The organism is Aeromicrobium sp. Leaf245, from assembly GCF_942548115.1.
Taxonomy (GTDB): Bacteria; Actinomycetota; Actinomycetes; order Propionibacteriales; family Nocardioidaceae; genus Aeromicrobium.
In genome coordinates this window covers 2,594,615-2,652,285 of sequence record NZ_OW824151.1, presented here as the reverse complement: position 1 = coordinate 2,652,285, position 57,671 = coordinate 2,594,615, and the positions used below count along the sequence as shown (strand labels likewise).

49 protein-coding genes (2 of these 49 running past the window's edge) are annotated in these 57,671 nt (G+C 72.1%); 38 read left to right on the top strand and 11 right to left on the bottom strand.

Annotated elements, in window-relative coordinates; genetic code table 11:
• The 12 genes from NBW76_RS12925 to NBW76_RS12870 all read left to right on the top strand — a co-directional run.
• Positions 1-1,182, top strand: partial view of a hypothetical protein gene (locus NBW76_RS12925; RefSeq protein WP_156364753.1) — the 3' end only. The gene continues 1,698 nt to the left of window position 1, outside the view; only the last 1,182 of its 2,880 coding nucleotides appear in the window; its start codon lies beyond the left edge, outside the window; it ends in the stop codon at positions 1,180-1,182.
• A gap of 61 nt (positions 1,183-1,243) precedes the next feature.
• The gene (locus tag NBW76_RS12920; protein WP_055967080.1) at positions 1,244-2,617 is read left to right on the top strand and encodes a hypothetical protein; all 1,374 of its coding nucleotides are present in this window, start codon (positions 1,244-1,246) and stop codon (positions 2,615-2,617) included.
• Between the two features lie 201 nt (positions 2,618-2,818).
• Positions 2,819-3,601: an electron transfer flavoprotein subunit beta/FixA family protein gene (locus NBW76_RS12915; protein ID WP_055967082.1), complete on the top strand. Its 783-nt coding sequence runs from the start codon at positions 2,819-2,821 to the stop codon at positions 3,599-3,601.
• Positions 3,602-3,618: 17 nt separating this feature from the next.
• The gene (locus NBW76_RS12910) at positions 3,619-4,566 is read left to right on the top strand and encodes an electron transfer flavoprotein subunit alpha/FixB family protein (protein WP_056553994.1); all 948 of its coding nucleotides are present in this window, start codon (positions 3,619-3,621) and stop codon (positions 4,564-4,566) included.
• 204 nt (positions 4,567-4,770) lie between these two features.
• The gene (locus tag NBW76_RS12905; RefSeq protein ID WP_055967088.1) at positions 4,771-6,396 is read left to right on the top strand and encodes an ABC transporter substrate-binding protein; all 1,626 of its coding nucleotides are present in this window, start codon (positions 4,771-4,773) and stop codon (positions 6,394-6,396) included.
• 147 nt (positions 6,397-6,543) lie between these two features.
• The gene (locus NBW76_RS12900) at positions 6,544-7,470 is read left to right on the top strand and encodes an ABC transporter permease (RefSeq protein WP_055967092.1); all 927 of its coding nucleotides are present in this window, start codon (positions 6,544-6,546) and stop codon (positions 7,468-7,470) included.
• Positions 7,463-8,449, top strand: a complete 987-nt coding sequence (locus tag NBW76_RS12895) for an ABC transporter permease (RefSeq protein ID WP_055967095.1) — start codon at positions 7,463-7,465, stop codon at positions 8,447-8,449. The genes NBW76_RS12900 and NBW76_RS12895 overlap by 8 nt, the downstream gene beginning before the upstream one ends.
• Positions 8,446-10,206: an ABC transporter ATP-binding protein gene (locus NBW76_RS12890; RefSeq protein WP_056553998.1), complete on the top strand. Its 1,761-nt coding sequence runs from the start codon at positions 8,446-8,448 to the stop codon at positions 10,204-10,206. Before NBW76_RS12895 ends, NBW76_RS12890 begins: the two co-directional genes overlap by 4 nt.
• A 64-nt stretch (positions 10,207-10,270) precedes the next feature.
• Positions 10,271-10,972 (top strand): hypothetical protein, encoded by a 702-nt coding sequence (locus tag NBW76_RS12885; RefSeq protein WP_156364754.1) that lies wholly within the window; start codon positions 10,271-10,273, stop codon positions 10,970-10,972.
• Complete coding sequence (locus NBW76_RS12880; RefSeq protein WP_056554001.1) at positions 10,969-12,501, top strand: DNA polymerase Y family protein; 1,533 nt, start codon at positions 10,969-10,971, stop codon at positions 12,499-12,501. Before NBW76_RS12885 ends, NBW76_RS12880 begins: the two co-directional genes overlap by 4 nt.
• Before the next feature lie 24 nt (positions 12,502-12,525).
• Entirely contained in the window at positions 12,526-16,014 is a 3,489-nt protein-coding gene (locus NBW76_RS12875; RefSeq protein WP_056554004.1) for an error-prone DNA polymerase, read from the top strand.
• 84 nt (positions 16,015-16,098) lie between these two features.
• On the top strand, positions 16,099-17,343 hold the full coding sequence (locus tag NBW76_RS12870; protein ID WP_056554006.1) for a YeeE/YedE family protein: 1,245 nt from the start codon (positions 16,099-16,101) through the stop codon (positions 17,341-17,343).
• Between the two features lie 50 nt (positions 17,344-17,393).
• On the opposite strand, the gene eis is transcribed toward NBW76_RS12870, so the two are convergent.
• The gene (gene eis, locus NBW76_RS12865; protein ID WP_056554009.1) at positions 17,394-18,524 is read right to left on the bottom strand and encodes an enhanced intracellular survival protein Eis; all 1,131 of its coding nucleotides are present in this window, start codon (positions 18,522-18,524) and stop codon (positions 17,394-17,396) included.
• A 104-nt stretch (positions 18,525-18,628) separates the two neighbouring features.
• Between eis and NBW76_RS12860 the strand changes: the two genes are divergently transcribed.
• Genes NBW76_RS12860 through NBW76_RS12840 form a run of 5 tightly spaced genes read left to right on the top strand, consistent with a single transcriptional unit; the run spans position 18,629 to position 24,149 of the window.
• Positions 18,629-19,312 (top strand): NUDIX domain-containing protein, encoded by a 684-nt coding sequence (locus NBW76_RS12860; RefSeq protein ID WP_056554013.1) that lies wholly within the window; start codon positions 18,629-18,631, stop codon positions 19,310-19,312.
• The gene (gene nadA / locus NBW76_RS12855) at positions 19,309-20,613 is read left to right on the top strand and encodes a quinolinate synthase NadA (RefSeq protein ID WP_082481882.1); all 1,305 of its coding nucleotides are present in this window, start codon (positions 19,309-19,311) and stop codon (positions 20,611-20,613) included. Before NBW76_RS12860 ends, nadA begins: the two co-directional genes overlap by 4 nt.
• Position 20,614: 1 nt before the next feature.
• Entirely contained in the window at positions 20,615-22,162 is a 1,548-nt protein-coding gene (nadB, locus tag NBW76_RS12850) for an L-aspartate oxidase (RefSeq protein ID WP_056554016.1), read from the top strand.
• Entirely contained in the window at positions 22,156-23,037 is an 882-nt protein-coding gene (nadC, locus tag NBW76_RS12845) for a carboxylating nicotinate-nucleotide diphosphorylase (RefSeq protein WP_056554019.1), read from the top strand. Before nadB ends, nadC begins: the two co-directional genes overlap by 7 nt.
• Positions 23,034-24,149, top strand: coding sequence for a cysteine desulfurase family protein (locus NBW76_RS12840; RefSeq protein ID WP_056554865.1), 1,116 nt, complete (start codon positions 23,034-23,036; stop codon positions 24,147-24,149). Before nadC ends, NBW76_RS12840 begins: the two co-directional genes overlap by 4 nt.
• 27 nt (positions 24,150-24,176) lie before the next feature.
• Here the strand turns inward: NBW76_RS12840 and NBW76_RS12835 are convergent, their stop codons facing one another.
• Positions 24,177-24,647 (bottom strand): DUF3995 domain-containing protein, encoded by a 471-nt coding sequence (locus NBW76_RS12835; RefSeq protein WP_056554022.1) that lies wholly within the window; start codon positions 24,645-24,647, stop codon positions 24,177-24,179.
• Positions 24,648-24,709: 62 nt separating this feature from the next.
• On the opposite strand from NBW76_RS12835, the gene NBW76_RS12830 reads away from it, so the two are divergent.
• The 3 genes from NBW76_RS12830 to NBW76_RS12820 are packed head-to-tail and all read left to right on the top strand — an operon-like array spanning position 24,710 to position 28,024.
• The gene (locus tag NBW76_RS12830) at positions 24,710-25,927 is read left to right on the top strand and encodes a cysteine desulfurase family protein (RefSeq protein ID WP_055967123.1); all 1,218 of its coding nucleotides are present in this window, start codon (positions 24,710-24,712) and stop codon (positions 25,925-25,927) included.
• A 28-nt stretch (positions 25,928-25,955) separates the two neighbouring features.
• Complete coding sequence (gene mnmA / locus NBW76_RS12825) at positions 25,956-27,065, top strand: tRNA 2-thiouridine(34) synthase MnmA (protein WP_056554025.1); 1,110 nt, start codon at positions 25,956-25,958, stop codon at positions 27,063-27,065.
• Positions 27,062-28,024, top strand: a complete 963-nt coding sequence (locus NBW76_RS12820; RefSeq protein WP_235492938.1) for a methionine synthase — start codon at positions 27,062-27,064, stop codon at positions 28,022-28,024. The genes mnmA and NBW76_RS12820 overlap by 4 nt, the downstream gene beginning before the upstream one ends.
• Positions 28,025-28,754: 730 nt before the next feature.
• Here the strand turns inward: NBW76_RS12820 and NBW76_RS12815 are convergent.
• Positions 28,755-28,931, bottom strand: coding sequence for a hypothetical protein (locus NBW76_RS12815; RefSeq protein WP_156364755.1), 177 nt, complete (start codon positions 28,929-28,931; stop codon positions 28,755-28,757).
• Positions 28,932-29,015: 84 nt separating this feature from the next.
• Here NBW76_RS12815 and ligA point away from each other — a divergent pair, with 84 nt between their 5' ends.
• Together ligA and NBW76_RS12805 are read left to right on the top strand one after the other, a co-directional pair.
• Complete coding sequence (gene ligA / locus NBW76_RS12810) at positions 29,016-31,205, top strand: NAD-dependent DNA ligase LigA (RefSeq protein WP_055967129.1); 2,190 nt, start codon at positions 29,016-29,018, stop codon at positions 31,203-31,205.
• A gap of 2 nt (positions 31,206-31,207) precedes the next feature.
• Positions 31,208-31,453 carry a DUF1272 domain-containing protein gene (locus NBW76_RS12805; protein WP_056554029.1) on the top strand — a complete coding sequence of 82 codons (246 nt, stop codon included), beginning with the start codon at positions 31,208-31,210 and terminating at the stop codon, positions 31,451-31,453.
• A 27-nt stretch (positions 31,454-31,480) separates the two neighbouring features.
• Here NBW76_RS12805 and NBW76_RS12800 read toward each other — a convergent pair whose 3' ends face one another.
• Positions 31,481-32,209: a cutinase family protein gene (locus NBW76_RS12800; RefSeq protein ID WP_056554032.1), complete on the bottom strand. Its 729-nt coding sequence runs from the start codon at positions 32,207-32,209 to the stop codon at positions 31,481-31,483.
• A 100-nt stretch (positions 32,210-32,309) separates the two neighbouring features.
• A complete protein-coding gene (gene ppk2, locus NBW76_RS12795) occupies positions 32,310-33,206 on the bottom strand; it encodes a polyphosphate kinase 2 (protein WP_200914534.1) in 897 nt (298 codons plus the stop codon).
• Between the two features lie 89 nt (positions 33,207-33,295).
• Between ppk2 and gatC the strand changes: the two genes are divergently transcribed.
• From gatC to NBW76_RS12775, 4 genes are read left to right on the top strand one after another with little or no spacing between them, the layout of a single operon-like run.
• Positions 33,296-33,595, top strand: a complete 300-nt coding sequence (gatC, locus tag NBW76_RS12790; protein WP_055967141.1) for an Asp-tRNA(Asn)/Glu-tRNA(Gln) amidotransferase subunit GatC — start codon at positions 33,296-33,298, stop codon at positions 33,593-33,595.
• On the top strand, positions 33,595-35,091 hold the full coding sequence (gene gatA, locus NBW76_RS12785; RefSeq protein ID WP_056554036.1) for an Asp-tRNA(Asn)/Glu-tRNA(Gln) amidotransferase subunit GatA: 1,497 nt from the start codon (positions 33,595-33,597) through the stop codon (positions 35,089-35,091). The genes gatC and gatA overlap by 1 nt, the downstream gene beginning before the upstream one ends.
• On the top strand, positions 35,088-36,623 hold the full coding sequence (gene gatB / locus NBW76_RS12780; protein WP_056554039.1) for an Asp-tRNA(Asn)/Glu-tRNA(Gln) amidotransferase subunit GatB: 1,536 nt from the start codon (positions 35,088-35,090) through the stop codon (positions 36,621-36,623). The genes gatA and gatB overlap by 4 nt, the downstream gene beginning before the upstream one ends.
• A gap of 39 nt (positions 36,624-36,662) precedes the next feature.
• Positions 36,663-37,322 carry a vancomycin high temperature exclusion protein gene (locus tag NBW76_RS12775; protein WP_056554041.1) on the top strand — a complete coding sequence of 220 codons (660 nt, stop codon included), beginning with the start codon at positions 36,663-36,665 and terminating at the stop codon, positions 37,320-37,322.
• 12 nt (positions 37,323-37,334) lie between these two features.
• Here NBW76_RS12775 and NBW76_RS12770 read toward each other — a convergent pair whose 3' ends face one another.
• Positions 37,335-38,231: an alpha/beta fold hydrolase gene (locus NBW76_RS12770; protein ID WP_056554044.1), complete on the bottom strand. Its 897-nt coding sequence runs from the start codon at positions 38,229-38,231 to the stop codon at positions 37,335-37,337.
• 75 nt (positions 38,232-38,306) lie between these two features.
• Positions 38,307-39,158 (bottom strand): RimK family alpha-L-glutamate ligase, encoded by an 852-nt coding sequence (locus NBW76_RS12765; protein ID WP_056554047.1) that lies wholly within the window; start codon positions 39,156-39,158, stop codon positions 38,307-38,309.
• Between the two features lie 56 nt (positions 39,159-39,214).
• On the opposite strand from NBW76_RS12765, the gene NBW76_RS12760 reads away from it, so the two are divergent.
• The gene (locus NBW76_RS12760) at positions 39,215-39,895 is read left to right on the top strand and encodes a transcriptional regulator (protein WP_056554051.1); all 681 of its coding nucleotides are present in this window, start codon (positions 39,215-39,217) and stop codon (positions 39,893-39,895) included.
• Here NBW76_RS12760 and NBW76_RS12755 read toward each other — a convergent pair.
• Positions 39,889-40,488, bottom strand: a complete 600-nt coding sequence (locus NBW76_RS12755) for a Pycsar system effector family protein (RefSeq protein WP_056554054.1) — start codon at positions 40,486-40,488, stop codon at positions 39,889-39,891. The genes NBW76_RS12760 and NBW76_RS12755 overlap by 7 nt on opposite strands.
• A 109-nt stretch (positions 40,489-40,597) precedes the next feature.
• Between NBW76_RS12755 and NBW76_RS12750 the strand changes: the two genes are divergently transcribed.
• From NBW76_RS12750 to ilvC, 7 genes are all read left to right on the top strand, one after another.
• A complete protein-coding gene (locus tag NBW76_RS12750) occupies positions 40,598-41,197 on the top strand; it encodes a hypothetical protein (protein WP_056554056.1) in 600 nt (199 codons plus the stop codon).
• A 57-nt stretch (positions 41,198-41,254) separates the two neighbouring features.
• Positions 41,255-42,973 (top strand): dihydroxy-acid dehydratase, encoded by a 1,719-nt coding sequence (gene ilvD, locus NBW76_RS12745; protein ID WP_056554059.1) that lies wholly within the window; start codon positions 41,255-41,257, stop codon positions 42,971-42,973.
• Between the two features lie 5 nt (positions 42,974-42,978).
• Positions 42,979-44,439: an SDR family NAD(P)-dependent oxidoreductase gene (locus tag NBW76_RS12740; protein ID WP_056554062.1), complete on the top strand. Its 1,461-nt coding sequence runs from the start codon at positions 42,979-42,981 to the stop codon at positions 44,437-44,439.
• A 190-nt stretch (positions 44,440-44,629) separates the two neighbouring features.
• Positions 44,630-45,592, top strand: a complete 963-nt coding sequence (locus NBW76_RS12735; RefSeq protein WP_156364756.1) for a hypothetical protein — start codon at positions 44,630-44,632, stop codon at positions 45,590-45,592.
• Between the two features lie 395 nt (positions 45,593-45,987).
• The gene (locus NBW76_RS12730) at positions 45,988-47,775 is read left to right on the top strand and encodes an acetolactate synthase large subunit (RefSeq protein WP_055967176.1); all 1,788 of its coding nucleotides are present in this window, start codon (positions 45,988-45,990) and stop codon (positions 47,773-47,775) included.
• On the top strand, positions 47,775-48,308 hold the full coding sequence (ilvN, locus tag NBW76_RS12725; RefSeq protein ID WP_055967178.1) for an acetolactate synthase small subunit: 534 nt from the start codon (positions 47,775-47,777) through the stop codon (positions 48,306-48,308). The genes NBW76_RS12730 and ilvN overlap by 1 nt, the downstream gene beginning before the upstream one ends.
• A 38-nt stretch (positions 48,309-48,346) precedes the next feature.
• On the top strand, positions 48,347-49,372 hold the full coding sequence (ilvC, locus tag NBW76_RS12720) for a ketol-acid reductoisomerase (RefSeq protein WP_055967181.1): 1,026 nt from the start codon (positions 48,347-48,349) through the stop codon (positions 49,370-49,372).
• A 55-nt stretch (positions 49,373-49,427) separates the two neighbouring features.
• On the opposite strand, the gene NBW76_RS12715 is transcribed toward ilvC, so the two are convergent.
• Complete coding sequence (locus tag NBW76_RS12715) at positions 49,428-50,858, bottom strand: PLP-dependent aminotransferase family protein (protein WP_055967184.1); 1,431 nt, start codon at positions 50,856-50,858, stop codon at positions 49,428-49,430.
• A gap of 260 nt (positions 50,859-51,118) precedes the next feature.
• On the opposite strand from NBW76_RS12715, the gene NBW76_RS12710 reads away from it, so the two are divergent.
• Positions 51,119-51,793 carry a YitT family protein gene (locus NBW76_RS12710; RefSeq protein WP_056554068.1) on the top strand — a complete coding sequence of 225 codons (675 nt, stop codon included), beginning with the start codon at positions 51,119-51,121 and terminating at the stop codon, positions 51,791-51,793.
• On the opposite strand, the gene NBW76_RS12705 is transcribed toward NBW76_RS12710, so the two are convergent.
• On the bottom strand, positions 51,774-52,337 hold the full coding sequence (locus tag NBW76_RS12705; protein WP_055967188.1) for an O-methyltransferase: 564 nt from the start codon (positions 52,335-52,337) through the stop codon (positions 51,774-51,776). The two genes, NBW76_RS12710 and NBW76_RS12705, sit on opposite strands and share 20 nt — an antisense overlap.
• A gap of 541 nt (positions 52,338-52,878) precedes the next feature.
• Here NBW76_RS12705 and NBW76_RS12700 point away from each other — a divergent pair.
• From NBW76_RS12700 to NBW76_RS12690, 3 genes are all read left to right on the top strand, one after another.
• Positions 52,879-53,976: a 3-isopropylmalate dehydrogenase gene (locus NBW76_RS12700; protein WP_055967191.1), complete on the top strand. Its 1,098-nt coding sequence runs from the start codon at positions 52,879-52,881 to the stop codon at positions 53,974-53,976.
• Between the two features lie 85 nt (positions 53,977-54,061).
• Complete coding sequence (locus NBW76_RS12695; RefSeq protein ID WP_055967192.1) at positions 54,062-55,159, top strand: branched-chain amino acid aminotransferase; 1,098 nt, start codon at positions 54,062-54,064, stop codon at positions 55,157-55,159.
• 153 nt (positions 55,160-55,312) lie between these two features.
• Positions 55,313-56,761, top strand: coding sequence for an aspartate ammonia-lyase (locus tag NBW76_RS12690; RefSeq protein WP_056554071.1), 1,449 nt, complete (start codon positions 55,313-55,315; stop codon positions 56,759-56,761).
• A 792-nt stretch (positions 56,762-57,553) separates the two neighbouring features.
• Here the strand turns inward: NBW76_RS12690 and NBW76_RS12685 are convergent.
• On the bottom strand, positions 57,554-57,671 hold the end of the coding sequence (locus NBW76_RS12685) for a hypothetical protein (protein ID WP_156364757.1). Its footprint extends 599 nt past the window's final position; the window shows 118 of its 717 coding nt (coding positions 600-717); its start codon lies beyond the right edge, outside the window — the gene reads right to left on this strand; the stop codon is at positions 57,554-57,556.

Below are 57,671 nucleotides of genomic sequence, written 5' to 3'. Positions count from 1 at the left end.
CAGGGTGAGCGTGACGCCGAGGACGCCGCCCAGCGACGGCTCGCCGCGGCCGAGCAGGACGCCGAGCGTCGTATCAGCGAGGCCCGTGCCGAGGCCGAGAAGCTCGCCGAGGGTGCCCGGAGGGATCGCGAAGCGGCCCTCGAGCAGCTCGAGAAGGAGCGTGCCGAGGCCGAGGCCAAGCTGGAGCAGGTGAGGCTCGAGGCCGAGAAGGTCGTGGCCGATGCCGAACGGACGTCGGCCGAGCACGTGGCCGCCGCGAAGGCCGAGGCGGAGAAGTACGCGCAGGAGGTGGCGGCCGAGCGCGTCGCCATCGCCGTGCGGCTCTCCGACGCCGAGCGCACGGCCGGCGACCAGCTGGCCGCCGCGAAGGCGGAGGCGGAGCGCCTCGCGTCCGAGGCCGCCGAGCGGCACGAGCTCGCGGCGACCGAGCTCGCCCGCGAGCGCGACGAGGCCCGGGCCCACGTGGAGCGCGTCACCGCCGAGGTGGCCGAGCTCGCACGCCAGGCCGAGGAGGAGCGCAACCAGGCCACCGCACAGCTGGCCGAGGCCGAGCGGGTCGCGGAGGAGCGCGTCCGCAACGCCCAGGCCGAGGCCGAGCGCGTGGCGGCCGAGGCGGCCGACGCCGCGCGGGCGTCCGCAGCCGCTCGCGAGGAGGCCACGCGTCGTCAGGCCGAGGAGGCCGAGCAGGCACGCGTCACCGCGGAGCGCAAGCTGGCCGAGGCCGAGCAGCAGGCGGCCGACCGCCTCTCGCAGGCCGAGGCCGAGGCCCGCACCGTGGCGCAGCGCGCCGACGACGACGCGCGGCGACGGATCGAGGAGGCGCGCGCCGAGGCGGACCGCGTCGTCCAGCAGGCCAAGCGCGACGCGCAGGAGCGACTCAGCCAGGCCGTGGCGGCCGCACGCTCGGCCGCCGAGGAGAAGCTGGCCGAGGCCGAGGCGACGGCCATGGAATGGGTCGCGGCGGCCGAGGCCGAGGCCGAGCGGGTGGCGCAGTCCCACATCGTGGCGGCCAACCAGTCGGCCAAGGCCACCCCGACGTTCTCCGAGAGCCTCTCGGAACCGTCGGTGGGGGAGTTCGTGGACGAGAAGCCGTCCGTGGGCACCGAGACCCCCCCGGAGGTGAGCGACGGGACCGGGGGATCCGTCCCCCCGACCAAAAAAAGGGTCATCCGCCGATCCTGAGTACCTGACCGCCGGCGCGATCGTCGCCGGACTCGAGGCGAGCACGCCCGAGGACGAGCCGGTGGCGACCCCGGAGCCTGCGCAGGCGACGTCTGCGACCGACGACGCGCGCCCGACGCGGTCCTACGAGGACCTCGTGCCGGGTTCGCTCGCGTGGATCGCTGCGACGCACGGCGGCTCGTCCGACGACGGTGCGGCCGAGCTGGAGGACCAGCCCGGTGACCACGCGCGCCGCGACGCGGGGGACCGGCGCCGAGCCGCCAAGCAGGCCAAGGCCGAGAAGCGTCTTGCCGCGCGCCGAGCCCGTGAGGAGCAGCGAGCCGCCGCCAAGGCCGAGAAGGATCGTGCCAGGCGCGAGCGCGCCGAGGCCAAGGATCGTGAGGCGGCCGAGCGGGCGGAGGCCAAGGAGCGCGAGGCCGAGCAGGCCGAGGCCCGCAGGGCGGCGCAGGAGGTCGAGGACGAGCGGACGAGGCAGCTCGCCGAGGAGCAGGCCGCGGCCGCGCGGGTCGAGCAGGACCGACGTCGCCAGGCCGAGAGCGCGGCGGCGGAGCAGAAGGCTCAGCGCCGCGAGAAGAGCAAGGCCGCGGCCCTCGCCGCCCTGGCCGGACGCCCGACCACCGCTCGAGCCGACGCCCCCACGTCCCAGGACGTCGCGGACCAGGACGCTGCGCCCGAGGACCCCGACGCGCAGGACCCGATGCCGGGCGACGGCACGTCGGAGCAGGAGTCGACGACGACCCGGTCCGAGGACGGCTCCGCTGCCGACCTGGCCGCGGAGACGGCCCTCCTCGACGCCGTCGGTGCCGCCCACCAGGACCTCGAGGCCACCGAGGACGTCGAGGCCACCGAGGCCACCGAGGTCACCGAGGCCGACGCCCAGGACGCCCGTGCCGACGCGCGCGAGTCCGAGCACACCTCTCAGGAACCGGTGGACCGCGGCGGTCGAGGTGACGACCGCCGAGCAGCGGCGGCAGCCACCGTGGCGCGTCGTCGCGAGAAGGCCGAGGCGAAGGAACGGGCCCGCGCCGAGAAGGGCGAGGCGGCCCGGCGTCGTCGGGCCGAGAAGGCGCCGGCCCGCGAGATCGACGACAGCGTGCCGGAGCCGCCGTCGGTGCCGCAGGAGTCCTCCTCCTTCGGACCGGCGCGTGTGGTGTCCCTGGTGGGCGTGGCGATCGGCGTGCTCGGACTGGTGGCCTCGGTGCTGCTGGCGCTCGCCGCCCTCCTCGTCGCCTTCGGCTTCGACGCCGACGCCGGTGTGCTCCGGGCGGTCGCCGTGGTCGCGGACCCGCTCACGGCACCACTGCGTGGCCTGGTCGCCTTCTCCGGGGAGAACGCTGCGGCCAAGGAGGCGTTCGTCGCCTACGGCGGCGGTTCGGTGGTCTACCTCATCGTCGGGGTGGCTGCGCCGTCGCTGCTCTCCCGCCGCGACGCCTGAGCCGGCGGTCGGCCGGCACCGCGGGCGACGCGGCGTGCAGCGATGTGACCGACGCCATTGCCGGTGTGGGTGGCCGCGCTTGTAACCCGCCGGTAACCTGCGACGCAAGGCTGCCCTCACCACGTGGAGCTCCACGTGGGAAGGTGGACCTCCCGACCACGCGACGCCGAGCGTCGCGTCCCCGACCACAGGAGGGTCCTCGTGACCAACATCGTCGTCGCGGTGAAGTACGTGCCGGATGCCACGGCCGACCGCACCTTCGACTCGTCCGACAACACCGTGGACCGTGAGAACGTCGACGGTCTGCTGTCCGAGCTCGACGAGTACGCCGTCGAGCAGGCCCTCAAGGTCGTCGAGGAGGGCGACGGCGAGGTCACCGTCCTCACCGTCGGCCCCGACGACGCCGCCGACGCCGTGCGCAAGGCGCTGCAGATGGGCGCCGACAAGGGCGTGCACGTCAACGACGAGGCCATCGCCGGCTCCGACGCGTTCGCCACGTCGCTCGTGCTGGCCAAGGCCCTCGAGAAGCTCGAGTACGACTTCGTCTTCTTCGGCATGGCCTCGACCGACGGCGGCATGGGTGTCGTCCCGACGCTCGTCGCCGAGCGTCTCGGCCTGCCCGCGGTCACCCTCGGCGGCGAGATCACCGTCGACGGCGAGACCGTGACCATCAAGCGTGACGGCGACGTCGCCACGCAGGAGGTCCAGGGCACGGGCAAGCTCGTCGTGAGCGTGACCGACCAGACCGGCGAGGCCCGCTACCCGTCCTTCAAGGGCATCATGGCGGCCAAGAAGAAGCCGGTCGAGGAGTGGGACCTGTCCGACCTCGGTGTCGACGCGTCCGACGTGGGCCTCGACGCCGCGTGGACGAAGGTCGCCTCGACCGAGCCCCGCCCGCCGCGCACCGCCGGCGAGATCATCACCGACGAGGGCGACGGCGGCTCCAAGCTCGTCGAGTTCCTCGCCTCCAAGAAGTTCGTCTGAGCAGGGAGAGCAGAGACATGTCCGAAGTCATCGTGCTCGTCGACGTCGTCGACGGCAACGCCACCAAGCCCAGCCTCGAGCTCCTCACGATCGCCCGCAAGATCGGTGAGCCGTCGGCCGTCGTCTTCGGCGGCGACGTCCCCGGCTCGCTGGCCGAGCACGGCGCCGAGAAGATCTACCAGCTCGACGACGCCGTCTACGGCGAGTACCTGGTCGGTCCCAAGGCCGAGGCGCTCACCAAGATCGTCACCGACTCCTCCGCCTCGGCCGTGCTGGTCCCCTCCAGCACGGAGGGCAAGGAGATCGCCGCCCGCGTCGCGCTGCGGACCGAGTCCGGTCTCATCACCGACGCGGTCGACGTGAAGGTCGACGGCGACGTCGTCACCACCACGCAGTCGGTCTTCGCCGGCAACTTCACCGTGGACGCCCAGGTCACCAAGGGCATCCCGGTGATCGCCGTCAAGCCCAACTCCGTGGCCCCCGAGGCCGCCTCGGGCGCCGGCACGGTCGAGGCCGTCACGGTCGAGGTCTCCGACGCCGCCAAGGGCGCCAAGATCGTCTCCACCAAGGAGAAGGCCGCCTCCGGCCGTCCCGAGCTCACCGAGGCCGCCATCGTGGTCTCCGGCGGCCGTGGCACCGGTGGCGACTTCACCGAGGTCGAGGCGTTCGCCGACAGCCTCGGTGCCGCCGTGGGCGCCTCGCGCGCCGCGGTCGACTCCGGCTGGTACCCGCACAGCTTCCAGGTCGGCCAGACGGGCAAGACCGTCTCGCCGCAGCTGTACGTGGCCAACGGCATCTCCGGTGCCATCCAGCACCGCGCCGGCATGCAGACGTCCAAGACCATCGTCGCGGTCAACAAGGACGACGAGGCGCCGATCTTCGAGCTCGTCGACTTCGGCGTCGTCGGCGACCTGAAGACGGTCCTGCCGCAGGCCACCGAGGGCATCGCCCAGCGCAAGGGCTGATCGCACTCCTGCCACGAGGGCCCCGGACCACACGGTCCGGGGCCCTCGTGCGTCCCATGGTCCGACCGAGCCAGGGGGAATGGCCCATCGGGATCAGGTTCCAAGTTGGTTAAGACGTCGTCCGGCTCTGTCGTGCGGCCCTGTCGCGGTGATAGCAATAGGGGCGCACGCGCCTGCGTGCACCCATCTTCACAGGAGGAATCCATGCGTCTCTCCCGACGTACTCGCGTCGCGGGCGTAGCCCTGCTCGCCGCGGGCAGCCTCGTCCTGGCGGCTTGTGGCGGGGGCGGTGACGACTCCGGGTCCACCGACTCGGTCATCACCAACTTCAGCACCGAGCCCCAGAACCCGCTCGTCCCCACCTCGACGAACGAGACCGGTGGCGGTCGCGCCATCGACCTGCTCTTCGCCGGCCTGGTCTCGTACCAGAAGGACGGCTCGAGCGTGAACGAGGTCGCGGAGTCGATCGAGTCCGAGGACAACGTCACCTGGACCGTCAAGCTCAAGGACTGGGAGTTCTCCGACGGCACCCCCGTCACCGCCGACTCCTTCGTGGACGCGTGGAACTACGGCGCCCTCAGCACCAACAAGCAGCTGAACAGCTACTTCTTCTACCCGATCAAGGGCTTCGACGCCGTCCAGGAGGAGAAGCCGACCGCCAAGACGCTCGAGGGCCTCAAGGTCGTCGACGAGAAGACCTTCACGATCGAGCTGAACCAGCCCGAGGCCGACTTCCCGGCGCGTCTGGGCTACTCGGCGTTCTACCCGCTGCCCGAGTCGGCCTTCGACGACATCAAGGCCTACGGCGAGGACCCGATCGGCAACGGCCCGTACAAGATGGACGGCAAGGGCGCGTGGGAGCACGACGTCCAGATCAAGCTCGTCCCGAACGACTCCTACGACGGTGTCCGCAAGCCGAAGAACGGTGGCGTCACGCTGAAGTTCTTCACGAACCCCGACACCGCCTACACGGCCGTCCAGACCGGTGACCTCGACGTCCTCGACGCCGTGCCGCCGAGCGCCCTGTCGACGTTCCAGTCCGACGACAGCGTCCAGGCCATCTCCGAGCCCGGCTCGGTCTTCGGCTCGGTCACGATCCCCGAGAGCCTGGCCGGCTTCGGCACCAACGACGAGGGACGTCTGCGTCGTCAGGCCATCTCCAAGGCGATCAACCGCGAGGAGATCACGAAGAACATCTTCGACGACACCCGCACGCCGGCCGTCGACTTCTCGGCTCCGGTCATGCCCGGCTTCGACAAGGAGATCCCGGGCAGCGAGGTGCTGCAGTTCGACGCCACCGAGGCCAAGGACCTGTGGGCCCAGGCCGACGACATCGCCGAGTTCGAGGGATCGTTCACGATCTCCTACAACAGCGACGGTCCCGGCAACAAGGAGTGGGTCGACGCCGTCGTGAACCAGCTCAAGAACAACCTCGGCATCGACGCCAAGGCCAAGGGCTACGCCACGTTCGACGAGCTGCGCACCGACGTCACCAACCGCACCATCAAGACCGCCTTCCGCACCGGTTGGCAGCCCGACTACCCGTCGATCTTCAACTACCTGGCCCCGCTGTACCAGACCAAGGCCGGGTCGAACGACGGTGACTACTCCAGCAGCGAGTTCGACGACCTCATGAAGCAGGTCGCCGGCGAGCCCGACGAGGACAAGCGCTACGCGCTTCAGTCGCAGGCCCAGGAGGTCCTCTTCAAGGACCTGCCCGCCATCCCGCTCTGGTACTCCAACGTCGCCGCTGCCGCGTCGAAGAACGTGGAGAACGTCGAGTTCAACTGGCAGAACCAGCCCGAGCTGCACCTCATCACCAAGAAGTAGCTCCGGCGCCCGCACGACCACCCGTGGGGCAACACCTCAGGTGTTGCCCCACAGGTGTGTCCGGGTCCCTCGGTGGCGCTTCCGCCCGCGGCGTATCGTCGTGGCGGGTCGCGGTGTCGCCGCCCCCTCAGACAAGGAGTTCTGCCCATGTGGTGGTACGTCGGCAAGCGTCTCCTCCAAGCGATCCCGGTGATCCTCGGAGCCACGCTGCTCATCTACGCGATGGTGTTCCTGCGACCGGGAGACCCGATCGTCGCCCTGTTCGGCGACAAGCCGGTGCCCGAGGGCACCTACCAGGCGCTGCGTGAGCAGTACAACTTCGACAAGCCGTTCCTGGTGCAGTGGCTGCTGTTCCTCAAGGGCGCGCTGACCCTCGACTTCGGCACCGCGTTCAGCGGCCAGCCCGTGATCGACCTGGTGCAGCGTGCCTTCCCCGTGACCATCAAGCTCGCCCTCATGGCCCTGGTCATCGAGGCCGTGCTCGGCGTGGCCGCGGGCTTCTACGCCGGCATGCGGCGCGGCAAGCTGTTCGACTCCACGATGCTGGTCGTCTCGCTGCTCGTCATCGCCGTGCCGATCTTCGTCTTCGGCTTCGTGCTGCAGCTGCTCGTCGGCATCAAGCTGGGGGCGCTACCGGCGCTCGTGAGCTCGCAGGCGACCTTCCAGGAGCTCCTGCTGCCGGCGATCGTGCTGGGACTCGTGTCGTTCGCCTACGTGCTGCGCCTGACCCGCACCTCGGTCATCGAGAACCTCACGGCCGACCACGTGCGCACCGCCCGTGCCAAGGGCCTGCCCGACGGCCAGGTCAACCGGCGCCACGTGCTGCGCAACTCCCTCATCCCCGTGGTGACCTTCCTCGGCGCCGACCTCGGCGGCCTCATGGCCGGTGCGGTCGTGACCGAGGGCATCTTCAACGTCCCCGGGGTCGGCAACCTGGCCTTCGAGGCCGTGCGACGCGGGGAGACCCCCACGATCGTCTCCGTCGTCACCATCATGGTGCTCGTCTACGTCGTCACCAGTCTCGTCGTGGACCTGCTCTACGCCCTGCTCGACCCGAGGATCCGCTATGCCTGACGGCCGCTCGCCCAAGATCCGACCCGGCCAGGAGCGGTACCTCGCCCGGCTGGAGGACACGCCCCTGCACGACGTGGGTGCACTCGACACCACCGCGCCGCCGGAGAGCCAGTGGAAGGAGGCGTGGAAGCAGCTGCGCAAGAACCCGCTGTTCTACGTCTCGGCCGCGCTGCTGGTCTTCCTGGCCGTCGTGATCGCCTTCCCCGGGCTGTTCACGAGCAACGACCCGAGCTTCTGCCAGACGGGCAAGAGCCTGGCGGTCGGCGAGCCCGGGCACCCGCTCGGCTTCGACCGACAGGGCTGCGACGTCTACTCGCGCATGATCTACGGGGCGCGTGCCTCCGTGGCGGTCGGCGTGTTCACCACGCTCATCGTCGCGCTGCTGGGCCTGGTGACGGGCGCGGTCGCGGGCTTCTACGGCGGGTTCTTCGACTCGCTCATCTCGCGCATCGCCGACGTCTTCTACGCGATCCCGCTGCTGCTCGCCGCCATCGTCCTGCTGTCGGCCCTCAACAACGTGTGGCCCGACCGCGGCTTCTGGGGCTCGGTCCTGGCGATCGTGCTCGCGCTCGGCCTGTTCGGCTGGCCGCAGGTCACCCGTATCGCTCGTGGCGCGGTCATCGAGACCAAGCAGCAGGAGTTCGTCGACGCTGCGCGCGCACTGGGCGCCACGCCGCGCCGGAACCTGGTGCGGCACGTGATCCCCAACTCGCTGGCCCCGGTCATCGTGACCGCCACCGTCTCGCTGGGCATCTTCATCGTCGCCGAGGCCACGCTGTCGTTCCTGGGCCTCGGCCTTCCGACGAGCATCGTCTCGTGGGGCAACGACATCGCGGCCTCGCAGAACCAGGTCCGGGCCGGGCAGCGGCTGGGCACCATGTTCTGGCCCGCGGGCGCGCTCGCGCTGACCGTGTTCAGCTTCATCCTCCTCGGCGACGCCGTGCGCGACGCCCTCGACCCGAAGGCCAAGAAGCGATGAGCAACCCGAACCCCGAGGGTCGCCCCTCCAGCGAGCAGCCGCTGCTCGAGGTCAAGGACCTGCACGTCGGCTTCGAGGCCGACAAGAAGACGATCGTCCCCGCCGTCATCGGCGCGAACCTGACGGTCTACCCCGGTCAGACCGTGGCCATCGTCGGCGAGTCCGGCTCGGGCAAGTCGACGACGGCGCACGCCATCATCGACCTGCTCCCGGGGACCGGGCGCATCACCGGTGGCCAGATCCTGTTCGAGGGCACGGACATCGCCCACGCCAAGCGGTCCGACATCATCGCCCTGCGCGGGTCGTCCATCGGTCTCGTGCCGCAGGACCCGATGTCGAACCTGAACCCGCTGTGGCGGGTGGGCACCCAGATCAAGGAGTCGCTCGAGGCCAACGGCGTGGCCAAGGGCAAGGCCGCCGACGCACGCGTGGTCGAGCTGCTCGAGGAGGCCGGTCTGCCCGACGCCGAGCGACGCGCGCGGCAGTACCCGCACGAGTTCTCCGGCGGCATGCGCCAGCGCGCGCTCATCGCCATGGGCCTCGCGGCACGCCCCAAGCTGCTCATCGCCGACGAGCCCACCTCGGCCCTCGACGTGACCGTGCAGAAGCAGATCCTCGACCACCTCGACCGGCTCACCGACGAGCTCGGCTTCGCGGTGCTGCTCATCACCCACGACCTCGGTCTGGCTGCCGAGCGCGCCGACCACCTCGTGGTCATGTACCGCGGCCAGATCGTGGAGTCGGGCCCGGCGCTGGAGATCCTGCAGAACCCCCAGCACCCCTACAGCAAGCGCCTCGTGAGCTCGGCCCCCTCGCTCGCCTCGCAGCGGCTCTCGTCGGTCCAGGCGCGGGCCGAGGTGCGCGAGCAGGCGGTGCAGACCGCGGCCGAGATCGCGGCCGAGGTCGCGACGGACTCCGGCGAGTTCGGTGAGGGGTCCAGCACGATCATCGAGGCCAAGGACCTCACCAAGGTCTTCAAGATCCGCGGCAGCCGCCCCGGTCAGTCCACGGACTTCACGGCGGTCGACCAGGTCTCGTTCCGGCTCGAGCGCGGCACCACGACCGCCATCGTGGGGGAGTCCGGCTCGGGCAAGTCCACCGTGGCTCGCATGGTGCTCGGCCTGCTCGACGCCACGAGCGGGTCGGTGGAGTTCGACGGTGTCGACATCACCAGCCTGCGGTCCAAGAAGCAGCAGCTGGCGATGCGGCGGCAGATGCAGCCGGTCTTCCAGAACCCGTACGCGTCGTTGGACCCGATGTACTCGATCTACCGGTCCATCGAGGAGCCGCTGCGGCTCCACGACATCGGCACCTCCAAGGAGCGCGAGGCCAAGATCCGCGACCTGCTCGAGAAGGTGTCGCTGCCGGCGTCGGTCATGACGCGCTACCCCAACGAGCTGTCCGGCGGGCAGCGGCAGCGCGTCGCCATCGCGCGGGCGCTCGCCCTGGACCCCGAGGTGGTCATCTGCGACGAGGCCGTCTCGGCGCTCGACGTGCTGGTGCAGGCGCAGATCCTGAACCTGCTCAACGAGCTCCAGAGCGAGCTGGGCCTGTCGTACCTGTTCATCACCCACGACCTCGCGGTCGTGCGGCAGATCGCCGACCACGTGCTGGTGATGCAGAACGGCCAGGTCGTCGAGCAGTCGAGCGTGACCGACGTCTTCGAGAACCCGCAGCAGGACTACACGCGAATGCTCCTCGACGCGATCCCGGGCGGGTCGATCCCGCTCGGCGTGGTGGAGGCCGGCGACGCCTGATCCGGTGACGGCTCGGGGGTGGGACCAGGTTGACTCGTTCGAACATCTGTTCGATCATGGGTAGGTGTCCGCAGCCCGTCCAGCCCTCGAGGTCGTCGCCGAGCTGCGGCGCGAGGTCGAGCGGATGCAGGGCGCACCCGCACGGCAGGCGGTGCCCACGCACCCGGCCCTCGAGGGCCTGCTGAGCCTCGAGACCGGTGGGGTCTACGGCGTCGACGCAGCCAGCCTCGCGCTGCTGCTCATGTCCGGCCCGTCCGCGGCCGGCACGTGGTCCGCGGTCGTGGGCGCGCCCGACCTCGGGGTCGAGGCCGCCGTGGCCATGGGGGTCGACCCGCACCGCACCGTGTTCGTGCCGGACCCGCAGGACCGGTGGCTGGAGGTCACCGCCGCCCTCGTCGACGTCGTCGGCCTCGTGGTGGTGCGGCCGCCGTCCGCCGTCGGTGAGGGCGACGCCGCCCGCCTCGGTGCGCGGCTGCGCAAGCAGGGCTGCGTGCTGGTGCCGTGGGGCGTCTGGCCCCGGTGCGACGCCCGGCTCACCCTCGCGACCACGCGCTGGGCGGGGGTGGGGGCGGGTGACGGCCACCTGAGGGCGCGTGAGGCCACCGTGACCGTGCACCGTGGCACTGCTCCGAGTCGGACCCGCGACCTCCTCCTGCCGGCCGACGACCTGACCGTGCGACCTGCGCGCCCGCAGGTCGCGGCGCCCCCGGCCACCGGGGTTCCCGCCATCGTGAGGAGCCCCGTGTTCGTCAGGAGCGCAGGATGAGGACGCTCGTGCTCTGGTGCCCGGACTGGCCCGTGCGGGCCGCCCTGCCGGACCTGCCGCGCGACGTCCCCGGCGCGGTCATGGACGGCGGCCAGGTGCTGGCCTGCAACCACGCCGCCCGGGTGGAGGGCGTGCGCCGCGGCATGCGGCGCCGTGACGCGCAGGCGCGGTGCCCCGAGCTCGCGCTCGCCGACCACCGCCCGGAGGTCGAGGCCCGGGCCTTCGAGGAGGTGCTGCTGGGCGTCGAGGAGCTCAGCCCCGCCGTCACGCCGCTACGGCCGGGACTGTGCGCGCTGCCCGTGCCGGCCCGGTTCTACGGGGGCGAGGAGGAGGCGGCGGCCGTCGTCGCCGAGCGGGTCGTCTCGCTGGCGGTGTGGGACGTGCGGCTCGGGGTGGCCGACGGCCTCTTCGCGGCCGAGCAGGCCGCCCGCCGTGCGGTGCCGCAAGGGGTCCACGTGGTCGAGCCCGGTGCCGACGCCGCGTTCCTGGCTCCGCTGCCGGTCGAGACGCTCGAGGCGCCGGAGGTGGTGAGCCTGCTGCGTCGCATGGGCCTGACCACGCTCGCGCACCTGGCGGCCCTGCCCGCGTCCGACGTGCACACCCGGTTCGGCACCCACGGTGCCCTCCTGCACCGCCTGGCCTCGGGCCAGGACCCTCGGCTCCTCGCCCGGCGTGAGGTGCCTCCCGAGCTGGGCGGGATCCTCACCCTCGAGCCGCCGGTCTCCAGCTCCGAGACGGTGGCGTTCAGCCTGCGGTCGGTCGCCGAACGGTTCGTCGCGCGCCTGGCCGACCACGGCCTGGTGTGCACCGCGCTCGGGATCGAGGTGGAGGTCGACGACCAGGTGGCGTCCACCCGTCGGTGGGTCCACCCGCGCTGGTTCGGTGCGGTCGACGTCGTCGACCGGGTGCGCTGGCAGCTGCAGGGCGGTCCGCTGCCGGGACCGGTCGGCGCGGTCCGGCTCGTGCCCGAGAGCGTCGCGCCCGTCGGCGAGCACGCACCCGCCCTCTTCGGGCCCGGTGGCCGGGGTGCGGCGACGGCGCAGGAGGACGACCGCGTCGAGCGCGGCATCGCCCGGGTGCAGGGTCTCGTCGGTCACGAGGGGGTGCTCGCCGCCCGGGTGCAGGGTGGCCGCTCGCCGTCGGCCCGGCGTCTGCTCGCGCCGTGGGGCGAGCAGACCCAGCCGGCGCGTGCCGTGGGGGCTCCCTGGCCGGGCTCCGTGCCACCGCCGGCACCGGCCACGGTGTACGCGTCACCGCGTCCGGCCCAGGTGGTCGGCCCCGGCGACCGGGTCGTCGGGGTCGACGGGCGGGGAGCGATCAGCTGCGCCCCCGTCCGGTTCCGTGCCGCCGGCGACGAGGACTGGCGTCCCGTGGCGTCCTGGGCGGGCCCGTGGCCGGTCGACGAGCTGTGGTGGGACGAGGCGGCAGCCCGTCGGGTGGCGCGCTTCCAGGTGGTCGGGGTCGACGGCACGGCCTGGCTCATGGTCGTCGAGAACGGCACCTGGTGGACCGAGGCCCGCTATGACTGACGTGCACGAGCCCGTGGAGCGCTGATGGGCTGGAACAACCCCGACGTCCCGTGGCGCGAGCTGGAGGCCCGGCTCTCCGGCCGGCCCGCCCACGCGCTGCCGAGCGAGGGCCGCGACGACCTGCGTCCCGACCCGGTCGACGGCCGCTTCCCCGACGGGGGAGACGGGCCGGCGTTCAGCCGCAAGCGGGCGCGGTACGAGGCGCCACCCGATGCGCCGGGGAGTGGGCGGCAGATCGACACCGTCCCGTACGCCGAGCTGCACTGCCACAGCGACTTCAGCTTCCTCGACGGCGCGAGTGCACCGGAGGTGCTGGTCGAGCAGGCGAGCTCCCTGGGGCTGGAGGCGCTCGCGCTCACCGACCACGACGGCTTCTACGGCGTGGCCCGCTTCGCCGAGGCCGCCGCCGAGCACCCCGGTCTGGACACGGTGTTCGGAGCCGAGCTGTCGCTGGGCCTGACCGCGCCCCAGCTGGGTGCCGCGGACCCGGAGGGCAGCCACCTGCTCGTGCTCGCCCGAGGGGTGGAGGGCTATCACCGGCTGGCCGCGGCCATCACCGAGGCGCAGCTCGCGGGCGACGAGAAGGGCAGGCCGGTCTACGACCTCGAGCGGCTCGCCGAGCAGGGCCGAGGGCACTGGCACGTGCTCACGGGCTGCCGCAAGGGCTTCGTCCGGCAGGCGCTCGCGACCGGTGGGCCGGCCGATGCGTCGCGCGCGCTGGGACGGCTGGTCGACCTGTTCGGTGCCGGCGCCGTCGACGTCGAGCTCACCGACCACGGCGGTCCCACCGACTCGGCCACCAACGACGTGCTCGCGGCCCTGGCCGTCGAGCACGACCTGCCGGTGGTGGCCACCGGCAACGTGCACGCCGCCGTGCCGTCGCGCACCCGGCTGGCCCAGGCCATGGCCGCCGTGCGCGCCCGGCGCAGCCTCGCCGAGATGGACGGCTGGCTGGCCGCCTCCGGGCAGGCCTACCTGCGCTCGGGCGAGGAGATGCAGGCACGCTTCGCGCGCTACCCGGGAGCCGTGGCGCGGTCGGTCGAGGTGGCCCGGGGCGCTGCCTTCGACCTGCGTCGTGCGGCGCCGCGGCTGCCGCAGACCGACGTCCCGGACGGGTACACCCCCATGGAGTGGCTGCGTGAGCTGGTGAGGCGGGGCGCCGACGACCTGTACGCCCACGACCGCGACCGCGCCGAGGAGCGGCTGCGCCAGGAGCTGGCGGTCATCGAGGCCAAGGGGTTCTGCGGCTACTTCCTCATCGTCCACGACATCGTGGCCGAGGCCCGTCGGCGCGGGATCCTGTGCCAGGGCCGGGGCTCTGCGGCCAACTCCGCGGTCTGCTACGCCCTGCGCATCACGGCCGTCGACTCGATGTTCTACGACCTGCCGTTCGAGCGGTTCCTGGCCGCCACGCGCGACGAGGAGCCCGACATCGACGTCGACTTCGACGCAGGTCGCCGCGAGGAGGTGATCCAGTGGGTCTACGACACGTTCGGACGCCGCAACGCCGCCCAGGTGGCCAACGTCATCAGCTACCAACCGCGCTCGGCGGTCCGCGACGTCGCGAAGGCGCTGGGCTACTCCGTGGGCCAGCAGGACGCGTGGAGCAAGAGCATCGAGTCGTGGCGTGCGGTCGAGACGCCCGAGGAGAGCCCGTTGCCACCGCTGGTCGGTGAGCTCGCCGAGCAGCTGCTGAAGACCCCGCGGCACCTGGGCATCCACTCCGGCGGGATGGTGCTCACCGAGCGCCCGGTGGGCGAGGTCGTGCCGATCGAGCGGGCGCGGATGGACAAGCGCACCGTCGTGCAGTGGGACAAGGACGACTGCGCGTGGATGGGTCTGGTCAAGTTCGACCTGCTGGGCCTCGGGATGCTCGGCGCGATCCAGCGCACGTTCGACCTGCTCGCCGAGCACACGGGGGAGCAGTGGGACCTCGCGTCGATCCCCAAGGAGGAGCCGGCGGTCTTCGACATGCTCTGCCTGGCCGACTCCGTCGGGGTCTTCCAGGTCGAGAGCCGTGCCCAGATCGGCACGCTGCCCCGTCTGCGTCCTCGTTCGTACTACGACCTCGTCATCGAGATCGCGCTCATCCGGCCCGGTCCGATCCAGGGCGGCGCCGTGCACCCGTACATCCGTCGCCGCACGGGCAAGGAGCCGGTCGAGTTCATCCACCCGTTGCTGGAGCCGGTGCTGGCGCGCACCCTCGGGGTGCCGCTGTTCCAGGAGCAGCTCATGCAGATCGCCATGGCGGTGGGTGACTGCACGGGCGACGACGCCGACCTGCTGCGTCGGGCCATGGGGTCCAAGCGCGGCACCGAGCGCATCGAGCGGCTGCGGGAGAAGCTCTACGCCGGCATGGAGCGCCACGGCATCACGGGGGAGGTGGCCGACGGCATCTACGCCCGCATCCAGGCGTTCGCGAACTTCGGCTTCGCCGAGAGCCACGCGTTGAGCTTCGGGCTGCTCGTGTACGCCAGCAGCTGGCTCAAGCTGCACGCGCCGGCGGCGTTCCTCGCGGCGCTGCTGCGCTCCCAGCCGATGGGCTTCTACTCCCCGCAGTCCCTCACCGCCGACGCGCGGCGCCACGGCGTCGAGGCGCGGCGGCCCTGCATCGCCCGCTCACAGGTCCATGCCGACCTGGAGGTCATCGACGACGCGCCGGGCCGTGGGCGGCGGACCAGCACCGGCCTCGACGGGTGCACGCACCGGGTGCAGCCGCCGGCAGGCGACTTCGACGACACCGAGGGCCGGACGGAGCTGCAGGCGCGGCTGGCCGGGCACCGCCGCGACGGCCACCACGCCGTGCGCCTCGGCCTCACCGAGGTCCAGGGCATCGGTGAGGCCGACGCCGAGCGGGTGGTGGCGGCGCGAGCCGACGGTCCGTTCGTCGACATGGCCGACGTCGTGCGACGTACCGGGCTGTCGGTCCCGCAGATGGAGGCCCTCGCCACGGCCGGGGCGTTCGACGTGTTCGGGATCAGCCGCCGTCAGGCGCTCTGGAACGCGGGCTACACCGACGCCCCCGACCTGCTGGCGGGCACGGCGGTGCAGGCGCCACCTCCGATGCTGCCCGGCATGAGCGACGTCGAGCTGACCACCGCCGACCTGTGGGCCACCCGCATCTCGCCCACGGAGCATCCGTTCGTGCACCTGCGACCGCTGCTGCGCGCCGAGGAGGTGCTGGCGGTGCAGGACTGCCCCGACCTGGGCACCGGGCGTCGGGTCCGGGTGGCGGGGCTGATCACCCACAAGCAGCGCCCCTACACCGCCTCGGGCGTCACGTTCCTGAACCTGGAGGACGAGACGGGCATGCTCAACGTGGTGGTCTTCGCCAACGTCTGGAAGCGGCACCGGCGGGTCCTGCAGAACGCGGCGGGCGTGGTCGTGCGCGGTGTGGTCGAGAACGTGGAGGGTGCCACCAACCTGCGGGCCGAGCGGATCGAGCGGGTGGAGGTGCTGTACCCCGAGGCGGCCTCGACCATCGGTCCTCACCGGTCCCGCGACTTCCGGTGATCGACGTCACGTCGGCCCTGCCGAGCGATCTCAGGGAGCGAGAACCGACCGGCGGTCGACTCCACCGGACGTAGCGTCGAGGACATGGCCACCCTCCTCAGCCCCGCCCGTACCCGGGTCCCCACCCCACCCGCGCCGCCGGCACCTCCACTGCAGCGCGGACCGGCGGTGGCCGCCGGGGTGCTCGCCGTCGTGCTGCTCGCGGTCGTCCAGACCCAGCACGGCACGCAGAAGGCCGTGCTGCTCGCGCTGGGTCTCGGGCTCGGAGCGGCGCTGTTCCACGCGCGCTTCGGCTTCACGTCGGGCTGGCGCCAGCTGGTCGCCGTCGGCAACGGGGCGGGCGTCCGCGCGCACTCGCTGCTCCTCGGCACGGCGGCCACACTGGGGCTTCTGCTGCTCGCGTCAGGGTCCGGGCTGTTCGGCACCACCCCGGCGGGCGTCGAGGGCCCGATCGGCGTGGGGCTCGTGCTCGGCTCGTTCCTGTTCGGCATCGGGATGCAGCTGGGCGGCGCGTGCGCGTCGGGCACGCTGTTCGCCGTCGGGTCGGGCCAGAGCAGCATCCTCGTGACCCTCTTCGGGTTCGTCGTCGGGTCGGTGCTCTACACGTGGCAGTACGACCTCGTCGACGACCTGCCGGCGTGGGACCCCATCGTCCTGCAGGACCACGTCGGCTACCTGGGCGCGTGGGTGCTCACGATCGGAGCGCTCGCGCTCGTGGTGTGGGGGACCCGGGTCGTGCAGGCCCGTCGCAACCCGCCGCCCACCTCGCCGCCTCCGACGGCCCAGGGTGCGGCACGCGTGGTGCGCGGCTCCTGGTCGCCGTACGTCGGCGCGGTGGTGCTGGCCGTCCTCGCGGCCGGCGTGCTGTGGGTCTCCGGCGGCATCTGGGGCATCACCAGCGCGTTCGCGCTGTGGGGCGCCAAGCTCCTCCAGCTGGTCGGGGCCCACCCCGAGACCTGGAGCTTCTGGCAGCAGCCCGACCAGGCCGCCCAGCTCTCGGGGTCGGTGCTCGCGGACAAGAACTCGCTCACCAACATCGGCATCGTGGTCGGGGCCGCCCTCGCCGCGACGCTGGCCGGTACCTACTCCCTGCGGCACCGGTTCGCGACGAGGCAGGTCCTGGCCTCGCTGATCGGTGGCGTCCTGCTGGGGATCGGCGCGCGGCTCGCGTCGGGCTGCAACATCGGCGCCTACCTCGGTGGCATCTCCACCGGCAGCCTGTCGGGCTGGATCTGGGGCCTCGTCGCGCTCGCCGGCACCTGGGTGGGCCTGCGCTTGCGGCCGTACTTCGGCCTCGACGTGCCGAAGCGGTACGACGGGGTCTGCTGACTGAGGGACTCCCTGCGCAGGGCGCCTCGACGAGCCCGACGGCCGGGTGCTCAGAAGTAGTCGTGCACCGTCACCGGCCCGCGTGAGAACAGCAGGTCCCACGTGACGTCGTCGGCGTCGTCACCGCCCACGTGGCCCAGGGCGCGCAACGCCGCCGACGTCTGCGCCCCCGCGAAGGTCAGGGCCAGCCCACCGCGGGTGAACGAGCGGCCGCTCCCGTCGCCGTCCTCGAGCCGACCCGAACCGTCGGCCAGGACGAGGGTGTGCGGTCGGCCCTCGACCACGAACGGCAGGCGCGCGCCGATGCCGGGATGCACGCGAGGGAGCGCGAGGGCCGCCGGATCGAGCACGGCGAGGGCGTAGGGCGTCGACGTGACGGGGGTGGGGTGCGCGACCCGCATCAGGTGCTGCCACGCCGGGATGCCACTGGAGCGGAGCAGCACGTTCGGCGTGACCGACCCGAACGTCGAGAGCAGCGTCATGAGCGAGCGCAGGGCGTCCTCGTCGTCGGCCACGAGGTCCCACACCCGCAGCTCGCCGTCGGCGGCGTACCCACGACCGCGGTCCCACGACGTGTAGCCGACGACCACGCCGTCGCGCTCGGCCACGGTCACGCCGCTGACCCGGAGCGTGGGGGCCTCGGCGAACAAGGGTCCACGACGCTGGAGCGGGCCGTTGCCGCGAGAGACGACCCGGTCGTGCACGGCACGGATGGCCTCGGCGTCGGACTCGTCGGCACGGCGCACCGACGTGGTGCCGCCGGCAGCGAGCGCCCCGGTGGGCACGCGGACGTCGTCGAGGGTGGTGACGTTCTCGTACCCGAGGCGCCGGTAGATGCCGGGGGAGGTGGCGTAGAGGGTGGAGACCAGGGCGCCACGTTCCCGCGCGGCGTCGAGCAGCGTCGTCAGCAGCGGCGTGAGGATGCCGCTGCCGCGGTGCTCGGCCGTGATCGTCACCCCGCCGATGCCGGCCGTCGGCACCAGCGTGCCCCCGAACCACGAGTCGTAGGCACGGTCGAGCGCGGTGGCCACGAGGCGTCCAGCGACGAACGCACCCCACCAGGTCTTGCCCGGGGCGTGGATCGCGACCGGCGGCTCCGGGGGGTCGAACGCCCCGAACGCCTCCACGAACAAGGGACGCATGGCTGCGGTGTCGTCGTCGGTCAGGCGGCGGATCTCCATGCACTCATCCTGTCCCCACCCCAGGGACGCACACCACACCGACTTCGGGTTGACCTGACCATAAGAGGGGCTTAGGGTCAGAAGTACCTGAAGGGAGGCGGACCATGGCGACGACACCGGACCTGCTCGCGAGCGACCAGGTGAGCCTGGCCGTCTCGACGGTGATCTTCGCGCTGCGTCCGCACCCGACCACCGGCAGCACCACGCTCTGGCTGCCGCTGGTGCGGCGGATCCGCGAGCCGTACGAAGGCCTGTGGGCGCTCCCGGGCGGCCCGCTCGAGCCCGACGAGGACCTCGCCGCGTCGGCGCGGCACACCCTGGAGCGGACCACCGGACTCACGCCCGGGTACCTCGAGCAGCTGTACTCCTTCGGCGCGGTCGACCGGTCCCCGGCCGACCGGGTCGTCTCGATCGTCTACTGGGCGCTCGTGCGCCCCGACGAGGACGCGCGCGCCACCGACGGCGAGAACGTCGAGTGGGTCGTGGCCGACGAGGTCGAGGGACTTGCCTTCGACCACGACGCGATCCTCGGCTACGCGCTCGACCGGCTGCGGGCCAAGATCACCTACTCGCCGATCGCCTTCGCGTTCCTCACGCCCGAGTTCACGCTGGCGGACCTCCGTGCCGTGCACGAGGCCGTGCTCGGCCGGCCGCTCGACCCCGCCAACTTTCGCCGCCAGGTCCTGGCGAGCGGCACCGTCGTCCCCACCGGCTCGCACCTGACGGGTACGAGCCACCGACCTCCGGCGCTCTACCGACGCGCCGGACACCTCGAGGAGAACCGATGACCACCTCATTCGTCCCCGCTCCCGGTGGTTCCGTCCACGACGCGATCTCGGCCCGCCCGGCCGACTCGTGCGACACCGAGCTGGCCGAGGGCCCCTGGGTCTTCGACCTCGTCCCGGGCTACGGCCCCGGGGCCTCCGAGGGCGACGCGATCCCCGAGCCGGTCGTACGTCCGGGTCAGCTGCCCGCGGCCTACCAGCGGATGGCCGAGCCGGAGCTGCACGAGCGCATCCGCGCCGCCAAGGAGGCGCTGGGGGACCGGCTGGTCGTCCTGGGGCACTTCTACCAGCGCGACGAGGTGGTGCAGCACGCCGACTTCGTCGGTGACTCCTTCCAGCTGGCCAACGCCGCCCTCACCCGTCCGGACGCGGAGACGATCGTGTTCTGCGGCGTGCACTTCATGGCCGAGACCGCCGACATCCTGGCCGGTCCCGGCCAGCGCGTGATCCTGCCCAACCTCGCCGCCGGCTGCTCCATGGCCGACATGGCCGACGAGGACTCCGTCGAAGGGGCGTGGGAGGAGCTCGAGGCCCTCTACGCCGACCCGGTCACGGGCATGGGCCCCGACGCCGACGGCAAGCTGCCCGTCCTCCCCGTCACCTACATGAACTCCTCCGCCGCCCTCAAGGCGTTCTGCGGACGCCACGGCGGCATCGTGTGCACGTCGTCCAACGCGTCGACCGTGCTGGAGTGGGCGTTCGAGCGGGCGCACCGGGTGCTGTTCTTCCCCGACCAGCACCTCGGCCGCAACACCGCCAAGGCGATGGGCGTCCCGCTCGAGCAGATGCCGATGTGGAACCCGCGCAAGGCGCTCGGCGGCAACACCGCCGAGGTGCTCCAGGACGCGAAGGTGCTGCTCTGGCACGGATTCTGCTCCGTGCACAAGCGGTTCACCGTCGCGCAGATCGAGAAGGCGCGCGCGGAGCACCCCGGGGTCAAGGTCGTGGTGCACCCCGAGTGCCCGATGCCCGTCGTCGACGCCGCCGACGCGGCCGGCTCCACCGACTTCATCCGGAAGTTCGTCGCCGCGAGCGAGCCGGGCGACGTGATCGCGATCGGCACCGAGGTCAACCTGGTCAACCGGCTCGCCGCCGAGCACCCCGACCGCACGATCTTCTGCCTCGACCCCGTGGTCTGCCCCTGCTCGACGATGTACCGGATCCACCCCGGCTACCTGGCGTGGGTCCTCGACGGCCTGCTCGAGGGCGAGGTGCGCAACGAGATCGTCGTCGACGACGAGGTCGCGACGCACGCCAAGGTCGCCCTCGAGCGCATGCTCGCCGCACTCCCGAAGGACGCCTGACATGACCCGCGTGGTCGTGGTCGGCAGTGGCGTGGCGGGGCTGACCGCTGCGCTGGAGGCCGACGCCCGCGACGGGGTCGAGGTCACCCTCGTCACCAAGGCCGCCCTCGGGACCAGCAACACGGCGTGGGCCCAGGGCGGCGTTGCGGTCGTGACCGATGCGGACGACTCTGTCGCCTCGCACGTGGCCGACACCCTCGCGGCAGGTGCGGGACTCTCCGACGACGACGCCGTGCAGGTGCTGTGCGCCGACGGTCCCGAGGCCGTCGCGGGTCTGATGCGCCGGGGCGTGCTGTTCGACGTCGACGCGGGCGACCTCGCGCGCGGCCTGGAGGCTGCGCACTCGCACGCGCGCATCCTCCACGCAGGGGGCGACGCCACCGGCGCGGCCATCTCCGAGGCGCTCGTGGCGCGGGTCCGCGCCGCCGGCATCGAGGTGCGCGAGCACACGTTGGCCGTCGACCTGCAGCTGACGCAGGGACGGGTCTGCGGTCTGCGTCTCCTCGACGGCACGGTCCTGCCCGCCGACGCCGTGGTGCTCGCCACGGGGGGCGCGGGGCAGCTCTACCCCTTCACCACCAACCCGGCGGTCGCGACGGGTGACGGTCTGGCGATGGCGCTGCGGGCCGGCGCGGTCGCGTCGGACCTGGAGTTCTACCAGTTCCACCCCACGGCGCTCGCCGTGCCGGGCAGCCCGCTCGTGTCCGAGGCGGTGCGGGGCGAGGGCGCGGTGCTGCGCTCCGTGGACGGCCACCGGTTCATGACCGACGTGCATCCCGACGCCGAGCTCGCCCCGCGCGACGTGGTGGCTCGAGGGATCGCCGCGCAGATGGCGCGCCAGGGTGGCCTGCCCGTCCTGCTCGACGCGACGGCGCTCGGGACCGCCTTCCTGGCCCGCAGGTTCCCGACCATCGACGCCATGGTCCGGTCCCACGGGCTGGACTGGGGGACCGAGCCCGTCCCCGTGTCGCCCGCGGCGCACTACTTCATGGGTGGGGTCCGGACCGACCTGTGGGGGCGTACGTCGCTGCCGGGTCTGTACGCCGTCGGCGAGGTGGCCTGCACCGGTGTGCACGGTGCGAACCGGCTCGCCTCGAACTCCCTGCTCGAGGGTGCGGTCTTCGGTCGGCGTGTGGTCGAGGCCGTCCTCGGCGCGGCGCCCCAGGAGACGTTCGACGCCGAGTGGGCCGCACCGGTCGAGGTGCCGTCGGCGATCACGACCGGGCCGCTCGAGCGCGCCGACCTGCAGCAGCTGCTGTGGGAGACCGCCGGCCTCAGTCGGGACGCGGCGGGCCTCGAGCGGGCCTCGACGCTGATCGGCGCCGGCGCCGTCCCACCGGGTGCCGACGTGAAGGCGGTCGAGGACGCGAACCTGCACGTCGTGGGCGCGGCCGTCGTGGCGTCGGCGCTGGCACGACACGAGTCGCGGGGCGGCCACCACCGCACCGACGCCCCCGGCACCGACCCGACGCAGGCCCGGCACAGTGCCGTCGTCCTCCCGGCGGCGCGCCTGCTGATCGCCGGGGCGCGGGAGTCGGTGCCGTGCTGAGCCGGGAGCAGGTGCAGCGCGTCGTCGACATGGCGCTCGCGGAGGACGCGCCCTTCGGCGACGTCACGTCCCAGGTCTTCGTCCCGGCCGAGGCCGTGGCGCGTGGGTCCGTCGTGGCGCGGGAGCCGGGCGTCCTGGCCGGTACCGACGTGCTCCGGCAGACGTTCACGACCGTGGACCCCCGGGTCGTCGTCGAGCTGCTGGTGGCCGACGGTGAACGGTTCGCCGCCGGCGACGTGCTGGCGCGCGTGCAGGGCCCGGCGCGGGCGGTCCTGCAGGGGGAGCGGGTCGCGCTCAACTTGGTGCAGCGGATGAGCGGGATCGCCACGCTCACCTCGCGCTACGTCGAGGCCGTCTCCGGCACCGACGTGCGCGTCGTCGACACGCGCAAGACCACGCCTGGCCTGCGCGCGCTGGAGCGGCACGCGGTGCGCTGCGGGGGCGGCCACAACCACCGCTTCTCGCTCTCGGACGCGGTGATGGCCAAGGACAACCACCTCGCGCTCGTCCCGGACGTCACGGCGGCCGTCCGGGCGGCGCGCGCGACCCTCCCGCACACCATGCACGTGGAGGTCGAGGTGGACCGGCTCGACCAGGTGGAGGCCGTCCTGGCGGGTGGGGTCGACACGATCATGCTCGACAACTTCACCCTCGACGAGCTGCGCGAGGGAGTCGCTCTCGTCGCCGGCCGCGCGATCGTGGAGGCCAGCGGTGGCATCACGCTCGAGACGATCGGCGAGGTCGCACGGACGGGGGTCGACGTGATCAGCGTCGGGGCGCTGACGCACTCCGTCCGCGCGCTCGACCTGGGGCTGGACCTCGACGTCGCGCCCGGCGGGGGTGCCGGGCCGTGGGCGGCTGGAACAGCACCATGATCTATCTCGACGAGGCGGCCACGACACCGTTGCGCCGCGACGTCCTCGCCGCGATGGGCCCGTACCTCGGGCCTGCGTTCGGCAACCCGTCGAGCCACCACGAGCTCGGGGAGGCGGCTCGTGGCGGCCTCGAGCAGGCTCGCGCCGACGTCGCCGTGTCGCTGGGGGCGCGGCCGGGCGAGGTCACGTTCACGTCGGGTGGGACCGAGTCCGCGAACACCGCCGTGAAGGGGATCTGCCTGGCGCAGCCGCGGGGGAGGCACGTCGTGGTCAGCGCGGTCGAGCACCCGGCCGTGCTGGAGTCGGCGCTCTGGCTAGGACGCATCGGGTACGACGTCACGCTCCTCGACGTCGACGAGCACGGCGCGGTCGACCCCGGCGTGCTTGCGGCCGCCCTGCGCGACGACACGACCCTGGTCAGCGTGCAGCACGCGAACAACGAGGTCGGCACGGTCCAGCCGGTCGCGGACCTGGCCGCCGTCGCCGCGGAGCGTGGTGTCCCGTTCCACACCGACGCCGTGCAGTCGGCCGCCTGGCTCGACGTCGACGTCACTCGGCTGAACGTGCAGGCGCTCAGCCTGTCGGCCCACAAGCTGGGCGGTCCGAAGGGCGCGGGCGTGCTGTGGGTCCGGCGGGGCACGCGGTTCGAGCCGCTCGTGCACGGCGGAGGTCAGCAGGACGGGCGACGGTCCGGTACCGAGGACGTGCCCGGCGCGGTGGGTCTGGCTGCTGCCCTGCGCCTGGCTCGTGGCGGCCCGTCGACGGCCGAGGAGGTCGCGGCGCGCCGTGACCGCTTCGTCGCGGCCGTGCTGGCCGGCGTCCCCGGTGCGCGTCTCACCGGCCACCCCACGTCGCGGCTGCCCGGCCACGCGTCCTTCGTGCTGCCCGGCCGGTCGGGGGAGTCGGTCCTGCTGGACCTCGAGCGGCGCGGCATCGTGTGCTCCAGCGGCTCGGCCTGCCACGCGGGCAGCGACGAGCCCAGCCACGTGCTGACGGCCATGGGTCTGGAGCGCGAGGTGGCGCAGACGGCGCTGCGGTTCACCTTCGGGGTGGCGGTGACCGACCACCAGCTCGCCGAGACCGCCGCCGCCCTGGTCGACGTCGTCGGGTGAGCCGGGGCCGGACCCTCGGTTCGGGCGTCAGGTCGTGGTGCGGGAGCGACGTGTCGCCCGGAGCGCGAGAAGTCCGGCTGCGCCCCAGAGGGCGAACCACGGGTCCCAGAGCGCAGCGTGCCAGCGGATCGCCCTGAGGTCGGCGCTGTCGGAGGGGCTGATCAGGTCGAGAGCCACGGCCGCGTTGCCGACGGTCATGAGTGCCCCGTAGACCAGCAGCGCCCCGGTGGCGAGGGTGGCCGGGCGGCGGAACCGGCCGTGCAGCACCGCGACGGCGACCAGCGCCACGACGACGAGCTTGGAGACCACGACCGCAGCCAGCGCCGCGAGCACGCCGGCGCCCCGGTCGGTGCCCCACGACACGAACGGCTCGCCGACCGTGTCGAGCAGCCAGGTCGAGCCGAGCAGCCAGAGCAGGCTGATCCCGGCGTGAGCCGCCCCCAGCACGGTGGCCACCACCAGCCACCCACGTGGCGCCGACGTCTGCACGGTGCTCATGGACCACCCCCGACGGGAGCGTACCTGCCGGCCTCGGGGCCAGTGACTACGCTGGGAGAGCCATGACCTCGTCCGATCCCTCCTCGAGCCTCGACGCCGTGTACCTCGACCACGCGGCCACGACGCCGATGCATCCCGAGGCCGCCGCGGTGCTCGCCGACCAGCTCGCCCGCACGGGCAACGCGTCGAGCCTGCACACGTCGGGTCGGGCGGCCCGGCGCGTGGTCGAGGAGTCGCGCGAGGTGATCGCCGAGTGTCTCGGCGCACGGCCCAGCGAGGTGGTGTTCACGTCCGGTGGGACGGAGGCCAACAACCTCGCGATCAAGGGTCTGTACTGGGCGCGGCACGACGAGTCCTCGGCGCGGGACCGCGTCCTGTTCAGCTCCATCGAGCACCACGCCCTGCTCGACCCCGTGACCTGGTTGGCGGCGCACGAGGGCGCCCGCATCGACACGACCCCCGTGGACCGCCAGGGCCGGGTCGTCGTCGACGCCCTGCGCGGTCAGATCGAGTCCGACCCGGCGTCGGTGGCCGTCGTGACGACCATGTGGGCCAACAACGAGATGGGCACGATCCAGCCCGTGGCCGACGTCGTGGCCCTGGCTCGCGAGCACGGCATCCCGGTCCACAGCGACGCCGTCCAGGCAGCGGGCTACCTCCCGCTCGACTTCGCCGGCTCGCACCTGGACGCCATGACCGTCACGGCCCACAAGCTCGGGGGTCCGGTCGGCGTCGGGGCCCTGGTCGTGCGACGCGAGGTGACGCCGGTGCCGCTGGTCCACGGCGGCGGCCAGGAACGTGACCTCCGCTCGGGCACCGTCGGCGTGGCGCTCATCGCCTCCTTCGCCCGGGCGCTGGAGCTGACGGTGCAGCGCCAGGCCGAGGTCTCGGCACGCATCGAGGGACTGAGGCGGCGGCTCGTCGACGGCATCGGGCGGATCGTTCCCGACGCGATCGTCAACGGGGACCCGGAGCCCGGGCCGGACCACCGTCTGCCCAACATCGCGCACGTGACGTTCCCGGGGTGCGAGGGCGACGCGATGCTCATGCTGCTCGACGCGCAGGGGGTGGAGGTGTCCACCGGATCCGCCTGCCAGGCCGGGGTTCCCCAGCCCAGCCACGTGCTGCTCGCGATGGGCTACGACGACGCCGCGGCTCGCGGTTCGCTGCGGCTGAGCCTCGGCCACACCAGCACCGAGGCCGACGTCGACCGGCTGCTCGCGGTGCTGCCCCAGGTGCACGAGCGTGCCGTCCGCGCCTCCCTCGTGCGGAGCCGTTGATGTCCGGACCGACGACGGAGGCCCGCTGATGGCCCGCCTCGTCGCGGCCATGTCCGGGGGTGTCGACTCGGCCGTGGCGGCCGCGCGTGCCGTCGACGCCGGCCACGACGTGACCGGGGTGCACCTGGCCCTGAGCCGCAACCCCCGGTCGTACCGGTCCGGTGCCCGTGGGTGCTGCTCCATCGAGGACGCCGGCGACGCCCGACGTGCCGCCGACGCGCTGGGCATCCCGTTCTACGTGTGGGACATGAGCGCCGAGTTCGCCGACGAGGTGGTCGACGACTTCGTCTCCGAGTACGCCGCGGGTCGGACCCCCAACCCGTGCCTGCGCTGCAACGAGAAGATCAAGTTCGCGGCCGTGCTCGACCGCGCCCTCGCGCTCGGCTTCGACGGCGTCGTGACGGGGCACTACGCGCAGCTGAGCACCGCGACCGACGGCACGGTCGAGATGCACCGCTCAAAGGACGCCGGCAAGGACCAGAGCTACGTGCTGGGCGTGCTCACGCAGGACCAGCTGCGTCACTCGCACTTCCCCCTCGGCGGCTCGGTCAAGACCGACGTCCGCGACGAGGCGGCACGTCGCGGCCTGCAGGTCGCCACCAAGCCCGACAGCCACGACATCTGCTTCGTCGCCGACGGTGACAACGCCGGTTGGCTGGCCGAGAAGCTGGGACCGCGACCGGGCGTGGTCGTCGACGAGGCAGGTGCGGTGCTGCGCGAGCACGACGGTGCCTACGCCTACACGATCGGACAGCGGCGCGGCCTGCGTCTCGGCGTCCCGGCCGACGACGGCAAGCCGCGCTTCGTGCTCGACATCGAGCCCGTCTCCGGCACGGTCACCGTCGGTCCGCGCGAGCACCTGCTCGTCGACACCCTCGAGGCGGACCGACCGCTGTGGTGCGGAGCCGCGCCCGACGGACCGCTGGAGTGCACGGTGCAGCTGCGCGCCCACGGTGCCGAGCACCGGGCGGTCGTGGAGGTGCTCGACGACGGCCGGGTCCACGTCGACCTCGTCGACCCCGCCGAGGGCATCGCCCCCGGTCAGGCCGCCGTGGTCTACGTCGGGACCCGCGTGGTCGGGTCGGCCACGATCACCGCGACGAGTCGCAGCAGCATCTCCTCCGGGCCCGTGCGGTGAGGGCCACGGGCGTCGGCTCGATGCCGGGGGAGGGCTACGCCGAGTCGGTCAAGGCCGTGCTCGGCACGCTCGACGACCTGGCCTTCGTCCCCGAGCTGCCGGCGCGAGGCGTCGGCGCGCAGATGATCGGCCGCTCGCTCGCGTTCCTGGAGGGGCTGGGGGCGGACCTGCAGCCCGGTGGGTGGCGGCTGCTCGACGCGTCGGGCGTGGACCACCGTCGCGCCAGGTCGCTGCTCGCCCAGGACCTCGACGTCGTGGAGGAGCTGGCGCAGGACCGACAGGGTGCCGTCAAGCAGCAGGTCGCCGGGCCGTGGACGCTCGCTGCGACCGTGGAGCTGCAGCGGGGGGAGAAGGTGCTCTCGGACCACGGAGCACGGCGCGACCTCGCCCACGCGCTCGCGTCGGGCCTCACCGACCACGTCGCGTCGCTGCGCCGCCGGTTCCCCGGCGCCGAGCTGGTGCTGCAGGTCGACGAGCCGATGCTCCCTGCCGTGCTGTCCGCACAGGTCCCCACCTCCTCGGGCTTCGGGCGCTACCGCACCGTGCACCCGCCGGAGGCCGACGCCCTGCTGCGCGTCGTCGTCGACGCGGTGCGGGCGGCGGGAGCGAGCCCCGTCGTGCACTCGTGCGCTCCGGACCTGCCCGTCACGCTGCTCCGCGGCGCGGGCTTCGACGCGATCTCCTTCGACCTGTCGCTCGACACCCCCTCTGGAGGCGACGCCTGGGCCGAGGCGTTCGAGGCGGGGACGGACCTGTGGCCAGGGATCCTTCCGTCGACCGACGCCGCGCTCGACACGGCCGCGTCCCGTCGCACGCTGGAGGCGTGGTTCGACCGTCTGGGCTTCGCCGAGGACGCCTGGCACGACCGGGTGGTCGTGACGCCGTCCTGCGGCCTGGCCGGGGCCACCCCGGCCCACGCCCGCCAGGTGCTGGCCGAGCTCGCCGCCCTCGCGGGCTGACCACCGTCGAGGGCGCTGCGGCCACCCCCTGTGTGCATCGCGTGGGGGTGCGCTTCCTGCGGTCGTGTGCGACCCGCTGCTGCGTGGCTTGGGTCGGTACGTCCCTGTGGCTGCGCGGCTCCGGCTGGGCTTCCGCTTGCTGCTGCGTCACTGTGGCTGCGAGTCGGCTCGGTCTCCGAGAGGGCCTCGACCGCACCGGTGGGTCTCGACCCGGGCGGACCTGCGGGGCGCAGCCACGATTCTCCCTCTGCGCGTGATCCACGCACGATGCTTCCTTCGCGTGGACCGTGCCTCACGAAGGAAGAGTCGTGGCGACGAAGACGGCCTCAGAAGGGCAGGGATTATCCCTTCTCGTGCAACGGTCCGCGCAAAGGGAGAATCCCTGCCCAGCCGCCGCGCACCGAAGCCCCGCTGGACGCAGGATTCTGCCTTCGCGCACAACAACCCGAACGATGCTGCGTTCACGACGGGAACCCGTAGCTAACGCAGCATCCTTCGAGCCCTCACGCGCGAACGCAGAATCGTGCGTCCCTCGAGCCACACTCCGAGAACCCGACCGACCCCGGACCCGTCCGCCGGTCGAGGCCCTTTCGGAGACCGAGCCGACTCGCAGCCGCAGCGACGCAGCCGCAGCTCGAGGCCCAGTCGGAGCGACGCAGCAGCGAGCGAAGACCCAGCCGGGGAAGCGCACCAGCGAAGGTTCAGCCGCAGCGACGCAGCACCATGGCCCTCACACGATCTCGTCGCGGGCCGGGCGACTGCCGAGCCGCACGACCGCGATGCCGACGACCACGGCCACGCCGCACACCACGTCGGCCGTGAGCCCGTCGAGGGCGAAGAACCCCACGAGCCCGGCCACCACGAGGAGAGCGCCGAGGACGATCGGGACGAGACGTCGAGTGCTCATGCGTCCACCGTGCCAGGTCGTCGACACCGATGCACCCCGCGACTCGCGGCGCACGTGTCGGCGGGCGCCGATATCGTCTGACGCATGAGCGACGACGACCTGCGGCAGCGGCACAAGGAGCTGGCCGAGCAGGTCGACGAGCACCGCCAGCGCTACCACCGCGACGACGCGCCGACCATCTCCGACGGCGAGTACGACGCCCTCGTGCGCGAGCTCGAGACGCTGGAGGAGCAGCTGCCCGAGCTCCGCACGCCCGACTCGCCCACCCAGCAGGTGGGCGGCATGGTCTCCTCGTCGTTCGAGGCCTACGAGCACCGCGAGCGGATGCTCAGCCTCGACAACGCGTTCAGCCGCGAGGAGCTCGAGGCCTGGTACGGGCGACTCGAGCGCGACGGCGCGGGCGAGGCCGAGTTCCTGTGCGAGCTCAAGGTCGACGGTCTCGCCATCAGCCTGACCTACGAGGACGGTGTCCTCACCCGCGGTGTCACCCGCGGCGACGGTCGGGTGGGGGAGGACGTCACCGAGAACGTCCGCACGATCAAGGCGATCCCGCACCGTCTCTCCGCGACGGACGAGTTCCCGGTGCCTGCCTACGTCGAGGTCCGGGGCGAGGTCTACTTCCCCACGCAGGCCTTCGACGACTTCAACGCCGCCTGGGCCGAGGCCGGCAACAACCCGTTCGCCAACCCGCGCAACGCCGCGGCCGGCACCCTGCGCATGAAGGACTCCTCGGTCACGGCCTCGCGGCCGCTGTCCATGGTCTGCCACGGCCTGGGCTACCGCGAGGGCTTCCGGCCCGAGCGGCAGTCCGAGGCCTACGACGCGCTGAAGGCGTGGGGACTCCCGACGTCGGACAGGGCCAGGGTCGTCACCGGCCTCGACGCGGTCCAGGAGTTCATCGAGCACTACGGCGAGCACCGCCACGACGTCGAGCACGACATCGACGGGGTGGTGGTCAAGGTCGACCAGGTGGCGCTTCAGGGACGCCTGGGCTCCACCTCCCGCGCGCCGCGATGGGCGATCGCGTTCAAGTACCCGCCGGAGGAGGTCAACACCCGGCTCAAGGACATCCTCGTGAACGTGGGCCGCACGGGACGCGTCACGCCCTTCGGGCTCATGGAGCCGGCCAAGGTGGCCGGGTCCACGGTCGAGATGGCCACCCTGCACAACCAGCACGAGGTCAAGCGCAAGGGCGTGCTCATCGGCGACATGGTGGTGCTGCGCAAGGCCGGTGACGTGATCCCCGAGATCGTCGGGCCCGTCGTCGCGCTGCGCGACGGCACCGAGCGCGAGTTCGTCATGCCCACCGAGTGCCCGTCGTGCGGAACTCCGCTCGCCCCCGCCAAGGAGGGCGACGCCGACATCCGCTGCCCCAACACGCGGTCCTGCCCGTCGCAGCTGCGCGAGCGGCTGACCCACGTCGGCGGCCGAGGTGCCTTCGACATCGAGGTCTTCGGCTGGGAGGGCGCCGTGGCGCTGCTCGAGTCCGGGGTGCTCGTCGACGAGGGCGGGCTCTTCGCCCTGACGGAGCAGCAGCTGCTCACCGTGCCGCTGTACCGCCGAGCGGCGAAGAGGGCGGAGAAGGAGGCGGTCGCCGCCGGCGCGCCGGACGCCCCGGTGCTGGGTCCGGACGACACGGTGCTCTCCACCAACGGTCGCAAGTTCCTCGACGGCCTGCAGAAGGCCAAGACCCAGCCGCTGTGGCGGGTGCTCGTGGCCCTGTCCATCCGCCACGTCGGCCCCACCGCGGCGCGGGCACTCGCCACCGAGTTCGTCACCATGGAGGCCATCCGCGCCGCCAGCGCCGAGGAGCTCGCAGCGGCCGAGGGCGTCGGTCCCACGATCGCCGACGCCGTCGTGGACTGGTTCACCGTCGACTGGCACTGCGGCATCGTCGATGCCTGGGCTGCGGCGGGGGTACGCATGGCCGACGAGCGCGACGACAGCATCGTGCGCACCCTCGAGGGACTCACGGTCGTCGTCACCGGGTCGCTGCAGGACTTCACCCGTGACTCCGTCAAGGAGGCGATCATCGCCCACGGCGGCAAGGCGTCGGGTTCGGTGAGCAAGAAGACCGACTACGTCGTCGTCGGCGACAGCCCCGGCACCAAGGCCGAGAAGGCCGAGCAGCTGGGCGTCCCGATCCTCGACGAGGACGGCTTCAAGAAGCTGCTCGCCGACGGGCCTCCTGCGGCCGAGGACGACGCCGACGCGGACGACGGTGCCAACGACGAGGACGGGGCCGACGCGCCGGACACCGAGGGTGAGGCCTGACCGTGCTGGAGCTTCGTCCGAGCTGTGAGTGCTGCGACGTCGACCTCGCGCCCACGAGCCGCGGCGTCTTCATCTGCACCTACGAGTGCACGTGGTGCCGCGACTGCGCCGAGGGCCGGCTCGACCTCACGTGCCCGAACTGCGGCGGCGAGCTCGTCCGCCGGCCGGTCCCGTCGCCCTCAAGGCTCGCGGCGCACCCGCCCTCGACCATCCGGGTGCACGCGCCCGACTGCCTGACCCGAGCGTGACGACCTCCTCCGTCCGGACGTCCTGCCTCAGCCCAGCAGAAGGCGTTGCACGGCGCGGGCGAGCTGGCTCGTGATGGCCGCGTCCTCGTACCCGGTCTTGTGCACGGTGTAGTCGGTACCTCCGTCGGCGTCGCACACGACGTCGCGGGTCAAGCAGGCATCCACCGTCCGGTCGGCGAGCGCACCGAGGTCCGGACCGGCGCCCAGGCTGCCGTCGAGGGTGGCCTCCGAACCAGGGAGGTCCGGGCGGATGAACGGGGCGTCGGGGTCGTGCCGCGGGCTGCCGATGAGCGCGAGCGCGTCGACGCGACGGGCGAGGGCGGGTCGGTCGGCGAGCGTCTCCTGGGCGATCTGTGCGCCCTGGCTGAAGCCGACGACCGCCAGGCGTGCCTCCGGGCAGTCCCGGACCGACGCGGTGAGCTGGCGGGCCAGCAGCCGTCGGCCCTGGTCGACGTCGGCCTCGTAGACGTCGACGTCGGAGGCGTCACGGCTGCGGTGCCGGACCGCGTCGACGTCGATGTCGTCCACGCCCTTCGCTGCCAGCCGCTCCTCGAGGTCGGTGACCACGCCGTCGACCTCGGTGCCCAGGCCACGGTTCTTGTCGAGCGACTGCGACTGCCCACGGACCCCGACGACCTGCACCTGGGGGCACCCGTCGGTGGCCTCAGGGAGTGCGTCGTTCCCGGCCGCGGAGCACCCCGTCAGCACGAGGACGCAGGCGACCAGGGGCAGCAGCAGGCGGGAGAAGGGGGACATCCCTCGAGCATGGCAGGCGGCCGACGAGGTACCCGCGGGTGCCTCCGCCCTTCCACGGCTCGGCCGCGCCTGTCCAGCGGGCGCGACCGACGAGCGGCACTCAGTCCACGTCGGCGTCGTCCGGGTCGAAGAGGTCGGCCGCCGCGCCCACGACGAGCGGGTCGGGGATGCGGACGACCTCGTGGTCCTTGCCGGGGTAGTCGAAGCGGTGCAGCACGTGGCGCATGGCCTCCAGACGGGCACGCTTCTTGTCGTTGCTCTTCACGACGGTCCAGGGGGAGTGCTTCGTGTCCGTCCTGCGGAACATCGCCTCCTTGGCCTCGGTGTAGGCGTCCCACTTGTCGAGGGAGGCGAGGTCCATGGGGGAGAGCTTCCACTGCCGCACCGGGTCGATCTGGCGGATGGTGAACCGGGTCAGCTGCTCCGCGCGCGAGACCGAGAACCAGAACTTCACGACGTGGATGCCGTCGTTGACGAGCATCTTCTCGAACGCCGGCGCCTGCTTGAGGAACTCGGTGTACTGGTCGGGCGTGCAGAAGCCCATCACCCGCTCGACACCGGCGCGGTTGTACCAGGACCGGTCGAAGAACGTGAGCTCGCCGGTCGTCGGCAGGTGGTGGACGTAGCGTTGGAAGTACCACTGGCCCTGCTCGCGCTCGGTCGGCTTCACGAGGGCCACCACGCGGGCGCCGCGCGGGTTGAGGTTCTCGGTGAACCGCTTGATCGTGCCGCCCTTGCCGGCCGCGTCGCGTCCCTCGAACACCATCACGACCCGCTGCCCGGTGTCCTTCACCCAGCGCTGCAGCTTGATCAGCTCGATCTGCAGCAGCCGCTTCTCCAGGTCGTACGTCGTGCGGTCGAGTCGCTCGCCGTAGGGGTAGCCCTCGCGCCAGGTGTCCACCGGCACGCCGGAGGGATCCAGGAGCACGGGGTCGTCGTCGTCGGAGTCGTCGACGGTGAAGTCGGTGAGGTGCTGGGCGGCCACGGTGTCGATCACGAGCGGGAGGCTAGGGGAGCGTGGTGAACGCCAGGTGACACGTCACTACGATGGGTCGGTACCCGCACCCGAGCCTGCAAGGGAGACGCATGTCGTCGGCCATCTCGCGTGAGGACGTCGCCCACCTGGCGAGCCTCGCGCGCATCTCGCTCAGCGAGGACGAGCTGGACCGGCTCGGCGCCGAGCTCCCGGCGATCCTCGACCACGTCGCTGCCGTCCAGGAGGCCGCTGCCGACGACGTCGAGCCGATGAGCCACCCGGTGCCGATCAGCAACGTGTTCCGTGCCGACGAGGTCCGTCCCGGTCTGACGCCCGACGAGGCCCTCGCCGGTGCCCCGGCGAGCGAGGAGCAGCGCTTCCTCGTCCCGCAGATCCTCGGGGAGGAGTGATGAGCGACCTCACCCGGCTCGAGGCCGCCGAGATCGCCGACGGCCTCGTCGACGGCACCCTCACGTCCGTGGCCGTCACCCAGGCCCACCTCGACCGCATCGCCGACGTCGACGAGCGGCTCGGCGCCTTCCTGCACGTCGACGCCGAGGGCGCGCTGGCCACGGCGGCCGACGTCGACGCGCGGCGCGCAGCGGGCGAGCAGCTGGCGACCCTCGCCGGCGTCCCGGTGGCCGTGAAGGACCTCATCAACACCGTCGGCCAGCCCACCACGGCCGGTTCGCGCATCCTCGAGGGCTGGGTCCCGCCCTACGACGCGACCGTCGTCAGCCGTCTGCGTGCCGCGGGTCTGCCGATCCTCGGCAAGACCAACCTCGACGAGTTCGCCATGGGCTCGTCCAACGAGCACTCGGCCTACAAGCCGGCGCGCAACCCCTGGGACACCGAGCGCATTCCCGGCGGCTCCAGCGGTGGGTCCGCGGCCGCCGTGGCCGGCTACGAGGCGCCCCTGGCCCTCGGCACCGACACGGGCGGATCCATCCGCCAGCCCGGCGCCATGACCGGCATCGTGGGCGTCAAGCCGACGTACGGCGGTGTCTCGCGCTACGGCGTCATCGCCATGGCCAGCAGCCTCGACCAGGTCGGCCCGATGGCCCGCTCCGTGCTCGACGCCGCCCTGCTGCACGAGGTGCTCGCCGGACACGACCCGATGGACTCCACCAGCATCGACGCGCCCACGCCTGACGTCGTGGCCGCGGCCCGCCGCGGCGACGTCGCCGGGCTGCGCATCGGTGTCGTGAAGGAGCTCGGTGGAGAGGGCTTCCAGCCCGGCGTCCAGCAGCGCTTCGACGAGTCCGTCGAGCTGCTCGCCAAGGCGGGCGCCGAGGTCGTCGAGATCTCGTGCCCGAGCTTCGTGCACGGCATCGCCGCCTACTACCTGGTCATGCCGAGCGAGGTGTCCAGCAACCTGGCCCGCTTCGACGCCATGCGGTACGGCGTCCGCGTCGCGCCCGACGGCGTCGACGGCCCCAGCGCCGAGCAGGTCATGGCCGTCAGCCGTGACGCCGGCTTCGGCGACGAGGTCAAGCGCCGCATCATCCTCGGGACGTACGCCCTCTCGAGCGGCTACTACGACGCCTACTACGGCTCGGCGCAGAAGGTGCGCACGCTCGTCGCGCGCGACTTCGCGGCTGCGTTCGAGCAGGTCGACGTGCTGGTCTCGCCCACCGCTCCCACCACGGCCTGGCGCCTGGGGGAGAAGAGCGACGACCCGCTGGCCATGTACCTCGAGGACATCGCGACCATCCCGGCCAACCTCGCCGGAGTGCCGGGGCTCAGCCTCCCGGTCGGGCTCGCGAGCGACACGGGTCTCCCGGTCGGCGTGCAGGTGCTCGCCCCGGCCCAGGCCGACGACCGTCTGTACAACGTCGGGGCGGCCCTGGAGCGGCTCGTCGCGGCCCCCCAGCTGAGCGAGATCGATGCAGGAGCGACCCGATGAGCACCCAGAGCAGCAGCACGACCACACCGGCGCTCGTCCCGTTCGAGGAGGCGATCGAGCGCTACGACCCGGTCCTCGGGCTCGAGGTCCACGTCGAGCTGAACACCGCCACGAAGATGTTCTGCGGCTGCGCCACCGTGTTCGGCTCCGAGCCGAACACCCAGGTGTGCCCCGTCTGCCTGGGCCTGCCGGGCGCACTGCCCGTCGTGAACGCCAAGGCGGTCGAGTCGGCCATCCGCATTGGGCTCGCGCTCAACTGCGAGATCGCCGAGTGGTGCCGGTTCGCCCGCAAGAACTACTTCTACCCGGACATGCCGAAGAACTTCCAGACGTCGCAGTACGACGAGCCGATCGCCTTCGACGGCTACGTCGACCTCGACGTGCCCCTGCCGGACGGCGGGGTGGAGACGTTCCGCATCGAGATCGAGCGCGCGCACATGGAGGAGGACACCGGCAAGTCGCTGCACGTCGGCGGTGCCACCGGACGCATCCACGGCGCCGACCACTCGTTGCTCGACTACAACCGGGCCGGCATCCCGCTGATCGAGATCGTCACCCGCACGATCGAGGTGCCAGCCGACCGGGCCCCGCTCGTGGCACGCGCCTACGTCCAGCACCTGCGCGACCTCATGGTGGCGCTCGGCGTCTCCGACGCCCGCATGGACCAGGGTTCGCTGCGCGCCGACGTGAACCTGTCGCTCAAGCCCACTGGCTCGTCCACGCTCGGCACCCGCAGCGAGACCAAGAACGTGAACTCCTTCCGCTCGGTCGAGCGGGCGGTGCGCTTCGAGGTGTCTCGGCACGCGGGCGTGCTCGACGCCGGGCAGAGCATCCTGCAGGAGACGCGACACTTCCACGAGTCCGACGGCACCACCTCGCCGGGTCGGCCCAAGTCCGACGCCGACGACTACCGCTACTTCCCCGAGCCCGACCTCGCGCCGGTCGCGCCGTCGCGCGCCTGGGTCGACGAGCTGCGGGGCACGTTGCCCGAGCCGCCGGCCGAGCGACGCAAGCGGCTGCAGGCGGAATGGGACTTCACCGACCTCGACATGCGCGACACCGTGGGCGCCGGCGCGCTGGAGCTCGTCGTGGCCACGGTCGCGGCCGGTGCCACCCCGGCGTCGGCGAAGAAGTGGTGGCTCGGCGAGCTGGCGCGCCGCGCCAACGAGTCCGGCACCGGCCTCGACGAGCTGGGCGTCACGCCGGAGCAGGTCGCGGGCGTGCAGGCCCTGATCGATTCCGGTCGCGTCAACGACAAGCTCGCCCGACAGGTGCTGGAGGGCGTGCTGGCCGGCGAGGGCACGCCCGAGGAGGTCGTGACCGCGCGCGGGCTCGAGGTCGTGTCCGACGACGGCGCGCTCGGTGCTGCCGTCGACACCGCCATCGCGGCCAACCCCGACGTCGCCCAGAAGATCCGCGACGGCAAGGTGCAGGCCGCCGGTGCGCTCATCGGCGCCGTCATGAAGGAGATGCGGGGCCAGGCCGACGCCGGGCGCGTGCGCGAGCTGATCCTCGAGAAGCTCGGCGGATGAGCCCGTCACGATGACGAGCGCTCCGGACGGCGTCGGCCCGTGAGCCGGTCCACGTCGCGCGTCCTCCGGATCGCGGGTCTCGCCGTCACCGCGCTCGTCGGCTCGTCGGTGGTGGTCGCGAACCTCGTGGTCGTGGGTCGGACCTCCGACGACCTGACGCGTGACGTCGACGACCTCGGCCCGGCCCAGGTCGTGATCGTGCCGGGTGCCGGCGTCTATCCGGACGGCACGCTCGGACGGCCCGTCGAGGAGCGCGTGCGCGCTGCCGTGGCCCTCCACGACGCGGGCCTCGTCGAGAAGATCCTCCTGTCGGGCGACAACGGCACCAGCACCTACAACGAGCCCGACGCGATGCGTCTGGCCGTGCTCGAGGCCGGCGTGCCCGCGGCCGACGTCTTCACCGACTACGCGGGATTCAGCACGTGGCACACCATGCGGCGCGCCCGGGACGTGTTCGGGGTCGAGGACGCGATCGTCGTCACCCAGGGCGTGTACGCGGCACGGACGGTCGACCTGGGCGTCGCGGCCGGTCTCGACGTCGAGGGCTACGTCGTCAGCGAGGGCGGTCGACGTGCGCGCGAGTGGATCGCCCGCGTCCGCGGCCTCGGCGAGGCGACGTTCCGGCCCCGGGTCACCCCGGGCCCGGCCATCCCCATCACCGGTGACGGCCGCGCCTCGTGGGCGGACGAGCCGGCCTGAGCGGGTGCGGCCTCAGGCTCCGCGCAGCGCGTCGATGCGCTCGAGCAGCATCCGCAGCTCCTCGCGCACGACCTCGGGCTGCTCGACCGGGATGAAGTGCGTGGCGTCGAGCTCGCGGTAGCGGGAGCGCTTCACGGCCTGCGACGCGGTGTACATGTCGCGGGCGCCCGTGAGCACGTCCCACCGGCCGGAGACGAACGTGGTGGGCACGTCGATCGAGGAGAGCGAGACGCGGGAGTGCTCGGCCACGCCGAGCGCGAGCTTCGCGTACCAGGCGGGGTGGGTCGTGCAGAACTCCTTCACCATCGCCTGCAGCTCCGCGGTGTCGGCCGCGGGGTCGATGAGTCGGGTGCGACGCAGGATGTTGGTGGTGGAACGCGTCCACGGGATCCGGGTCGTGAGGGGGGCGATGCCGTGCCCGGTCACGGTGGTGATGCGCGCCAGGCCGACCATCAGCTGGCGCGCCAGGAACGGCGGGACGTGCAGCGGTGCGAGCATCGTGCCGAAGGTGTTGCCCGGCACGCCCGCGACGGCCAGGATCCCCCTCACCCTGTCGGGGTGGCGCCCGGCCAGCTCGAAGGCCACGGTCACCCCGGCCGACCAGCTCAGCAGGGGGGCCGACTCGATCCCGGCGTGGTCCATGACCGCCAGGGCGTCCTCCACGTACGCGTCGAGATCGACCCGGCCGTCCTTGGGTCGGGCCGACCCGCCGACGCCGCGGTGGTTCCACGAGACGACGCGCACGCCGCAGTCCGGACGCAGCAGCGTGGGCCACGCGTAGGGGTTGGTCCCCAGCCCGTTGCACAGGAGCACGGTGGGGCCTTCGGCGTCGTTCGTCCAGGCCCTCAGGCGCGTGCCGTCGGCACTCGTCACGTCGTAGAAGCGCACGAGTCCGGGAGTCGAGGTCACGGGCGTCGATCCTGCCTCCTCCGGCCCCCGCCCGCAACGCGTTCGCCGGAACCGGTGCCTCGCGGCCGAACCACCCTAGGCGCCGAGCCGACCCTGCAGGGCGGTCGCGAACGCCGCCGCGCCGGTGGGGGTGTGGTCGAGGAAGAACGACGGCTCGGTCAGCTCGAGCTCCATGAGTCGCAGGTCGCCGTCGGGTCCGGTCACCACGTCCACCCGGGCGTAGAGCAGGTCGTCGCCCACCAGGTCGCGTGCCACCGACACCGCGCGCTCGGCGAAGGCCACCTGCTCGGGTGAGGCGTCCCTCGACGCGATGTCCTCCTTCAGCTCGGGCAGCCCGCGTGGATCACCCTCGTCCACGAGCAGTGCGCCCTTGCGGAAGGCGTGGGAGTACGTCGGGCCGAAGAGCAGCAGACCGGTCTCGCCCTCGGTGTCGACGGAGGCGACGTACGGCTGGACCATGGTCGGCCGGCCGGCGTCGAGCAGGCTGCGGCTGTGGGCGACGGCCCGCTCGGGGTCGCTCCAGCGCGCCGTGTCGGCGGATCCGGCGGAGATGGTCGGCTTCACGACCCACTCGTCGGCCTCGGGCAACGCCTCGGCGGACCGGACGGACCAGGCCGTCTCGACCACGGCCACGTCGGCCTCGACGAGCTGCCGCAGGTACGTCTTGTCGGTGTTCCAGCGCAGCACGCCGGCCGGGTTCGCCAGCCGAGGCACGCTGTCGGCCCAGGCGAGGAACGCCTCGCGCCGCGGGACGTAGTCCCAGCACGAGCGCACGACCACGAGGTCGTAGGAGCCCCAGTCGACGTCGGGGTCGTCCCAGACGGCGGTCTCGGCGTCGATCCCGACCTCCGCGACAGCGGCGGTGAGCAGGGGGAGGTCGGCATCGACCTCGCGGAAGTCGGCCCCGCAGGCCCAAGCGATGCGCATCACCCCATCCTGCCAGGTCCAGGTTTTGTCTTACCTGAACGCATATGCTTATCTCCATGGTCGAGGTTCACACGCGGGTGACGGTGATCGTGGACCTCGTCGGGTCGCGTCGCCACGGTGATCGCGCCTGGGTGCACCGGGTGTTCACGCAGGCCCTGGCGGCGGTCAACGACGCGGTACCTGCCGAGCAACCCCTCGAGCCGACACTGGGTGATGAGGCCCAGGCCCGGTACCGCACGGTCGAGGAGGCCTTGCGGGCCACCCTGCTGCTCCGTCTGGAGCTGCCCGAGGCGCTCGATGCGCGGGCCGGGATCGGGGTGGGGGCCGTGCAGCACCTGGGAACGGGTGTGGTGGGGCTGCTCCAGGACGGCCCCGGATGGTGGGCGGCACGCGACGCCATCGACGAGGCGAAGGCCCGCGAGATCGCGCGGGACCGGACGCTGCGCACCTGGTTCGTCGTCGCGCCGGACGCACCCGCCGACCCGGACCGCCCCGACCAGGCGTACGTCGACGCGTTCCTGCTGCTGCGCGACGAGATCGTGACGGGCATGCCGGTCCGCTCCCGTCGCCTCCTGCGCGGTGTGCTCGACGGGCGCACCCAGGCCGAGCTGGCCGAGCGCGAGGGCATCAGCCCCTCCGCGGTCTCGCAGAACCTGCGTCGCAGCGGCGCCTACGCCGTGCTGCACGCCCACGCGCTGCTGCTCCAGGGCGCGGTGGCCGGCCCCGACCCTCAGTAGCCGGTGAGGGCGGCGAGCAGGAAGAACGGCACCGAGGCGCCCGCGAGGCGCATCGCCACCCTCACCCAGTGGTACTTGCGCGCCACGATCCGCGACAGCTCGTAGAGCTGGTGCCGGGTGCGGGCGGGCAGCGTCGGCGGGTGGGCGTCGAGGGTCTCGTCCAGGTCGTCACGGGAGGCGAAGGCCGCCACGTGCCCCCAGTAGTACACGTGCGCCGACGGCGGGGGAACGGTGAAGCGAGGCCAGACCGCGCACGCGGCAGCACCGACGGACCCGCCCGCGAGCAGTGCGCCCACGGTCCAGACGACGCGTCCGAACGGCTCGAGCTCCGCCGGGCTCCAGTCCCGGGCCAGCAGGCCCGCGAGCAGCGCACCGAAGCCGATGCCGAGGACGGCCAGCACCATGGACGCCTTGTGGTCGGCGGCGCCCACCTCGTTGCGGGCCTCGGCGAGGATGCTGAGCTCGACCGCGAGCGGCCCGGCCCCGACCGCTCTGTCGTGGTCGGGCGCGGTGACGTCGGCGGGCTCGGGCGCAGGCGAAGGCGCGTCGCCGGTGGTCGGGCGTCGGCTGACGTCGTCGGTCGCATCGGTCATGGCATCTCCTCGCGCCATCGTGCCACGGGGTGGCGACACCCCGCCGCATAATCAAGCCTCAGGGCTTGATTCACATGAATCAAGGCTCATGGGTTGATAGACTGCATCCATGTACGCCCTCACCATCGACCAGCGGGGGAGCCGGCTGTCCGACGACGGGGTGCCGGGGCTCCTCGACCTCCTCGCCGGCGCCGAGACCGTCCGCGCGTTCGAGCGCACCGTGGGCGACGAGGTCCAGGGCCTCGTCTCGGTGCCGGACGTCGCGGTCGAGGTGGTCACCCAGGTGGCCCGCACCGGCCGCTGGTGGATCGGGGTGGGGGTCGGGGACGTCGACTCGCCGACACCGCCCTCGGTCCGCGCCGCTCGGGGTCCAGCGCTCTTCGCGGCTCGGATCGCGGTCGAGCGAGCGGCACGGTGCACCGCGGGCGTGGCGCTGGAGGCGGGTGAGGGTCGCGACGCCCAGGACGCCCTCGACGCCGAGACCGTCCTGCAGGTGCTGGGCCGGCTCGTCGTGGACCGGTCGCCGGACGGCCAGGAGGCGGTCGACGAGGTGCGGCGCCACGCCACGCAGCGAGCAGCCGCCGAGCATCTCGGCATCTCGCCCCAGGCCATGAGCGCTCGCCTGCAGGTCGCGCGTCGCGACGACGAGGACCGCCTACGCGCCCTGGCCGTCCGACTGCTCGCCCGCGCCGACGCCGCGACCTCCTGACCGGGTGTCGGTGGCAGCCGGGGACGGGGTCGCAGACCCCGGTCGTAGGATCAGCCCATGCCCAGCGAGACCCCCGAGAGCCGTCCTGCCCCGACGCCGGAGCCCGGCGTCGACATCAAGCCCCGCAGCCGCGACGTCACCGACGGCTTGGAGAAGACCGCCGCGCGCGGCATGCTGCGTGCCGTCGGCATGGGCGACGACGACTGGGTGAAGCCGCAGATCGGCGTCGCGTCGAGCTGGAACGAGATCACGCCCTGCAACCTCTCGCTCGACCGGCTCGCCAAGTCCGTGAAGACCGGCGTGCACGCCGCGGGCGGGTACCCGCTCGAGTTCGGCACCATCAGCGTCTCCGACGGCATCAGCATGGGTCACGAGGGCATGCACTTCTCGCTGGTGAGCCGCGAGGTGATCGCCGACTCCGTCGAGACGGTCATGATGGCCGAGCGACTCGACGGCTCCGTGCTGCTGGCCGGCTGCGACAAGAGCCTGCCCGGCATGCTCATGGCCGCCGCCCGGCTCGACCTCTCCAGCGTGTTCCTCTACGCCGGCTCGATCATGCCGGGCAACGTCGACGGCAAGGACGTCACGATCATCGACGCCTTCGAGGCCGTCGGCGCCTGCATGCGCGGTCTCATCACCCGCGAGGAGGTCGACCGCATCGAGCGGGCGATCTGCCCGGGCGAGGGCGCGTGCGGCGGCATGTACACCGCCAACACGATGGCCTCGGCCGCCGAGGCGCTCGGCATGAGCCTGCCCGGCTCGGCCGCCCCGCCGGCGCCCGACCGCCGTCGTGACGACTACGCCGAGAAGTCCGGCGAGGCCGTCGTCGAGCTGCTGCGTCGCGGCATCACCGCACGCGACATCATGACGCTCGAGGCGTTCGAGAACGCCATCACCGTCGTCATGGCGCTCGGCGGCTCCACCAACGCCGTGCTGCACCTGCTCGCGATCGCCCGCGAGGCCGGCGTCCCGCTCACGCTCGACGACTTCAACCGGGTCGGGGACAAGGTGCCCCACCTGGGCGACCTCAAGCCCTTCGGCCGCTACGTCATGAACGACGTCGACAAGGTCGGCGGCATCCCCGTGATCATGAAGGCGCTGCTCGACGCGGGGCTCATGCACGGCGACGTCATGACGGTCACCGGTCGCACCATGGCTGAGAACCTGGCTGACATCGACCTGGGTCTGGACGGCGACATCATCCGCCCGCTCGACGCACCGATCCACAAGACGGGCGGCCTCACGATCCTGCGCGGCTCGCTCGCGCCCGAGGGAGCCGTGGTCAAGAGCGCCGGCTTCGACTCCGACGTCTTCACCGGGACGGCGCGGGTCTTCGACGGCGAGCGCGCCGCCATGGACGCGCTGGAGGACGGCACCATCGCCGCCGGCGACGTCGTGGTCATCCGCAACGAGGGTCCGAAGGGCGGTCCGGGCATGCGGGAGATGCTCGCGATCACCGGCGCCATCAAGGGCGCAGGCCTGGGCAAGGACGTCCTGCTGCTCACCGACGGCCGCTTCTCCGGCGGCACGACCGGCCTGTGCGTCGGGCACGTGGCGCCCGAGGCGGTCGACGGTGGACCGATCGCCTTCGTGGCCGACGGCGACCCGATCACGCTCGACGTCGCCAACCGGACCCTCGAGGTGGAGATCGACGACGACGAGCTCGAGCGTCGCAAGGTCGGCTGGGAGCCCATGGCCCCGAAGTACACGTCCGGCGTGCTCGCCAAGTACCGCAAGCTGGTCAGCTCCGCGGCGCACGGCGCCGTCACCGGGTAGCAGGAGTGGCCGACTTCACCGACGAGGAGCTCGCCACCGCCCTGAAGGTGCTCGGTGAGGCGCAGCACCTCACCGAGGACGACGCGTCGTACGTCGCGCTGCGTCGTGCCTGCGGTCGGTTCTACAAGGACGTCAAGAAGCAGCGTCGCAAGGCGGCGCGGGACGCGACGGCCGCAGCCGATCGTGAGGTCGTGGAGCGGACCGCCACGGGCTCGGCGCAGCGCATCGACGACGAGACCGCCGGGATCGCCCTGACGTCCACGGCCCGCGGAGCGACCGCCGGGGTCCTGCAGGTGCCTCGCGGCTGCTACGTCTGCAAGCGCAAGTTCACGCTGGTCGACGCGTTCTACCACCAGCTCTGCCCGGAGTGCGCGGCCCTGAGCCACGCCAAGCGGGATGCGCGCACCGACCTCGCGGGGCGTCGGGCGCTGCTGACCGGCGGTCGCGCGAAGATCGGCATGTACATCGCGCTGCGGCTGCTGCGCGACGGCGCCGAGACCACGATCACGACCCGGTTCCCGCGCGACGCGGTGCGGCGGTTCGCCGGGCTGCCCGACAGCGCCGACTGGATGCACCGGCTCCGCGTGGTGGGCATCGACCTGCGTGACCCGGCACAGGTGGTCGGGCTGGCCGACGACCTCGCGTCCCGTGGTCACCTCGACATCCTCATCAACAACGCGGCGCAGACCGTCCGTCGCTCGCCGGGCGCGTACGGTCCTCTGGCCGAGGCGGAGGACGCCCCGCTCCCGCCCGGGCTGACCTACGAGACAGGCGGACCCGAGCTCGTCACGTTTGGCCACACGAGCGACCTGCACCCCGCCGCACTCGTCGGCTCGGTCGAGTCGCACCCCGTGCTGGCCGGCGACGCCTCGACGGCGGACGCGCTCACCGAGCGGACCCATCGTCTGGAGCAAGCGCTTACCGCGGGGTCGGCCGACCTCAGCCGGATCGACGCCGGGGGACTGGTGCCCGACGTCGTCGACACGAACAGCTGGGTGCAGACCGTCTCGGAGGTCGACGCGCTGGAGCTGCTCGAGGTCCAGCTGTGCAACCAGACGGCGCCGTTCCTGCTGATCAGCCGCCTGCGGCCTGCGCTCGCGGCCTCTCCCGCGCGGCGCACGTACGTCGTGAACGTCTCGGCGATGGAAGGACAGTTCTCCCGGCGGTACAAGGGACCCGGGCACCCCCACACGAACATGAGCAAGGCCGCGCTCAACATGCTCACGCGCACGAGCGCGGGCGAGATGCTGGAGTCCGACGGCATCCTCATGACCGCGGTCGACACGGGCTGGATCACCGACGAACGGCCGCACACCACGAAGGTCCGCCTGGCGGAGGAAGGCTTCAAGGCTCCCCTCGACCTGGTCGACGGTGCGGCGCGCGTGTACGACCCGATCGTGCGGGGCGAGGCGGGCGAGGACGTGCACGGCGTCTTCCTCAAGGACTACGACGTCTCACCCTGGTGAGCGTGGCCGGACGGTCCACTTGACCTAGGTCATGGACTTCGCCGGCTTTGGTCCCGGAAAGATCCGCGGAGCGGCGTCAGCGTCCTGGGGCGCCCTACTCTCCAAGAGCGGAGAGCAGGGGAGGGCCGCCATGTCGAGCAGGTCGAGGTTCGGTCGGGGCGTCGGACGCCTGGGTCGGATGGTCGTGGTCGTGGTCGCACCCGTCCTCGTGGCAGTGGCGCTGGTGGCTGGCCCCGCGGCGGCCGACGACTCCGGGGCAAACCTTGCGGGACGGCTCGTCCAGGCCGACGGCAGCGCCTGGGACGCCACGCCGTGGACGGTCACGGCCGTCCCCGACGACGGTGCCGGTGACCAGGTCGACACCGCTGTCGCGAGCGACGGCTCCTACCGACTGGCCGGCGTCCGTGACGGCCGCTACCGGATCCGCGCCGTCCCGGCCGAGGAGAGGTCGGGCATCCCCGCGATGTGGCTCGGCGGGACGCTGCGCGAGGACGAGGCCACGGTCGTGGACGTCCGTGCGGGTCGTGACCTCGACGGACTCGACGTCGTCCGGTTCGACGGCAGCAACCTCCCGCGCCGAGCCACCGCCACCTGGAGGCCCTACGTCAAGGGCACGCCGAAGGTGGGATGGACCCTCACGGCGGACCCGCAGGAGTGGACGGTCGAGGACGACTGGTTCGGTGGACCGATGCCGGTCACCGACGACCTGTTCACCTTCCAGTGGCTCGCCGACGGCAGGCCCGTCGCCGGGGCCACGGATCGCACCTTCGCGCCCACGGCGAGCCAGCTCGGGCGCTCGCTCTCGGTCCGCGTCGGGGTGGACCTGTCCAACACGACCACGTCGAACGACACGAGCGCGAGCACCGCGGTGGTCGTGCAGGGCCGCAACGCCCCGTGCTCGCGGGTCACCCTGACCGGCAAGGCCAAGGTCGGCCGCACCCTCGTCGCCAGTCGGTCGCGGTGCTGGGCCGCGCCGGGGACCAAGGTCACCCACGTCTGGTACGCCGACGGTCGTCGGGTGGCGACCTCGACCAGCCCTCGCCTGACGCTGCGCAAGAAGCTCCGCGGTGACCGGGTGAGCGTCCGCGTGGTCGCCACCGCCCCGGGCTACGCCAAGGCCACGGTGCGCACGACGACGCGCAAGGTCCGCTGACGCGGTGCCGCCCCCGGCCGGGGGTTCCGGGCCGTGGGTGGAAGAGGGCCCGGCGGGGGTTCCGGGCCGTGGGCGGAAGAGGGCCCGGCGGGGGTTCCGGGCCGTGGGCGGAAGAGGGACCAGTCCGGATGCTGGTACGTCGCGTCTCAGTACTTGACCACGCCCCGGGCGAGGGCGAGACTGGGACGGTGCACGCCATGCTGCTCGTAGTAGATGTCTGACGCGACGACCCGCCGTCTCGCGTCACCCTCCGTACGCCATCATTGGCCGGAGGGTTTTTTCATGCGAGGACACCGTCGGGTCGGCGTCACGAGCGACCGGCGGCAGCACGACCACCACCCGGAACACCCAGCCCAGAACACCCGAGAACCGTGGACCGAAGCGAGGAACGACCGATGACGGAACAGGTCACGAGGCCGAGCACCGAGACGCTGACGGGTGCGCAGAGCCTCGTCCGCTCCCTCGAGCACGCCGGCGTCGAGGTCATCTTCGGCATCCCCGGCGGTGCGATCCTGCCTGCCTACGACCCGCTGTTCGACTCGAGCATCCGGCACGTTCTGGTGCGTCACGAGCAGGGCGCCGGGCATGCCGCGCAGGGGTACGCCATGGTCACCGGCCGCGTCGGCGTCTGCATGGCGACCTCGGGCCCGGGTGCCACGAACCTCGTGACGGCCATCGCCGACGCCTACATGGACTCCGTGCCGGTCGTCGCGATCACCGGTCAGGTGTCGTCGAGCCTCATCGGCACCGACGGCTTCCAGGAGGCCGACATCCGCGGCATCACGATGCCGATCACCAAGCACAGCTACCTGGTCACCGACCCCGCCGAGATCCCGCGCGTGGTCGCCGAGGCCTTCCACATCGCGGGCACCGGACGTCCGGGGCCGGTGCTCGTCGACATCGCGAAGGACGCGCTGCAGGCCGCGACGACGTTCCACTGGCCGAACGAGCTCGCCCTGCCGGGCTACCGGCCCACGACCCGCCCGCACGGCAAGCAGGTGCGCGAGGCGGCACGGCTCATCGCGGCCGCCGAGCGGCCGGTGCTCTACGTCGGAGGCGGCGTCATCAAGGCCGACGCCGCGGCCGAGCTGGCCATGCTGGTCGAGCTGACGCAGATCCCCGTGGTCACCACGCTCATGGCGCGCGGCGCGTTCCCCGACTCCCACGAGCTGAACCTCGGCATGCCGGGCATGCACGGGACCGTGGCCGCGGTGGCAGCGCTGCAGAAGTCCGACCTGCTGATCTCGCTCGGCGCGCGCTTCGACGACCGGGTCACGGGCAACCTCGACACGTTCGCCCCCGGGGCCAAGGTCATCCACGCCGACATCGACCCGGCCGAGATCGGCAAGAACCGCGAGGTCGACGTGCCGATCGTCGGCGACTGCCGCGAGGTCATCGCCGACCTCGTGGTCACGTTGCGCAAGCAGGCCGAGGAGACCGGCGTGCAGGGGGAGTACGGACCCTGGCGCGAGCGGATGCTCTCGACCAAGGGCCGGTTCCCGGTCGGCTACGACAAGCCGTCCGAGGGGCTCGCGCCGCAGACCGTCATCGAGCGGATCAGCGCCATCGCCGGACCCGACGCCACCTACGCGGCCGGGGTCGGACAGCACCAGATGTGGTCGACGCACTTCATCGACTTCGAGCGCCCGCGCCAGTGGCTGAACTCCGGTGGCGCCGGCACCATGGGCTATGCCGTCCCGGCCGCGATGGGCGCCCAGGTCGGGCTGCCCGACTCGGTCGTCTGGGCGATCGACGGCGACGGCTGCTTCCAGATGACCAACCAGGAGCTCGCCACCTGCGCCATCGAGGGCATCCCGATCAAGGTCGCGGTCATCAACAACTCCTCGCTCGGCATGGTGCGCCAGTGGCAGACCCTGTTCTACGAGGGTCGCTACTCCAACACCGACCTCAACACCGGTCCGGAGTCCATCGGTGCGCGCCGCATCCCCGACTTCGTGAAGCTCGCGGAGGCCTACGGGTGCGTGGGCCTGCGCTGCGACAGCGAGGACCAGCTCGACACCGTCATCAAGGAGGCCATGGCGATCACCGACCGCCCCGTCGTCATCGACTTCGTGGTCGAGCGCGACGCCATGGTCTGGCCGATGGTCGCGGCCGGCACGAGCAACGACGACATCAAGATCGCGCGCGACATGGCGCCCGAGTGGGACGACGAGGACCTCTGATGACAACGCAGCACACGCTCAGCGTCCTGGTGGAGAACACCCCGGGCGTCCTGGCCCGCGTCTCGAGCCTGTTCATGCGGCGCGGGTTCAACATCGACTCGCTCGCGGTCGGGCCCACGGAGATCCCCGAGATCTCCCGCATGACGATCGTCGTCAACGTCGACGAGCTGCCTCTCGAGCAGGTCACCAAGCAGCTCAACAAGCTCGTGAACGTGCTGAAGATCGTCGAGCTGGACTCGGCGTCGGCGGTCGAGCGCGAGCTCATGCTCATCAAGGTGCGCACGGACGCGCAGACCCGTGGACAGGTGCTCGAGACCGTGCAGCTGTTCCGTGCCAAGGTCGTCGACGTGTCCACCGATGCCGTCACCATCGAGGCGACGGGCGACTCGGGCAAGCTGACGGCCATGCTCAACGTGCTCGAGCCGTTCGGCATCCGCGAGATCGCCCAGTCCGGTCGCGTCGCGATCGGACGCGGCGCACGGTCCATCACCGACCGCACGCTGCGGACGGTGCCGGGCCACCAGAGCGCCTGACCACCCCACGAACCCATCCACGACACGAGGAGATACCAGTGGCCGAGTTGTTCTACGACGACGACGCAGACCTCAGCATCATCCAGGGCAAGCAGGTTGCCGTCATCGGCTACGGCAGCCAGGGACACGCCCACGCCCTGAACCTGCGCGACTCCGGCGTCGACGTCCGCGTCGGCCTCGCCGAAGGCTCCAAGAGCCGCGACAAGGCCGAGGCCGAGGGCCTGCGCGTGCTCAGCGTCGCCGACGCCGTCGAGGAGGCCGACGTCATCGTCGTGCTGACCCCCGACCAGGTGCAGCGTCACGTGTACGCCGAGTCCATCGAGCCCAACCTCGTCGACGGCGACGCGCTCGTGTTCGGCCACGGCTTCAACATCCGGTACGGCTACATCAAGCCGCCCGCCGGTGTCGACGTGCTGCTGGTGGCGCCGAAGGCTCCCGGCCACACCGTGCGCCGCGAGTTCGTCGCCGGCCGCGGCATCCCGGACATCATCGCCGTCGAGCAGGACGCCAGCGGCCAGGGCTGGGACCTCGCCCTCTCGTACGCGAAGGCCATCGGCGGCGCCCGCGCCGGTGTCATCAAGACGACCTTCACCGAGGAGACCGAGACCGACCTCTTCGGCGAGCAGGCCGTGCTGTGCGGCGGCATGTCGCACCTCGTGCAGGCCGGGTTCGAGACCCTCACCGAGGCCGGCTACCAGCCGGAGATCGCCTACTTCGAGGTGCTGCACGAGCTCAAGCTCATCGTCGACCTCATGTGGGAGGGCGGCATCGCCAAGCAGCGCTGGAGCATCTCCGACACCGCTGAGTACGGCGACTACGTCTCCGGACCGCGTGTGGTCGACTCCTCGGTCAAGGAGCGCATGCAGGCCGTGCTCGCCGACATCCAGGACGGCACGTTCGCCAAGCGCTTCATCGACGACCAGGACGCCGGCGCCCCGGAGTTCCTCGCCCTGCGCGAGCAGGAGGCCGGTCACCCGATCGAGGCCACCGGCAAGGTGCTGCGCTCCCACTTCTCGTGGAAGCAGTCCGACGACGACTACGTCGAGGGTTCGGCAGCTCGCTGATCGCCCCACCTCGCAGCAGGAAGGCCCCCGTCCCTCGGACGGGGGCCTTCCTGCGTCAGGCGATGAGGTCGACCCTCGTGCCGGTCGGCTCGCAGCGTCGACCGGAGACGACGGCCGACCAGGCACGGGCGAGGCGCTGGACGGCCTCGACGCCCACGTGCTCGGCGGAGGTGCAGGGCAGCCGGAGCCGACGTTCGCCGGCGCTGGGAGCGCCGAGCGTGAACCGAGGACCGGGCGTGAGCAGCAGCCCCTCCTGCGCGGCCGCGGCGACGAGCCGGCTCGACGAGCGTGAGGGGAGACCGACCCAGAGGTTCGGCCCACCGGGCGGCACGGGCACGTCCCAGTCCGGGAGGTGGGCGGCCAGCGCCTCGACCATGGCGGCGCGCTGTCGGCGCAGTCGCACCACGGCCTCGTCGAACAGGTGCTGGTCGTGGCGGAGCACCTCGGCGGCCACGAGCTGGTCGAACGCGGCGGTGCCGAGGTCGTGGCGCATGCGCGACTGGAGCAGGGCTGTCACGTGACGGCGGGGCGCGCGGATCCAGCCGATCCGCAGCCCACCCCAGAGGACCTTCGACAGGGAGTCGACGACGATCGCGTCCGGGTCGTGCGCGGCGTACGACGCGGGCAGCCCCTCCCCGGCGAGGTCGAGCCGACGCATCGACTCGTCCACGACCGTGAGCACCTGGTGCCGGCGCAGCGTGTGGGCGAGCCGGAGTCGTGTCTCCACGGGCATGACGGCACCGGTGGGGTTGTGGAAGTCGGGGATCAGGTACGCGGCCTCCACGTGGGGTGCGGCCGCTGCGGCCGCGTCGGCGTCCCACGGGTCCTCGCCGATGGGCAGGGGAGTGGTGCGGTAGCCGAAGCCGGTCAGCGACTCGACGCCGTGCGGGTAGCTGGTGCCTTCCACGAGCAGACCGGCACCGGGTCGGCCGAACGTGCGACCGATCAGCGAGATCGCACCCTGTGCCCCGTTGGTGACGATGATCTGGTCCGGGTCCGTCGGCAGCCCTGCGGCGACGTACCCCTCGGCGATCACCTCGCGCAGCGCGGGCAGTCCGTCGGGCAGGTAGCCCGACGTCGTGAGGAGTGACGGGAGCTGCTCGGCGGCGGCGCCGAAGGCCCGGGTGAGGCCGGACGGGCCGGTGGGGGCGGAGAAGGTCAGGGCGATGGTGTCGGGGTCGTCGGGATCGACGATGAGGCTGCTGGCGGTGGTGGAGCTCGTCGGCACCCGGAGCACGCTGCCGCTTCCCTGGCGGGAGTGGAGCACGCCACGGCGACGCAGCTCGTCGTACGCGCGGGTCGTCGTGGTGCGACTCAGCCCCATGGCCTGGGCCAGCGAGCGCTCGCTGGGCAGCCGGGTGCCGTCGAGCAGGCGGCCGTCGACGACCAGCAGACGGATCGTGTCCGCGAGGTTGCGGTAGGCCGGTCCGTCGGGCAACGTCCCGATCATGGCGGCGAGCCGGAAGGCGGAGGTGCTGGGGTCCACACCACCAGCATGCGGGATGATTGGACCTGACCGAAAGGGCCACTTGACCTCGAGTGGCTGCGTCCATGATCCGCGAAGTGGCTCTGGTCGATCAGGCCACCTGCGGTCCAGGCTCGGCTCATGATCACCTTCTGGCTCCTCCTCGTCCTGGTGCCGTCGGCTCTTCTGGGGCTGGCGGTCGGCATGCGTGTCCTGGCCGGTGACGGGCTCGGCCTGCGACCGCCTCCGCTCGTCAGTGACGACCAGGAGAGGATGCGCTCATGGCCACGGTGAACCTCGCTCGCGCCCTTCGAGGGCGGCGGATGACGCGTCGCATGGTGCAGCTCGTGATCGGTCTGTGGCTCTACGGGGCCACCATGGCCCTGCTGGTGGAGTCCGGTCTCGGCCTCGACCCCTGGGACGTGTTCCACGAAGGGCTGACGCATCACCTGCCCCTCACGTTCGGCCAGGTGGTGATCCTGGTGGGTGCGGTGCTGCTGCTCCTGTGGGTCCCGCTGCGTCAGCGCCCCGGCATCGGCACGGTGCTCAACGTGGTGCTGATCGGCATCGCCGTCGACGTCACGCTCGCCCTGCTCCCGACGCCCGACACGCTCGGCGTCCAGGTCGGCTTCCTCCTCGTCGGCGTGGTGGGCAACGGGATCGCCGGGGCCCTCTACATCGGGGCGGACCTCGGGACCGGGCCGCGCGACGGACTCTGGACCGGGATCGTGCGGCGCACCGGTCGCAGCGTGCGGCTCGTGCGGACCAGCCTCGAGGTCACGGTGCTCGTGGTCGGGTTCGTCCTCGGGGGCACCGTGGGCGTCGGCACCGTGCTCTACGCGCTCGCGATCGGTCCCGTGGTGCAGCTGTTCCTGCCGCTCACGCAGGTGCGCCGGCCCGAGCGGCCCGGCGCCTCGGCGCCTGGTCCGGAACCGGTCAACGACGTGTCGCGATGACGAGGGACGCGCCCTCGTCGATGAGCAGCTCGACCGCGGCGAACCGGTCGTCGGTCAGCCACTGCTCGCGCACCACGTCGACCTGACCGTCGACGATCGGTGGCCAGTGGACCGATGGCACGAAGTCGTCGAGCACCACGATGCCGCCGGGCTGCATCAGGTCGGCCAGCACGTCGATCTGCTCCATGACCTCGCGCACGTCGACGAACAGCAACGAGAACGGGGCGTACTGCTCGAGCGTCGACCAGTCGCCCGCGACGATCTCGACGTTGTCGACGTCGGCGAAGATCTTCTGGACGTCGCCCGCGAGGGAGGGATCGAGCTCGGCGCTCACGATCCTGGCGGCCTTGGGTGCGCCGCTGGACAGCCAGGCCGAGCCGACGCCGGTGCCGGTGCCCAGCTCGGCGAGCGTGCCCTCGCGAGACGCGGCGAGCGCCGCCAGGAGTCGGCCCGTCTCGTGGCGGGTCGACGTGATGAACCCCCGCTGACGGGCGAGGTCGAGCGACCGCGCCACGAGGTCGGGGATCTGCGAAGGAGCGCTCACCTCGCCAGTCTGGCACCCGTGCGCGCGGCGCCGACCTCCGCCGTCTCATCGGGCGAGACACGCAGGACAACCTGCCCTGCGGTCGACGTGGCTGGCCGTATCCTGGTCCCATCATGCGGAAGCAGCTCGTAGTCATCGCTTGCCGCGGCAGGGCCTCGTAGGGCCCACCCTGCCGCGGAGTTTGGCGTTTGGCCCGACTGTTCCGCCGCAGGCTTGAATCGCCTCGCACGGGGATCACGACCTGGTTCCCTCTCCTGATCCATCCGATCACCCTCGGATGTCGTCGCCCGTGGAGCAGTCGGACCGGTGCCGGACCCGCCCATCGTCTCGATGGAACCCGTCCGTCCGATCCAGCACGACCTCAGGAGAGACCATGAACAGCTACCCGATCGAGTGGGGACCTGCCCACCTGCGCGACGACGCCGTGACCCCTGCCGCCGAGCCGTCCGAGCGTCCCGACGACAACTGATGACGGCTCCGCGACGTCCATCCTCTGGGACCGCGGTTTCAGATCATGAGACGCGACTTCTAGGATGAGGCCATGACGCGCTCCTACTCGCTCGCCGTCGTCCCCGGCGACGGCATCGGTCCCGAAGTCACCACCCAGGCCCTCACGGTGCTGCGCGCCGTGGCGGCCCAGCACGACCTGTCGTTCGACACGGTCGAGTACGACCTGGGTGCGCGCCGATACCACGCCACCGGGGAGACCCTCCCGGACGCGGTGCTGGAGGAGATCCGCGGCCACGACGCGATCCTGCTCGGCGCCGTGGGCGATCCGAGCGTCCCGTCGGGCGTGCTCGAGCGAGGACTGCTGCTGCGGCTGCGCTTCGAGCTCGACCACTACGTCAACCTGCGGCCCAGCACGCTGTACCCCGGCGTTCCCACGCCGCTCGGACCCCAGGTCACCGACCGCGGGCCCATCGACTTCGTGGTCGTGCGCGAGGGGACCGAGGGGCCGTACGTCGGCAACGGCGGGGCCATCCGCGTGGGCACGCCGCACGAGCTGGCGACCGAGGTGAGCGTGAACACCGCCTTCGGCGTGGAGCGCGTCGTGCGAGACGCGTTCGCCCGAGCGCAGGCGCGTCCGCGCAAGAAGCTCACGCTCGTGCACAAGAACAACGTGCTCGTGCACGCCGGTCACCTCTGGAGCCGCACCGTCGACGCGGTGGGCCGGGAGTTCCCGGAGGTGAGTGTCGACTACCTGCACGTCGACGCCGCCACGATCTTCCTCGTGACCGACCCGGGGCGCTTCGACGTGATCGTCACCGACAACCTGTTCGGCGACATCCTCACCGACCTCGCAGCCGCGGTCACCGGTGGCATCGGCCTGGCGGCGAGCGGCAACGTGAACCCCGACCGCACGGCTCCGAGCATGTTCGAGCCGGTGCACGGGTCCGCACCCGACATCGCGGGTCAGTCCAAGGCCGACCCGACGGCGGCCATCCTGTCGGGCGCGCTGCTGCTCGAGCACCTCGGCCACCCCGAGGCCGCCCACCAGGTCAGCCAGGCCGTCGAGGCCGACATCGCTGCTCGTGGGGCGGGTGCCCACGACGCCGCCCCGCGCAGCACCGAGGAGGTGGGGGAGGCCATCGCCGCGCGCGCCAGCGCGGCAGCGGCCGAGGGCGTAGCGGTGGGCTGACCCCCACCGCGAGCCCCGTCGGGGACCCCACGGGGGCCCCGAGGGGCCGTGCCCCCTCGACCCCGGAAGGACTACCGTGTCCAGCATGACCACCGCACCGTTCGCCAGCACCCTCGAGCTCAACCAGGCTGCCCGGACGGACGCCGAACGGGAGGCGATCCTCGCCTCGCCGGGCTTCGGCAACCACTTCACCGACCACATGTTCCTCACCGAGTGGACGCCCGAGGCCGGTTGGCACGACGCGCGCGTCGTGCCCTACGGTCCGTTGCAGCTCGACCCCGCGACCGCGGTCCTGCACTACGCGCAGGAGATCTTCGAGGGGCTCAAGGCCTACGCGTGGGCCGACGGGTCGATCCGGGTGTTCCGCCCCGAGCAGAACGCGGCGCGGCTCCAGCGCTCGGCGCAGCGACTCGCGCTGCCCCAGCTGCCAGAGGACTGGTTCCTCGGCTCCATCGGCGCGCTGGTCGAGGCCGACCGCAGCTGGGTGCCCCAGGGTGGCGAGACGAGCCTGTACCTGCGTCCGTTCATGTTCGCCTCCGAGGTCTTCCTCGGGGTGCGTCCGAGCCAGCACGTCACCTACTGCGTCATCGCCTCACCGGCCGGTGCGTACTTCCCCGGCGGCGTCGAGCCGGTCTCCATCTGGCTGTCCTCGGAGTACTCGCGTGCCGGTGCGGGCGGCACGGGCGCGGCCAAGTGCGGCGGCAACTACGCCGCGAGCCTGCTCCCGCAGCAGGAGGCCACCGCGCACGGTTGCCAGCAGGTCGCCTTCCTGGACTCGGTCGAGCACCGCTGGGTCGAGGAGCTCGGAGGGATGAACCTGTACTTCGTCCAGTCCGACGGGTCGATCGTCACCCCCGAGCTCTCGGGCTCGATCCTCGAGGGCATCACCCGCGACTCGATCCTCCAGATCGCCCGCGACCTCGGCCACGAGGTCGTCGAGCGTCGGGTGAGCATCGAGGAGTGGCGCGAGGGCACCGCCGACGGCACCATCACCGAGGTCTTCGCCTGCGGCACCGCTGCCGTCGTCACGCCCGTGGGCGTGCTCAAGTGGGACGGCGGCGAGGCGGTGGCCGGCGACGGCGGGGCCGGCAAGGTCACCCTGGACATCCGCTCCGCCCTCGTCGACGTGCAGTACGGCCGCGCCGAGGACCGGCACAACTGGATGCGCCCGGTCACAGACTGAACCGCGCACGACACGACCCCGGGTGCTGGCGCGCCCGGGGTCGTTCTGGTCAGATGGGTGTGACCACGGTCACCTGCGGCGATCCCGCGACGTGACCCACGAGAACCAGCGGCGGACCCCACCCTCGGCCCGTCCCTGCGACGGAAGGACGACATGACGCTCTCGACCAGCCGGGCTGCGGAGCAGCCGGCGGCACCGGACCGCACCACGCGACGCGAGCACGACCTCATCGGCGACCGCGACGTCCCCGTCGACGCCTACTGGGGCGTCCACACGCTGCGCGCCACCGAGAACTTCCCCATCACCGGCATCCCGATCGGCCAGAGCCCGTTCCTGATCGAGGCGCTCGCGGCGGTCAAGCAGGCCGCCGCGACCACCAACCACCAGCTCGGGCTGCTCGACGACGAGCGCTTCCGTGCCGTCGAGCAGGCGTGCGAGGAGATCAGGGCCGGGGAGCTGCACGACCAGTTCGTCGTCGACGTCATGCAAGGTGGCGCGGGCACGTCCACGAACATGAACGCCAACGAGGTCATCGCCAACCGTGCGCTCGAGATCCTGGGCCACACCAAGGGTGACTACGCCCGGGTCCACCCCAACGAGCACGTCAACCTGAGCCAGTCCACCAACGACGTGTACCCGACGGCCGTCAAGATCGCGATCATCCTGGCGACCCACTCCCTGCTCGACGCGATGCTCGTGCTGCAGGCGTCGTTCGCCGCGAAGGCCGAGGAGTTCCGCGGTGTGCTGAAGATGGGCCGCACCCAGCTGCAGGACGCGGTCCCGATGACGCTCGGCCAGGAGTTCTCCACCTACGCGGTGATGCTCGGCGAGGACCACAGCCGCCTCACCGAGGCGGTGGCGATGCTGCACGAGATCAACCTCGGTGCGACGGCGATCGGCACCCAGCTCAACGCGCCGGTCGGCTACGTGCCCATCGCCTGCGAGCACCTGGCGCGCATGACCGGGCTGCCGCTCGTGAGCGCCGTCGACCTCATCGAGGCCACGCAGGACTGCGGCGCGTTCGTCCAGCTGTCGGGCGTGCTCAAGCGCATCGCGGTGAAGATCAGCAAGATCTGCAACGACCTGCGTCTGCTCTCGTCGGGTCCGCGAGCGGGTCTCAACGAGATCAACCTGCCGGCGGTGCAGGCCGGCTCGAGCATCATGCCCGGCAAGGTGAACCCGGTGATCCCCGAGGTGGTCAACCAGGTGGCGTTCCAGGTCATCGGCATGGACGTCACGGTCACGATGGCGGCCGAGGGTGGTCAGCTGCAGCTCAACGCCTTCGAGCCGGTCATCTGCTACTCGCTCTCGTCGGGCATCTACCGCATGCGCGAGGCCATGCTGGTGCTCGCGCGTCGCTGCGTCGACGGGATCACCGCCAACGAGGAGCTGCTGCGCCAGGAGGTCGAGAACTCGATCGGCCTCGTCACCGCCCTCAACCCGTTCATCGGGTACGCCGCGGCCACCGAGGTCGCGATGGAGGCGCTGGCGACCGGACGCGGCGTGGCCGAGCTGGTGCTGGAGAAGAAGCTGCTCCCGCCGGAGCAGCTGCACGCGATCCTGCAGCCCGAGGTGCTCGCCAACCTGACGCCTCGCGCCTGACCGACCGTCCTGCGGCTGCGCTGCGTGCAGCCGTGTTGGGCTAGGTGCTGCGCTGCCTGGTTTCGTCTCGACGTGCTGGTGCGCTGCTTCGGCTCGCGCCGGGGTCGGCCCCCGAAAGTGCCTCGACCGAACGGCTGGGCGGGCGCTGGTCCGGCGTCTCGGGGTCCGGTCTGGTGCTGCGGGTGACGCACGATTCTTCCTTTGCGCGTGATCGGCGCAGGATTCTTCGTTCGTGCGTGCCATCGGTGGATCCTCCACCGCAGACGGCCCGCAGACGTTGAGGATCCACCGATGACGACGGCGCAGGGTCAAGGATTCTTCCTTCTCGTGGACCGGTCCACGGGAAGGGAGAATCCCTGCCAGCCCGCGCGGCCAGGCGGCCACGATGCTGCGTTCACGTGCGCAGGCCCGAACGATGCTGCGTTCACGACCGGATCCCGACACGAACGCAGAAGCGTTCGCCTCCCAGCGCGCGAACGCAGCATCCTGCGTCCCCCACACGCGAACGCAGGATCGTGCGTCCCCCACGCGTGAACGCAGATTCCTGCGTCCGACCAGCACCCGCCACAGCCCGAGAACCCGGACCGCGTCCCGCGCCAGCCGCCCGGTCGAGGCCCTCTCGGAGACCGATCGGGGCGCGAGCCGAGGCAGCGCAGCAGCGAGCCGAAGCCCCGGCGGGCGACGCAGCAGCACGTCGAAGCCCCCGCAGACGGCGCAGCAGCGAGCCGAAGCCCCCGCGAGCAGCGCAGCAGCGAGCCGAGGCCCTCGCAGGCGACGCAGCGGGCGATCGACCTACACGAACAACGTCGTCGCGGGGTCCTCGAGCAGCTCGACGCCCAGGACGTGGTCGTCGGGGACGTAGTCGATGGAGATCCGGATGCCCCGGTCGCGTGGGGTCACGTCCGCCTGC

Excerpts from the sequence above, each read along its gene's own strand:
- NBW76_RS12910 (WP_056553994.1), top strand. The coding sequence starts at position 3,619 with ATGTCCGAAGTCATCGTGCTCGTCGACGTCGTCGACGGCAACGCCACC.
- NBW76_RS12905 (WP_055967088.1), top strand. The coding sequence starts at position 4,771 with ATGCGTCTCTCCCGACGTACTCGCGTCGCGGGCGTAGCCCTGCTCGCC.
- NBW76_RS12900 (WP_055967092.1), top strand. The coding sequence starts at position 6,544 with ATGTGGTGGTACGTCGGCAAGCGTCTCCTCCAAGCGATCCCGGTGATC.
- NBW76_RS12895 (WP_055967095.1), top strand. The coding sequence starts at position 7,463 with ATGCCTGACGGCCGCTCGCCCAAGATCCGACCCGGCCAGGAGCGGTAC.
- NBW76_RS12890 (WP_056553998.1), top strand. The coding sequence starts at position 8,446 with ATGAGCAACCCGAACCCCGAGGGTCGCCCCTCCAGCGAGCAGCCGCTG.
- NBW76_RS12880 (WP_056554001.1), top strand. The coding sequence starts at position 10,969 with ATGAGGACGCTCGTGCTCTGGTGCCCGGACTGGCCCGTGCGGGCCGCC.
- NBW76_RS12875 (WP_056554004.1), top strand. The coding sequence starts at position 12,526 with ATGGGCTGGAACAACCCCGACGTCCCGTGGCGCGAGCTGGAGGCCCGG.
- NBW76_RS12870 (WP_056554006.1), top strand. The coding sequence starts at position 16,099 with ATGGCCACCCTCCTCAGCCCCGCCCGTACCCGGGTCCCCACCCCACCC.
- eis (WP_056554009.1), bottom strand. The coding sequence starts at position 18,524 with ATGGAGATCCGCCGCCTGACCGACGACGACACCGCAGCCATGCGTCCC.
- NBW76_RS12860 (WP_056554013.1), top strand. The coding sequence starts at position 18,629 with ATGGCGACGACACCGGACCTGCTCGCGAGCGACCAGGTGAGCCTGGCC.
- nadA (WP_082481882.1), top strand. The coding sequence starts at position 19,309 with ATGACCACCTCATTCGTCCCCGCTCCCGGTGGTTCCGTCCACGACGCG.
- nadB (WP_056554016.1), top strand. The coding sequence starts at position 20,615 with ATGACCCGCGTGGTCGTGGTCGGCAGTGGCGTGGCGGGGCTGACCGCT.
- NBW76_RS12840 (WP_056554865.1), top strand. The coding sequence starts at position 23,034 with ATGATCTATCTCGACGAGGCGGCCACGACACCGTTGCGCCGCGACGTC.
- NBW76_RS12835 (WP_056554022.1), bottom strand. The coding sequence starts at position 24,647 with ATGAGCACCGTGCAGACGTCGGCGCCACGTGGGTGGCTGGTGGTGGCC.
- NBW76_RS12830 (WP_055967123.1), top strand. The coding sequence starts at position 24,710 with ATGACCTCGTCCGATCCCTCCTCGAGCCTCGACGCCGTGTACCTCGAC.
- mnmA (WP_056554025.1), top strand. The coding sequence starts at position 25,956 with ATGGCCCGCCTCGTCGCGGCCATGTCCGGGGGTGTCGACTCGGCCGTG.
- NBW76_RS12815 (WP_156364755.1), bottom strand. The coding sequence starts at position 28,931 with ATGAGCACTCGACGTCTCGTCCCGATCGTCCTCGGCGCTCTCCTCGTG.
- ligA (WP_055967129.1), top strand. The coding sequence starts at position 29,016 with ATGAGCGACGACGACCTGCGGCAGCGGCACAAGGAGCTGGCCGAGCAG.
- NBW76_RS12800 (WP_056554032.1), bottom strand. The coding sequence starts at position 32,209 with ATGTCCCCCTTCTCCCGCCTGCTGCTGCCCCTGGTCGCCTGCGTCCTC.
- gatC (WP_055967141.1), top strand. The coding sequence starts at position 33,296 with ATGTCGTCGGCCATCTCGCGTGAGGACGTCGCCCACCTGGCGAGCCTC.
- gatA (WP_056554036.1), top strand. The coding sequence starts at position 33,595 with ATGAGCGACCTCACCCGGCTCGAGGCCGCCGAGATCGCCGACGGCCTC.
- gatB (WP_056554039.1), top strand. The coding sequence starts at position 35,088 with ATGAGCACCCAGAGCAGCAGCACGACCACACCGGCGCTCGTCCCGTTC.
- NBW76_RS12765 (WP_056554047.1), bottom strand. The coding sequence starts at position 39,158 with ATGCGCATCGCTTGGGCCTGCGGGGCCGACTTCCGCGAGGTCGATGCC.
- NBW76_RS12760 (WP_056554051.1), top strand. The coding sequence starts at position 39,215 with ATGGTCGAGGTTCACACGCGGGTGACGGTGATCGTGGACCTCGTCGGG.
- NBW76_RS12755 (WP_056554054.1), bottom strand. The coding sequence starts at position 40,488 with ATGACCGATGCGACCGACGACGTCAGCCGACGCCCGACCACCGGCGAC.
- NBW76_RS12750 (WP_056554056.1), top strand. The coding sequence starts at position 40,598 with ATGTACGCCCTCACCATCGACCAGCGGGGGAGCCGGCTGTCCGACGAC.
- ilvD (WP_056554059.1), top strand. The coding sequence starts at position 41,255 with ATGCCCAGCGAGACCCCCGAGAGCCGTCCTGCCCCGACGCCGGAGCCC.
- NBW76_RS12730 (WP_055967176.1), top strand. The coding sequence starts at position 45,988 with ATGACGGAACAGGTCACGAGGCCGAGCACCGAGACGCTGACGGGTGCG.
- ilvN (WP_055967178.1), top strand. The coding sequence starts at position 47,775 with ATGACAACGCAGCACACGCTCAGCGTCCTGGTGGAGAACACCCCGGGC.
- NBW76_RS12710 (WP_056554068.1), top strand. The coding sequence starts at position 51,119 with ATGGCCACGGTGAACCTCGCTCGCGCCCTTCGAGGGCGGCGGATGACG.
- NBW76_RS12700 (WP_055967191.1), top strand. The coding sequence starts at position 52,879 with ATGACGCGCTCCTACTCGCTCGCCGTCGTCCCCGGCGACGGCATCGGT.
- NBW76_RS12695 (WP_055967192.1), top strand. The coding sequence starts at position 54,062 with ATGACCACCGCACCGTTCGCCAGCACCCTCGAGCTCAACCAGGCTGCC.
- NBW76_RS12690 (WP_056554071.1), top strand. The coding sequence starts at position 55,313 with ATGACGCTCTCGACCAGCCGGGCTGCGGAGCAGCCGGCGGCACCGGAC.